The sequence below is a fragment of the Paenibacillus sp. NPDC057934 genome (assembly GCF_042887565.1).
Taxonomy (GTDB): domain Bacteria; phylum Bacillota; class Bacilli; order Paenibacillales; family Paenibacillaceae; genus Paenibacillus_AQ.
Map to the genome: position 1 here is coordinate 173,015 of NZ_JBHVPB010000003.1, position 56,772 is coordinate 229,786.

General features: G+C 50.1%; 56 protein-coding genes and 1 riboswitch (2 of these 57 only partly in view). Of the genes, 35 read left to right on the forward strand and 21 right to left on the reverse strand.

Going from position 1 to position 56,772, the window contains the following annotated elements; translation table 11 throughout:
- The 4 genes in view from cobS to ACFVRY_RS08260 are tightly spaced (at most 53 nt apart) and all read left to right on the forward strand, a layout consistent with a single transcriptional unit that may run on beyond the window.
- Positions 1-673 carry the 3' portion of an adenosylcobinamide-GDP ribazoletransferase gene (gene cobS / locus ACFVRY_RS08245; RefSeq protein ID WP_387499089.1) on the forward strand. It extends 140 nt beyond the left edge of the window, so only the last 673 of its 813 coding nucleotides appear in the window; its start codon lies off the left edge, out of view; its stop codon occupies positions 671-673.
- Positions 674-726: 53 nt separating this feature from the next.
- Positions 727-2,334 carry a cobyric acid synthase gene (locus ACFVRY_RS08250; protein WP_387499091.1) on the forward strand — a complete coding sequence of 536 codons (1,608 nt, stop codon included), beginning with the start codon at positions 727-729 and terminating at the stop codon, positions 2,332-2,334.
- Complete coding sequence (locus ACFVRY_RS08255; protein WP_387499093.1) at positions 2,334-2,660, forward strand: YnfA family protein; 327 nt, start codon at positions 2,334-2,336, stop codon at positions 2,658-2,660. Before ACFVRY_RS08250 ends, ACFVRY_RS08255 begins: the two co-directional genes overlap by 1 nt.
- Positions 2,661-2,700: 40 nt before the next feature.
- The gene (locus ACFVRY_RS08260) at positions 2,701-2,949 is read left to right on the forward strand and encodes a helix-hairpin-helix domain-containing protein (protein ID WP_387499095.1); all 249 of its coding nucleotides are present in this window, start codon (positions 2,701-2,703) and stop codon (positions 2,947-2,949) included.
- 287 nt (positions 2,950-3,236) lie between these two features.
- On the opposite strand, the gene ACFVRY_RS08265 is transcribed toward ACFVRY_RS08260, so the two are convergent.
- Positions 3,237-4,928, reverse strand: coding sequence for a methyl-accepting chemotaxis protein (locus ACFVRY_RS08265; RefSeq protein ID WP_387499097.1), 1,692 nt, complete (start codon positions 4,926-4,928; stop codon positions 3,237-3,239).
- A gap of 346 nt (positions 4,929-5,274) precedes the next feature.
- Positions 5,275-5,320: riboswitch (PreQ1 riboswitch) on the forward strand.
- A 10-nt stretch (positions 5,321-5,330) separates the two neighbouring features.
- Between ACFVRY_RS08265 and ACFVRY_RS08270 the strand changes: the two genes are divergently transcribed.
- Positions 5,331-6,065, forward strand: a complete 735-nt coding sequence (locus ACFVRY_RS08270; RefSeq protein WP_387499099.1) for a queuosine precursor transporter — start codon at positions 5,331-5,333, stop codon at positions 6,063-6,065.
- Between the two features lie 128 nt (positions 6,066-6,193).
- On the opposite strand, the gene ACFVRY_RS08275 is transcribed toward ACFVRY_RS08270, so the two are convergent.
- Positions 6,194-7,288 carry a M24 family metallopeptidase gene (locus ACFVRY_RS08275; protein ID WP_387499101.1) on the reverse strand — a complete coding sequence of 365 codons (1,095 nt, stop codon included), beginning with the start codon at positions 7,286-7,288 and terminating at the stop codon, positions 6,194-6,196.
- Between the two features lie 149 nt (positions 7,289-7,437).
- Between ACFVRY_RS08275 and ACFVRY_RS08280 the strand changes: the two genes are divergently transcribed.
- A complete protein-coding gene (locus tag ACFVRY_RS08280; protein ID WP_387499103.1) occupies positions 7,438-8,280 on the forward strand; it encodes an SDR family oxidoreductase in 843 nt (280 codons plus the stop codon).
- Between the two features lie 71 nt (positions 8,281-8,351).
- On the forward strand, positions 8,352-8,855 hold the full coding sequence (locus ACFVRY_RS08285) for a GNAT family N-acetyltransferase (protein WP_387499105.1): 504 nt from the start codon (positions 8,352-8,354) through the stop codon (positions 8,853-8,855).
- 150 nt (positions 8,856-9,005) lie between these two features.
- Here ACFVRY_RS08285 and ACFVRY_RS08290 read toward each other — a convergent pair whose 3' ends face one another.
- Positions 9,006-9,332, reverse strand: coding sequence for a winged helix-turn-helix transcriptional regulator (locus tag ACFVRY_RS08290; protein WP_066373172.1), 327 nt, complete (start codon positions 9,330-9,332; stop codon positions 9,006-9,008).
- 89 nt (positions 9,333-9,421) lie between these two features.
- On the opposite strand from ACFVRY_RS08290, the gene ACFVRY_RS08295 reads away from it, so the two are divergent.
- The 4 genes from ACFVRY_RS08295 to ACFVRY_RS08310 all read left to right on the forward strand — a co-directional run bounded on the left by ACFVRY_RS08295 (position 9,422) and on the right by ACFVRY_RS08310 (position 11,739).
- Positions 9,422-9,682: a YqkE family protein gene (locus ACFVRY_RS08295; protein WP_387499107.1), complete on the forward strand. Its 261-nt coding sequence runs from the start codon at positions 9,422-9,424 to the stop codon at positions 9,680-9,682.
- Positions 9,683-9,894: 212 nt separating this feature from the next.
- On the forward strand, positions 9,895-10,401 hold the full coding sequence (locus ACFVRY_RS08300; protein ID WP_387499109.1) for a metallophosphoesterase family protein: 507 nt from the start codon (positions 9,895-9,897) through the stop codon (positions 10,399-10,401).
- A 124-nt stretch (positions 10,402-10,525) separates the two neighbouring features.
- On the forward strand, positions 10,526-11,008 hold the full coding sequence (locus tag ACFVRY_RS08305; protein WP_387499111.1) for a GNAT family N-acetyltransferase: 483 nt from the start codon (positions 10,526-10,528) through the stop codon (positions 11,006-11,008).
- Positions 11,009-11,028: 20 nt separating this feature from the next.
- Positions 11,029-11,739, forward strand: a complete 711-nt coding sequence (locus tag ACFVRY_RS08310) for an HAD family hydrolase (protein WP_387499113.1) — start codon at positions 11,029-11,031, stop codon at positions 11,737-11,739.
- 542 nt (positions 11,740-12,281) lie between these two features.
- Here the strand turns inward: ACFVRY_RS08310 and ACFVRY_RS08315 are convergent.
- Together ACFVRY_RS08315 and ACFVRY_RS08320 are read right to left on the reverse strand one after the other, a co-directional pair.
- Positions 12,282-13,394 carry an FAD:protein FMN transferase gene (locus tag ACFVRY_RS08315; protein ID WP_387499115.1) on the reverse strand — a complete coding sequence of 371 codons (1,113 nt, stop codon included), beginning with the start codon at positions 13,392-13,394 and terminating at the stop codon, positions 12,282-12,284.
- Between the two features lie 254 nt (positions 13,395-13,648).
- On the reverse strand, positions 13,649-14,581 hold the full coding sequence (locus ACFVRY_RS08320; protein WP_387499117.1) for a glycosyltransferase family 2 protein: 933 nt from the start codon (positions 14,579-14,581) through the stop codon (positions 13,649-13,651).
- A 214-nt stretch (positions 14,582-14,795) separates the two neighbouring features.
- Between ACFVRY_RS08320 and ACFVRY_RS08325 the strand changes: the two genes are divergently transcribed.
- Positions 14,796-15,524, forward strand: coding sequence for a DsbA family oxidoreductase (locus ACFVRY_RS08325; RefSeq protein ID WP_387499119.1), 729 nt, complete (start codon positions 14,796-14,798; stop codon positions 15,522-15,524).
- A 121-nt stretch (positions 15,525-15,645) separates the two neighbouring features.
- Here ACFVRY_RS08325 and ACFVRY_RS08330 read toward each other — a convergent pair whose 3' ends face one another.
- The 4 genes from ACFVRY_RS08330 to ACFVRY_RS08345 all read right to left on the reverse strand — a co-directional run bounded on the left by ACFVRY_RS08330 (position 15,646) and on the right by ACFVRY_RS08345 (position 19,150).
- Entirely contained in the window at positions 15,646-17,226 is a 1,581-nt protein-coding gene (locus ACFVRY_RS08330; protein ID WP_387499121.1) for an oleate hydratase, read from the reverse strand.
- A gap of 349 nt (positions 17,227-17,575) precedes the next feature.
- Positions 17,576-18,154 (reverse strand): TetR-like C-terminal domain-containing protein, encoded by a 579-nt coding sequence (locus ACFVRY_RS08335; protein WP_387499124.1) that lies wholly within the window; start codon positions 18,152-18,154, stop codon positions 17,576-17,578.
- A gap of 38 nt (positions 18,155-18,192) precedes the next feature.
- Entirely contained in the window at positions 18,193-18,588 is a 396-nt protein-coding gene (locus tag ACFVRY_RS08340) for a hypothetical protein (protein ID WP_387499126.1), read from the reverse strand.
- 46 nt (positions 18,589-18,634) lie between these two features.
- The gene (locus ACFVRY_RS08345) at positions 18,635-19,150 is read right to left on the reverse strand and encodes a hypothetical protein (RefSeq protein WP_387499128.1); all 516 of its coding nucleotides are present in this window, start codon (positions 19,148-19,150) and stop codon (positions 18,635-18,637) included.
- A 300-nt stretch (positions 19,151-19,450) separates the two neighbouring features.
- Here ACFVRY_RS08345 and ACFVRY_RS08350 point away from each other — a divergent pair, with 300 nt between their 5' ends.
- Genes ACFVRY_RS08350 through ACFVRY_RS08365 form a run of 4 tightly spaced genes read left to right on the forward strand, consistent with a single transcriptional unit; the run spans position 19,451 to position 22,455 of the window.
- The gene (locus ACFVRY_RS08350; protein ID WP_387499130.1) at positions 19,451-20,116 is read left to right on the forward strand and encodes an amino acid ABC transporter permease; all 666 of its coding nucleotides are present in this window, start codon (positions 19,451-19,453) and stop codon (positions 20,114-20,116) included.
- Positions 20,097-20,774, forward strand: coding sequence for an amino acid ABC transporter permease (locus tag ACFVRY_RS08355; RefSeq protein ID WP_387499132.1), 678 nt, complete (start codon positions 20,097-20,099; stop codon positions 20,772-20,774). The genes ACFVRY_RS08350 and ACFVRY_RS08355 overlap by 20 nt, the downstream gene beginning before the upstream one ends.
- Before the next feature lie 22 nt (positions 20,775-20,796).
- A complete protein-coding gene (locus tag ACFVRY_RS08360; RefSeq protein ID WP_387499134.1) occupies positions 20,797-21,552 on the forward strand; it encodes an amino acid ABC transporter ATP-binding protein in 756 nt (251 codons plus the stop codon).
- 21 nt (positions 21,553-21,573) lie between these two features.
- Positions 21,574-22,455, forward strand: a complete 882-nt coding sequence (locus tag ACFVRY_RS08365; protein WP_387499136.1) for a cysteine ABC transporter substrate-binding protein — start codon at positions 21,574-21,576, stop codon at positions 22,453-22,455.
- Between the two features lie 62 nt (positions 22,456-22,517).
- Here the strand turns inward: ACFVRY_RS08365 and ACFVRY_RS08370 are convergent, their stop codons facing one another.
- Positions 22,518-23,552 (reverse strand): RluA family pseudouridine synthase, encoded by a 1,035-nt coding sequence (locus ACFVRY_RS08370; protein WP_387499138.1) that lies wholly within the window; start codon positions 23,550-23,552, stop codon positions 22,518-22,520.
- A gap of 168 nt (positions 23,553-23,720) precedes the next feature.
- Between ACFVRY_RS08370 and recQ the strand changes: the two genes are divergently transcribed.
- Both recQ and ACFVRY_RS08380 read left to right on the forward strand, forming a co-directional pair.
- Positions 23,721-25,556, forward strand: a complete 1,836-nt coding sequence (gene recQ / locus ACFVRY_RS08375; protein WP_387499140.1) for a DNA helicase RecQ — start codon at positions 23,721-23,723, stop codon at positions 25,554-25,556.
- Positions 25,557-25,570: 14 nt separating this feature from the next.
- On the forward strand, positions 25,571-27,481 hold the full coding sequence (locus ACFVRY_RS08380) for a B12-binding domain-containing radical SAM protein (RefSeq protein ID WP_387499142.1): 1,911 nt from the start codon (positions 25,571-25,573) through the stop codon (positions 27,479-27,481).
- 84 nt (positions 27,482-27,565) lie between these two features.
- Here the strand turns inward: ACFVRY_RS08380 and ACFVRY_RS08385 are convergent, their stop codons facing one another.
- Positions 27,566-30,721: an alpha-mannosidase gene (locus ACFVRY_RS08385; protein WP_387499144.1), complete on the reverse strand. Its 3,156-nt coding sequence runs from the start codon at positions 30,719-30,721 to the stop codon at positions 27,566-27,568.
- Positions 30,722-30,949: 228 nt separating this feature from the next.
- Between ACFVRY_RS08385 and ACFVRY_RS08390 the strand changes: the two genes are divergently transcribed.
- The 5 genes from ACFVRY_RS08390 to ACFVRY_RS08410 all read left to right on the forward strand — a co-directional run bounded on the left by ACFVRY_RS08390 (position 30,950) and on the right by ACFVRY_RS08410 (position 38,123).
- Positions 30,950-32,782 (forward strand): cache domain-containing sensor histidine kinase, encoded by a 1,833-nt coding sequence (locus ACFVRY_RS08390; RefSeq protein ID WP_387499146.1) that lies wholly within the window; start codon positions 30,950-30,952, stop codon positions 32,780-32,782.
- Positions 32,779-34,338, forward strand: a complete 1,560-nt coding sequence (locus ACFVRY_RS08395) for a response regulator transcription factor (RefSeq protein WP_387499148.1) — start codon at positions 32,779-32,781, stop codon at positions 34,336-34,338. Before ACFVRY_RS08390 ends, ACFVRY_RS08395 begins: the two co-directional genes overlap by 4 nt.
- Before the next feature lie 298 nt (positions 34,339-34,636).
- Positions 34,637-35,542: an ABC transporter permease gene (locus tag ACFVRY_RS08400; RefSeq protein ID WP_387499711.1), complete on the forward strand. Its 906-nt coding sequence runs from the start codon at positions 34,637-34,639 to the stop codon at positions 35,540-35,542.
- A gap of 23 nt (positions 35,543-35,565) precedes the next feature.
- On the forward strand, positions 35,566-36,519 hold the full coding sequence (locus ACFVRY_RS08405) for a carbohydrate ABC transporter permease (protein ID WP_387499150.1): 954 nt from the start codon (positions 35,566-35,568) through the stop codon (positions 36,517-36,519).
- A gap of 59 nt (positions 36,520-36,578) precedes the next feature.
- A complete protein-coding gene (locus ACFVRY_RS08410) occupies positions 36,579-38,123 on the forward strand; it encodes an ABC transporter substrate-binding protein (RefSeq protein WP_387499152.1) in 1,545 nt (514 codons plus the stop codon).
- A 248-nt stretch (positions 38,124-38,371) separates the two neighbouring features.
- On the opposite strand, the gene ACFVRY_RS08415 is transcribed toward ACFVRY_RS08410, so the two are convergent.
- From ACFVRY_RS08415 to mnmL, 6 genes are all read right to left on the reverse strand, one after another.
- Positions 38,372-38,455: a putative holin-like toxin gene (locus ACFVRY_RS08415; protein ID WP_139084961.1), complete on the reverse strand. Its 84-nt coding sequence runs from the start codon at positions 38,453-38,455 to the stop codon at positions 38,372-38,374.
- Positions 38,456-38,626: 171 nt separating this feature from the next.
- Entirely contained in the window at positions 38,627-39,580 is a 954-nt protein-coding gene (locus ACFVRY_RS08420) for an alpha/beta fold hydrolase (protein WP_387499154.1), read from the reverse strand.
- Between the two features lie 51 nt (positions 39,581-39,631).
- Entirely contained in the window at positions 39,632-40,600 is a 969-nt protein-coding gene (locus ACFVRY_RS08425; RefSeq protein ID WP_387499156.1) for a type I phosphomannose isomerase catalytic subunit, read from the reverse strand.
- Between the two features lie 39 nt (positions 40,601-40,639).
- A complete protein-coding gene (locus ACFVRY_RS08430; protein ID WP_387499158.1) occupies positions 40,640-41,032 on the reverse strand; it encodes a VOC family protein in 393 nt (130 codons plus the stop codon).
- Between the two features lie 7 nt (positions 41,033-41,039).
- Positions 41,040-41,636, reverse strand: coding sequence for a tRNA 5-(aminomethyl)-2-thiouridylate-methyltransferase MnmM (gene mnmM / locus ACFVRY_RS08435; protein ID WP_387499160.1), 597 nt, complete (start codon positions 41,634-41,636; stop codon positions 41,040-41,042).
- Positions 41,636-42,592: a tRNA modification radical SAM protein MnmL/YtqA gene (gene mnmL, locus ACFVRY_RS08440; protein ID WP_387499162.1), complete on the reverse strand. Its 957-nt coding sequence runs from the start codon at positions 42,590-42,592 to the stop codon at positions 41,636-41,638. The genes mnmM and mnmL overlap by 1 nt, the downstream gene beginning before the upstream one ends.
- A 311-nt stretch (positions 42,593-42,903) precedes the next feature.
- On the opposite strand from mnmL, the gene ACFVRY_RS08445 reads away from it, so the two are divergent.
- Positions 42,904-43,086 (forward strand): hypothetical protein, encoded by a 183-nt coding sequence (locus ACFVRY_RS08445; protein ID WP_387499164.1) that lies wholly within the window; start codon positions 42,904-42,906, stop codon positions 43,084-43,086.
- A gap of 195 nt (positions 43,087-43,281) precedes the next feature.
- Complete coding sequence (trmB, locus tag ACFVRY_RS08450; protein WP_387499166.1) at positions 43,282-43,998, forward strand: tRNA (guanosine(46)-N7)-methyltransferase TrmB; 717 nt, start codon at positions 43,282-43,284, stop codon at positions 43,996-43,998.
- Between the two features lie 86 nt (positions 43,999-44,084).
- Here the strand turns inward: trmB and ACFVRY_RS08455 are convergent, their stop codons facing one another.
- Both ACFVRY_RS08455 and ACFVRY_RS08460 read right to left on the reverse strand, forming a co-directional pair.
- Positions 44,085-45,200, reverse strand: a complete 1,116-nt coding sequence (locus ACFVRY_RS08455) for an MGDG synthase family glycosyltransferase (RefSeq protein ID WP_387499168.1) — start codon at positions 45,198-45,200, stop codon at positions 44,085-44,087.
- A gap of 52 nt (positions 45,201-45,252) precedes the next feature.
- Positions 45,253-45,780: a phosphatase PAP2 family protein gene (locus ACFVRY_RS08460; protein WP_387499171.1), complete on the reverse strand. Its 528-nt coding sequence runs from the start codon at positions 45,778-45,780 to the stop codon at positions 45,253-45,255.
- Between the two features lie 407 nt (positions 45,781-46,187).
- Here ACFVRY_RS08460 and ACFVRY_RS08465 point away from each other — a divergent pair, with 407 nt between their 5' ends.
- From ACFVRY_RS08465 to rplT, 4 genes are all read left to right on the forward strand, one after another.
- On the forward strand, positions 46,188-47,426 hold the full coding sequence (locus tag ACFVRY_RS08465; protein ID WP_387499173.1) for a glycosyltransferase family 2 protein: 1,239 nt from the start codon (positions 46,188-46,190) through the stop codon (positions 47,424-47,426).
- Between the two features lie 293 nt (positions 47,427-47,719).
- Positions 47,720-48,217: a translation initiation factor IF-3 gene (gene infC / locus ACFVRY_RS08470; RefSeq protein ID WP_066373234.1), complete on the forward strand. Its 498-nt coding sequence runs from the start codon at positions 47,720-47,722 to the stop codon at positions 48,215-48,217.
- 58 nt (positions 48,218-48,275) lie between these two features.
- On the forward strand, positions 48,276-48,473 hold the full coding sequence (rpmI, locus tag ACFVRY_RS08475) for a 50S ribosomal protein L35 (protein ID WP_066373235.1): 198 nt from the start codon (positions 48,276-48,278) through the stop codon (positions 48,471-48,473).
- A gap of 33 nt (positions 48,474-48,506) precedes the next feature.
- Positions 48,507-48,866, forward strand: coding sequence for a 50S ribosomal protein L20 (gene rplT / locus ACFVRY_RS08480; protein ID WP_066373240.1), 360 nt, complete (start codon positions 48,507-48,509; stop codon positions 48,864-48,866).
- Between the two features lie 148 nt (positions 48,867-49,014).
- On the opposite strand, the gene ACFVRY_RS08485 is transcribed toward rplT, so the two are convergent.
- Positions 49,015-49,560 (reverse strand): acyl-CoA thioesterase, encoded by a 546-nt coding sequence (locus ACFVRY_RS08485; protein ID WP_387499175.1) that lies wholly within the window; start codon positions 49,558-49,560, stop codon positions 49,015-49,017.
- A gap of 307 nt (positions 49,561-49,867) precedes the next feature.
- On the opposite strand from ACFVRY_RS08485, the gene ACFVRY_RS08490 reads away from it, so the two are divergent.
- The 5 genes from ACFVRY_RS08490 to ACFVRY_RS08510 all read left to right on the forward strand — a co-directional run bounded on the left by ACFVRY_RS08490 (position 49,868) and on the right by ACFVRY_RS08510 (position 55,257).
- Positions 49,868-50,908, forward strand: a complete 1,041-nt coding sequence (locus tag ACFVRY_RS08490) for a BMP family lipoprotein (protein WP_387499177.1) — start codon at positions 49,868-49,870, stop codon at positions 50,906-50,908.
- Positions 50,909-51,102: 194 nt separating this feature from the next.
- On the forward strand, positions 51,103-52,641 hold the full coding sequence (locus tag ACFVRY_RS08495; protein WP_387499179.1) for an ABC transporter ATP-binding protein: 1,539 nt from the start codon (positions 51,103-51,105) through the stop codon (positions 52,639-52,641).
- Positions 52,634-53,707 (forward strand): ABC transporter permease, encoded by a 1,074-nt coding sequence (locus ACFVRY_RS08500; protein WP_387499181.1) that lies wholly within the window; start codon positions 52,634-52,636, stop codon positions 53,705-53,707. The genes ACFVRY_RS08495 and ACFVRY_RS08500 overlap by 8 nt, the downstream gene beginning before the upstream one ends.
- Complete coding sequence (locus tag ACFVRY_RS08505; RefSeq protein ID WP_387499183.1) at positions 53,708-54,667, forward strand: ABC transporter permease; 960 nt, start codon at positions 53,708-53,710, stop codon at positions 54,665-54,667.
- Between the two features lie 257 nt (positions 54,668-54,924).
- Positions 54,925-55,257: a hypothetical protein gene (locus ACFVRY_RS08510; RefSeq protein ID WP_387499185.1), complete on the forward strand. Its 333-nt coding sequence runs from the start codon at positions 54,925-54,927 to the stop codon at positions 55,255-55,257.
- A 21-nt stretch (positions 55,258-55,278) separates the two neighbouring features.
- Here the strand turns inward: ACFVRY_RS08510 and ACFVRY_RS08515 are convergent, their stop codons facing one another.
- On the reverse strand, positions 55,279-55,725 hold the full coding sequence (locus tag ACFVRY_RS08515) for a GNAT family N-acetyltransferase (protein WP_387499187.1): 447 nt from the start codon (positions 55,723-55,725) through the stop codon (positions 55,279-55,281).
- A gap of 598 nt (positions 55,726-56,323) precedes the next feature.
- Between ACFVRY_RS08515 and ilvB the strand changes: the two genes are divergently transcribed.
- On the forward strand, positions 56,324-56,772 hold the start of the coding sequence (ilvB, locus tag ACFVRY_RS08520; protein WP_387499189.1) for a biosynthetic-type acetolactate synthase large subunit. It continues 1,294 nt past the right edge of the window; the window shows 449 of its 1,743 coding nt (coding positions 1-449); its start codon is at positions 56,324-56,326; the stop codon falls past the right edge of the window.

Genomic DNA, 56,772 nt, shown 5'->3' on the forward strand with positions numbered 1-56,772 from the left:
ATGTACAGCAGCGGTAGCTGCCCTGCTCGGTCTGTTGCTTCCGCCGCTTCCGACTGCGGTTCTCAGCCTGATCGTTTGGGTCGCGCTCACCGGCGGACTACATTTGGACGGCTGGATGGATACTGCCGATGGATTGCTCAGCTACCGTTCAAGGGAACGGATGCTAGAGATTATGAAGGACAGTCGTGTAGGGGCTATGGGCGTGTTGGCCTGTGTGCTACTGCTGCTGCTGAAGGCGTCGCTACTGGCCACGATCTTTGCGGACAGCTCCTATGCGTCGCTGTCATTGCTTTTGCTGGCCCCGGTCTGGAGCCGCTGGGCCATGGTGCGGGCCATGGTCCGCTGGCCGATTGCCCGCGGCGATGACGGGCTGGCCGCCAATTTTGCCGGCCTGAAACCTACGCATGAGCGTTGCGCTTGGATCTGCGCCGCTCTGCTCTCACTCGCCGCCGCGGGTGCTACGCTGGCGCTCGGCGGGGGCACGGCCTGGCCGCTTCCTCTGGCCGCGGCCCTCCTGTTGCCAGTTACCGCTTTGATTTGCGGCAACCTGGCCGCCCGCAGAGCGGTCAGCCGGCTCGGCGGGCTCACCGGCGATGTGTATGGCGCGCTGAATGAGCTGCTGGAGGCTGTGCTGCTGCTAGTCTTGGCAATGCTCCAGCATGTCCTGCTGTGATCGTGTTGCCGTACCGCGCCCGCTGTACGATGCTAAAGAAAGAGGGGAATCCCATGGATAACAATGCTGTGACTCAAGAAAAGAAGGAACCTGCAGCGGTGCTGATGCTGCAGGGTACCGCTTCCGATGTAGGCAAAAGTTTGGTGACTGCCGCCCTCGGGCGGATCATGACGCAGGATGGGTACCGTACCGCGCCCTTCAAGTCGCAAAACATGGCCCTGAATTCCTATGTCACCGTGGACGGTAAAGAAATTGGTCGTGCTCAGGGCATGCAGGCAGAGGCCTTTGGCATCGAGGCGACCACCGATATGAATCCCATTCTGCTGAAGCCTTCCGGAGAGATGAGTGCGCAAATCGTCGTACATGGCGTACCTCATGCTGCATTGAGTGCCAGGGAGTACCGCGAGAAGTTTCTCCCGGAAGCCAAAGGCACGGTAATGGAGGCGCTGAACCGCCTGCGTAAGGAATACGACATTGTGATGATAGAGGGGGCGGGAAGTCCTGCGGAAATTAACCTGAAATCACGGGATATCGTGAACATGAATCTGGCAGGTTGGGCTGATGCGCCAGTGCTGCTGGTTGCTGATATTGACCGAGGAGGCGTGTTTGCCTTTCTGGTGGGCACGCTTGAACTGCTGGAGCCGCATGAACGTGCGCGGGTGAAAGGGTTCATTATTAATAAATTCCGCGGTGACCTGTCGCTGCTGCAGCCTGGTTTGGATTGGCTGGAGCAGCGCACGGGCATTCCTGTCCTTGGTGTCTTGCCGTTTTTGCCGCAGCTTCGTATTGAAGCCGAAGATTCCGTGGTGCTGGAAGGAACGTCCGGGCATCGCCAGAAGGATGACGGCAAGGAACTAGATATTGCCGTCATCCGCTATCCGAGAATCTCTAACTTTACCGACTTTGATCCATTAGGGGAAGAGCCGGATACCGCTGTAAGGTATGTAACCCGTCCTCAAGAGCTGGGGACGCCAGATGTCATTTTGCTGCCAGGTACGAAGAATACGGCTGCTGATCTTTCTTATTTGCGTGAGCAGGGTTTCCCAGATGCGATTGATCGTGCCCTGAACAGCGGGACACTTCAGCTCGCAGGGATCTGCGGAGGATACCAAATGCTGGGCGTTGAACTGCATGATCCACATGCTGTGGAAAGTCATGAACCGGGAACAAGTGCCGGACTGGGTTATTTGCCGCTGTCTACGGTTTTTTTACAGCATAAGACCACTGTAAGGGTCAGCGGACGCTTAGCTCCCGGTCATCCGCTTCAGCTGTTTGGTGCTTCCTCGGATACAGAATTGGACACCGTTATTGCCGGTTATGAGATTCATATGGGTACAACCTCAAGTCTTGATACATCCGCTGTCAGCGGCCTGTTTGAGTTGACAGGGGATGCAGGCAGGAAGCTTGACGAAGGATGGGGCACAAAGGACGGAAAAGTGTGGGGAACCTATCTACATGGGGTGTTCCATAATGACAGTTTGCGCAGAGCCTGGCTTGACGGGTTGCGTCTCTCCAAGGGCCTGAAGCCACTAGAGACAACTTACTCAGCGGCTGCGCTCCGCGAGATAGAGTTCGATCGTCTGGCTGATGCCGCAAGACAAAACTTGAACATGGAAGCAATCTATGGAATCATGGGGATACATAGGGAAGGTGAATTTTAGTGGCAATTGCTATATTGATATTCATTGTTGCCGGCCTCGCGGAAATCGGGGGCGGTTATCTTGTCTGGCTCTGGCTGAGAGAATCCAGACCGCTTTGGTATGGTATTGTTGGGGCTATCATTTTGGTAGTCTATGGGATCATTCCGACACTCCAGAAGTTTCCGTCCTTTGGCAGAGTGTATGCCGCTTATGGAGGGGTGTTTATCATATTGGCCGTGTTGTGGGGCTGGCTGGTGGACAAGAAGATGCCGGACATCTACGACTGGGCAGGAGCTTTGATTTGTATGGTTGGAGTGTCTGTTATTCTGTGGGCTCCAAGGCACTAAGACTAAGGATGACTATTACTGCTGATAGGAGGTACCCTTTATGTCAAAAAATGCACAGTCCAGCTCTGGCCTCGGCGGAGCAGATATGCAGTCGGAATCCGACTTTCCGACCGGTCTGGCCAAGCCGGCACAGCGCGCACTTGCCGGAGCGGGGTATATTCGGCTTGAGCCATTGAGCAAGCTTACCGAGAGCGAGCTTTTGCAGCTGCATGGCATGGGCCCCAAAGCGCTAGGCCAATTGCGCAAGGCACTCGCTGAGAAAGGACTGTCATTTGCGGAAGGTTCCTGAGACTGGATAGTTACGACGGCTAAACAGCATAGAAAGGCAAACAACAAAAAGGCTGTCGGACAATAATTGGCAGCTTTTTTGCTGTAAATTGGTAGCTCTGATTTCAGCTTCGGGAATTGGTATGTCCGTTCTTGTTAATGAAATTCGAAGCGGCTTTCAGCAGGTCTGCCTAGATCACATGCCGCGGGCTTTCTACGAATTATTGCGCATTCCGGTCGAAAGACACATGCAAGCAAGCCCCCGTCCATTATCAGACGGGGGCTTGTCACATCTTAAGAATACATAGGTCAGATCTTAAATTGCTGCACAGCCTGTTGCAGTTTCGTGGCTTGCTCGTGCAAATGCTGCACTGTACGGGAATGACCTTCCAGCTCGGCGCTTTGTCGCTCGGAATTCTGAGAGAGCGTATTGGCGTTAGCCTGTGATTTTGCAGTAATCTGTGCAGTTTCCTCTACGGAGGCGCTAACCTCCTCACTTCCAGCCGAGATTTGCTGGGTAGCTGCCGACACAGATTGAATGCTGTGGTCGATGCTTTGAATGAGGATCAACAGATGATTGAACGCATTTCCCGCTTCTGCAACCTTACCGACGCCGGAGGCTACTTCCGAGTTAACGTGATTCATCTCTGCGACAGAGCGATTCATATCCCCCTGCAGACCAAGCAGGAATTCACGAATCTGGTCGGTAGCTGTCCGGGATTGCTCCGAGAGTTTGCGTACCTCTCCGGCTACCACGGCAAAGCCGCGTCCATGCTCTCCGGCCCGTGCTGCTTCAATCGACGCATTGAGCGAGAGCATTTGAATCTGCTTCGTGATCTCTGTGATACCCTGCACCACTGCACCGATTTGAAGGGAGCGTTCATTCATGATCTGGAATTGCCCCAGTGACTGCTCGGAAGCCCGTTCGACCTGACGCATTTGTTCAACGGCTATCTGGGCAATTTCATTGCCTCCGAGCGCCTCGGTGGAGGCTTCACTGATTTGTTCGGTAACTTCTCCTGCTGCGGAGGCGATATGCTGGATACTGTAATTAATCTCTTCCATGGCCCGCGAGTTGTCCTTCGCGCTGTGGGCAATAGATGTACTGCCTCTGTCAATCTCGATGACGGACTGCGCGGACTGCTCAGCCATGCCGTTCAGGACCTTCACGCGCTCTTGGAGGTCATTGGAGTCTTCGACAACCGTACCGGAGGTCTCCAGAACCTGGCCGATCATTTCTTTAAGGCGTTCAGTCATGGTTCGGAAACTTTCGGAGAGTTGGCCTACTTCATCGGTACCTTTGATAGTCAACTCCTGGGTGAAATCACCTTGTGCAAGCCTATTACTGTACGCTGCGAGCTGTGTTATAGGACGTGTGATCCGCCGGCTCATAAGTAGGGCACCAGTGATGCCGAGGATGAGGACCAGCAAGGTAATTCCTGCACTAGTCCAGAGGATACCGCTCATTCTTGCTGTGATAAAGGCTACATCAGAGCTTACGCCGACAATCATCGGACTACCTTTAATAGCAATGTAGGCTGTTTTATGTACACCGTAATCGTCACTATAAATATCACTGAGCGTCGTTTTTTGGTCCTTGAAGGCCATTTCCATAGCTGGGGTCACTTGCAGGGTATCTCCTGCCTTCATTTTGGAGCCATGATCAGCGGTAAGTACGGTAGCTTGACCGTCGTTCAGACTCGCCAGAAAGATCGTCTCTACATCATGTTGGTTGCGTTTGTCCTTGAAGTAGTATTCGATATTGGTAATTGACTGCTCATTCTTGCCTAGCGCCCGCTGGGCGTGGGTAGAATTGATGTTCTTGTATACATCCTGAACAGCTCCCGTCAGCAACTTGTTGATCTGCGGCAGTACATAGCTCTCGAACGTATTAGTCGATATGAAATAAAAGCTTACACTTAACAAAAGAGACGCGAGCAACAGGACGACGAACAACAAGCGCGTGAATTTACGGCTAATCGAGTGCTTGAAACGAAACATAGGGTTCTCTCCTTTTCTCTGATATGCCTTTCTATCCCATGCCTGATGCCTTTTATGTATGGATAGCTACGATAACTCCGTGAGTAGGGTCGTATATCAGGTTAATACTATCGCTCTGGTGGGATAAACACATATAGTTGATAACTATTTTATATAATTAACCTGCGGTTGAATAGTGAAAAATTTGATTTTTGGTGTATTATTTTCTGAAAAAGATAAAAAAAGTGTCGAAACTTCTAACTTTGATTGAAGTGGATGGAAAAAAGAGGACTTGCTCAAAAAATCAAAATCTTCTGGTGTCTTTGGTTCTGTTATGGTAGAGTATTTATGTTTTGTTCCGGAATCCGGAACCGCGGTTCGTAACCATCCCGCGTAAACAAAACTAGGAGGAGTTATAAGAAGATGTTTAATTTATGGTGGGGGATTCTCTTTGTCCTCGTCAATTTTGTATTTTTTCTGTTGTGTTACCGATTATTCGGTAAAAAAGGGATGTATGCCTGGGTGGGCGTCGCCACCGTCATTGCCAATATTCAGGTCTCTAAAACCATTTCCATGCCTCCGGGCATTGTCATGACCCTTGGTAATACCATGTATGTGACACTGTACATGGCCAGTGATCTGCTCAATGAGAAGTATGGGCGGGTCGAGGCGCGGACAGCAGTATGGTTTGGCTTTTTCACTCTAATTACGACGACAGTGATCATGCAGATGGCGCTGGCGTTCACGCCGCAGGAAAGTGATATCGCCCAGTCTTCACTGGAGACGATCTTCGGCATGATGCCGCGGCTTGCACTCGGCAGTTTGGTAGCCTACTTCGTCAGTCAGTTCCTGGATGTGCGGCTGTATTCGTGGATTCGAAAGTATTATGGCAGCTCGCGCCAGCTGTGGATTCGCACCAACGGCAGCACGATGGTGAGCTCTTTTGTGGATACGCTGATCTTCTGTACGATCGCCTTTGCCGGTATCTACGATTTGAAGGTATGGACAGAGATTCTATTGACCACCTATATTATCAAATTCTTGCTTACTGCAGCAGGGACACCGGTACTGTATATCGCCCGCACGTTTACCTTTGCGGAGGATAAACCGAATATGCCACTCCCGGAGACTTCTGATACGAAGGCGACTACCGCCTAGAAGAGCCAGGAGACCTTATAGAGCAAGTTACTGCATTAAAAAAACAGCACGTCCCCGCATTTGGAGACGTGCTGTTTTCAATTTATTGTGCCCGATTTTTCCTGGACAAGCGCGCTAGAAAGCACTCTTTATAGATGAAGTACTGTCAGAGCTTTAGGGAAGCTGGTCAGTGTCTGCGCACCGTTTTCACTGATGAAGACATCGTCTTCAATACGCACACCGCCCACGCCTGGCACATAAATACCTGGTTCCACCGTAAAGACATTACCCACTTCAATGATGTCCTCATTGAGACCGTGCAGTGAAGGATATTCATGGACATCTATGCCGAGGCCATGGCCGACACGATGCACGAAGTATTCTCCATACCCGGCAGCTTCAATGACTTCACGGGCAGCGCGGTCTACCGAACCGAAGGTCGCGCCCGCAATAGCGGCGGCTATCCCCGCTTCATTGGCTGCAAGCACGGCATTGTAGATGTCGGTTAGCTTGCTGTCCACCTCTTCGACGGCAAAGGTACGCGTAATATCAGAGGCGTATCCCGCAGCATACAGTCCGAGGTCGAACATCAGGAAGTCTCCGGGCTCGATGATCCGGCTACCCGGTTCGCCATGTGGAAGGGCAGTGTTCGGTCCTGAGAGGACCAGGGTGTCGAAGGCTGGACCGGAAGCGCCAAGCTTCTTCATCAAATACTCCAGCTCTGCTACCAATTCGATTTCGCTTACACCGGCCTTGACATGCTTCAAGCCACGGCGCAGCACTTCTTCCACCAGCTCTGCGGCATGTTTCATGGCAGCGACTTCGTCCGGCGACTTCTTCGCGCGCATGCCCCGCAGCAGATGGCCGATATCACTGAAGTGTTCTGCTGGAACAGCTGAAGCAAGCTGCTCGAATCGGGAGACGGTGAAATGCTCCTTCTCCATGCCAAACGCTCCGAGTTTCTGATCTTGCAGACGCTGGCGCAACAGATCATACGGATTATCGGTATCGCTGTGCGTGGCGATATTCTTCACGGAAGAGGCAGCCTGGGCTGCTTCAGCATCAAGAGCCGGGACGATCAGAACAGGATCTTCTCCACGGACCAGAAGTAGTCCGAGAAAACGTTCATGCGGATTGCTTGCGAATCCGGTTAGATAGTAGACATGTTTGGGATCGGTGACGAGCAGAGCGTCCAGACCTTCGCTGGTCAGCCCTTGCTCCAGGTTTTTCAATACATTGCTCATATTCAATGGTTCCCCTCTCGGTTTTGCGAAGGTATGCTTTCTCCCACCCGCAAAATGATGTACCATTATATTAAGACAATCGCCCGCAAAAAACCAGAACAGGGGACCGGCCGCTTCTGCCGCATCCAGCCTAAGAGGAGTGAACCCGTATGAAAGGTAAGGTTGTAATCATCACCGGTGCCAATGCCGGTATGGGATTAGCTACAACAGTTGAGCTTGCCCGCAAAGGTGCCAGGGTCATCATGGCTTGCCGCAGTCATAAGCGTGGGGAAGAGGCTTTAGTGGCCGCCAGACAGCAGAGTGGATCGGAAGAGATTGAATTGATGCTGCTGGATTTGTCCTCGCTGGACAGCATTCGCAGCTTCGCACAGGAATTCGCTGCTCGTTATTCCGTTTTGGATGTCCTGATCAACAATGCCGGGGTAGTCAGCACCAAACGCCAGTTGACCGCTGATGGGTTTGAGATGGATCTCGGCGTCAATCATCTGGGACATTTTCTGCTGACCAACTTGCTGCTGGAGCGACTTCAAGCGGCAGAGCAGGGACGGATCGTCGTGGTTGCTTCCGGCGCCTATAAAATCGGATCTATGCACTATGAGGACCCAACATTGTCCAGGGGCTTCAATCTGGCGAAGGCTTATGCCCGCTCCAAGCTTGCGAATATCCTTTTCACCCGGGAACTGGCATCACGCTTGCAGGGAACGCAGATTACCGTCAACTCGGTACATCCCGGCGCAGTGGGTACGAGCATTGGGATAAACCGGGATACCGGTTTTGGAAGCTCAGTGATGAAGCTGATGTCTTATTTCTTCCTGACCCCGGAGCAAGGTGCGGACACAGCCCTTTATCTGGCTACGGCCCCGGAATTGCGCCAGGTTACGGGAGAGTATTATTACCGCCGCAAGATTAAGGAGCTGTCCCCGAGAGCGACAGATTCCGCGGAAGCTAAGCGGCTATGGCAGTGGAGTGAAGAGCTGGTCGGCTTGTCCTGACTGATTTCAGTAATCGTATGAACCAAGTGTCATTCTTGGCGGACAGTGTATTATAGTGGAGGAATGAAGATATGGATTGGCAGAACTACACGATTGAAGATGCCGAACTCAATGACTTAGTGGAAATTGTAAAGATCTATAACTCAACGGTTGCTGGACGGATGGTGACTGCCGATCTGGAGCCTGTACGCGTAGAGGAGCGGGAACGGTGGTTCCACGATCATAACAGCCATCATCGCCCGCTGTGGGTACTAAGGAATAACGGCGAGATCGCGGCCTGGTTCAGCTTCCAGTCGTTCTATGGACGTCCGGCTTACAATGGGACTGCCGAGATCAGCGTGTATGTAAGCGAGAAGTATCGCGGGAGTGGCGCAGGCAGCATTCTGCTGACGCAGGCGCTGGAGACGGCCCCGGCCCTTGGGCTAAAGAATCTCGTAGGCTTCGTGTTTGGCCATAATGAGCCTAGCCTGGGTCTCTTGCGGAAGTTCGGCTTTACGGAGTGGGGACTACTGCCCGGGGTAGCCGAAATGGATGGGATTGCGCGTGATCTGGTGATTATCGGCCGCAAGCTGTAATCTTGGAAGCACCCTATCCGGCTTTGGGTCAAATGCCAAAAGGGAAACCGGCATTCTCCGGTTTCCCTGCGTCACAGTATTATTTCGGTCTCCATCCTACGAAACGTGATTTCGTAGGGTCCAGTGAAGCTCTCTATAGTTAGGTAGGAATCAGGATTGGCATTCTCCAGGCTCTATCCAGTCCTCGGACCATTGCTGCAGGTCGCGAATGACCGATTCAAGCGCCCGGCCCTTTTCCGTTAAAGAATATTGAATTCTTACAGGGGTCTCTGGAAAAACTTCCCGCAGAACAATACCTTCCTGTTCCAAATCCTTGAGCCGCTCCGAGAGCAGTCTTCCGCTGACGGGGAGCGATGCTTCGATGGTGCTGAAACGCTGTGGTCCATGAAGGAGCTGATAGATGATCAGGCCGGTCCAGCGCTTGCCCATAATATCCATGCTTTTTTGTAACCGGGGACATAAATCTGTGGCTTTCATAAGGCTCACCTCTTACAGTACATTATAAACGAAAAGTCCTGTGACTAAAACAAATTTGAATTAAACGTAGGCTGAAAGGATGATTCATCGTGGCAAAAAAGAACAGAACTCAAACGCCTCCCCGAGCTGCCGCAGCGGACAGTCCGGCAACATTGAAAGACCTGCTTAGCAGCGATGTGCTGAGCAAGCTGAAAGCGCAGGCAGATGAACTGAAGGCTGAAGAAAAGCAGCGTCAGGAAGCGGCCCGTCAAGCGGTGGAAGACCAGCGGAAAGCGGAGCAGAAGCGGCTGGAGAATGATTTTGGTCATCTGCTGGAGAACAGTAAACAAGACTGGCACAAGTTCAAATAAACGGCTGCATACCCAGGGAAGGACACTCGGAAGAGTGTCCTTTTTGTGTGTGATGAAAGAGGGAGCCGGGTGAGGGGCGGGTGTGGTACTTTTTCATAGGGATCATTGGATGTCAAGTCTGTGGAATAACTCCCATAAACTTGCGTCTGCGGAGTGCAGATTATACAATAATCAGAATTAGTTGGATTCCTGAATAGAATGGAGCTGAGGACATGAAAGTAGGCGTCGTATCCGATACACACATGACCAGAATGGCCAAAGCGCTGCCGCAGGCCCTTACCGCAGAGTTCAGCAACGTGGATCTGATCCTGCACCTCGGGGATTGGGTTGCGCTGGAGATTTACGATTGGCTGGCGGAGTTGGCTCCGGTAGAAGGGATTGCCGGGAACAATGATGGTCCGGAAATTATAGCGCGTTTCGGTGAACGCAAGATCATCACACTGGAGGGAGTCCGCATCGGCATGATCCATGGACATACCCCGTACTCCCGCAAAGGAACCGATGGCAACGCACTGCTCGCTTTTGCAGAGGAAGAAGTGGACTGCATCCTGTTTGGCCATTCGCATGAGCCGCTGCTGCGCAGGGAGAACGGCATACTGTTATTCAATCCTGGCTCACCAACGGACAAGCGGCGGGAGAAGCAGTACTCCTTCGGTCTACTGGATATTGAAGATGGCAAGGTAGACGCCCGTCATATCTTCTATGACTCCAAGGAATAGGGATAAGAGTAGTAACAGCGATGAGGTAAAGATCCAAATTATGCAGCAATCCATCCATGGGCAGCCCGGCAACCTAACGTTACAATTACGGTAAAAGGCTACAGCCGGAAAGCAGGGATAGGATATGCAGAAGGATGATGTACAGAAGATCGTGATTAAGCAGGCTGGTTTGGAAGACTTGGAGCTGCTGTCTCCGTTATTTGACGAATATCGGGTATTTTACCAACAGGAATCGGATCTGAACGGGGCGCGGGCATTTCTGGAGGAACGGCTGCGGCTTGAAGAGTCTGTTATTTTGCTGGCAGTGGAAGAAGCGGGTGGTCAGCGGCGAGGGGCTGGCTACACACAGTTGTATCCGTCCTTCTCGTCGGTGTCACTACAGCGGCTTTGGATCTTAAATGACCTGTATGTGAATGAAAAATTTCGGGGTGTCGGTATAGGGTCCAGACTGCTGGAGTCGGCGCGTGAATATGCAATGAGAACCGGAAGCAAAGGCTTGACGTTAACGACCGCGACAGACAATACTGCAGCGCAGCATTTGTATGAATCGAACGGTTACATCAGGGACGAGGACTTCTATACGTATGATCTTTTTTTCCAAAAGTAAATAGAGCAAGGAGACTTAATGTGGAGAACAGCAAGAAACTGGCGGTATTTTTTGACCTGGATGATACGCTCTATGACCATCTGATTCCCTTTCGGGAAGCGGTGAAGGAAGTCTTGAAGTCTTCGGGGGAAAATCTGGACTTCGCTGATTTATTCTTCAAGGTAAGACATCATAGCGATTTGCTGTGGCCTAAGTATTTGAATGGGGAAATTCCGCTGGAAGAGACGCGGGTCATGCGGATGGAGCGGGCCTTTGCAGATTTTGGGCTGACGATTGATCGCACACAAGCAGCAGAAGTGCAGGCAGCCTACATCGGGCGTCAGTACAGTATCGAAATGATTCAAGGGGTACGGCAGCAGTTGGAGCGTTTTATTGCCGGTGGACATACGGTAGGTGTGATTACGAATGGTCCGGCAGACCACCAGATGAAAAAGCTTGTAGGCCTTGGTGTGGATCGCATCCTGCCTGCGGACCGGATTTTTATCTCCGATGCCGTCGGGATCGCTAAGCCGGACCCGGAGCTTTTCGCCTATGTGAACCGCAAAACCGGGACGACAGCAGAGCAGTCACTGTATATTGGGGATGCTTGGGATAACGATGTTGTCGGTGCGCTGGGAGCTGGGTGGAAGGTATGCTGGTACAATCCACACGGAAGAGAGCCGCGTACAGCTCATAAGCCGACACATACGTTCAGCAATTATGAAGAATTTGCCGGGTTGCCGATCCTGTAGGGTTGGTTTAGCGCTCGCAGGTCAGCTTCAAAGTGATGTTCGAAGGAAATAGGAATGCCTCCATTTATGCACAAATTATAAGCGGATTATAAGCAAAAGGACCTCTGACTTCCACGTTACGTGGAAGTCAGAGGTCCTTTTCACATGCTTTTAATTGCACGGAACTTCAATTCTGAATGATGCTACCGAATACATACCTGAGTAGAACAAATTAAGGGCAAATCTGTACCTTAGTTTGGATAAATAGAACAGATATGTGCAATTAACGGCAAAAATGCATGTTAAAATCCATCGATTGTCCCCGAACGGGTCCTTTCTTAAAAATTAAGGTACACAATTGCACTTAATTCTCAAAAGACGAAGGAATTAATAAATATAAGATACAAATTTGCGCTTAATTGCCAAGCCCCTGTTCCTGTTCACACTATGTTCCGCATTCGCCGCTCGGCATCGACGTTCCACATTCGGCGCTTCGCATTCACCGCTCGACATTCGGTGCTCTCATTCGACGCCTGTCCTCACCCCAGCACGCTTCCCCTCAATTAATTAGCAAGAGTATAGGTAGTGTCTGTCAGGTTCAGTCTTCCTTTGATGCCTGACGTGGCATAGATTTTGTTGTCATCGGTAATGAAGAACGCTTCGATCTTCTCCGGCAGCGCCTCGATGAACTTCATGCCTTCGTCCAGCCCCATCAGGAAGATACCGGTTGATAACGCATCTGCATCCATTGCGTTGGGGCTCATGATTGTGATGCTCTTAAGCCCGTTCTGGGATGGGAAGCCCGTGCGCGGGTCGAGAATATGATGATAACGAACACCATCTTGGATGAAAAAGCGTTCGTACACACCAGAAGCATCGATGACCTCGTTCTCGATCTTGATCGTACCGAGCTGTGTTCCACGGCTCTGGTCAGGATCTTGCAGGCCGATGTTCCACTTCGCACCGCCTGGTTTGGCGCCCAGAGCAATAATGCTGCTGCCGCCGAGGTTGATCATGGCACTCTCTATGCCTTGTTCTTTCAAGTAATCAGCGATACGGTCTGCGGCGTACCCTTTGCCGATTGCCCCTAGGTCGAGCACCATACCTTCTTTGGTCAGCTTGATAGATTTCGCATTCTCGTCAATAACAACGTCTTTATAGTTGGTCAGGCTTGCAGCTTTTTCGATAGCGGCTTTGTCTGGTACCTTGTTACCGCCACTGCCAATATTCCAAAGGTCAACCAATGGTCCGATGGTAGGATCGAACAATCCGTCCATTTCCTTGGCATATTTAAGGGATTCCTTGATAATATCCAGCGTTTCGTCAGAAACGACAACAGCTTCTTTGCCCGCTGCGTTATTCACGGCATAGATCTCGCCGCCTTCCTTAGTGCGGCTGAATTCCAAATCCATACGTTCCATCATCTGCTGGATATCGTCCATATTCTTCTGAGCGATCATATCCCCGTAAATCTTGATCTTCACGACCGTATCATAAATGTAAAATGTCTGCGACAAGGATTTCGTTCCGTTCTCTTCTACAATCTTGGAACCTTGTCCTTCCGGAGAGGTCGCGGATTCTTTGGTTTTGCCCCCGGCGAACAGCCAGATCCCGCCTGCTAAGGCAACAACAATGATGAGTGCGAGGATCAGCGTCAATTTTTTGTTTTTAAACATGTTCCACCATCCATAAAGTTAGTTTCTTAAACCACATCATGACTATCATACCGCAGATAAGAAGCCCCGGGAACCTATTTCTCCCGTCGGGCGACAATAAGCATACTCCAGGGAAAGGCCCACGAATAGTAACTTTGTCTCACTCCAAAGCAAAAACACCCTCCCTGAAAAGAAAGGTGTGTTAGCAAGAGAGAGTGGTATTCGTAATGGTGTAATACATATCGTGATAGTGAAAATTCATATGAACTTTGAATTCAGTCCATCATATACTCCTTGTACTTGTTCTTGCGGGGATTCAATACGAAGAGGATGCCCTGGACATACCCGGCAACAGCACTTGTGTTGCGTTTTAGCGTTGATTTCCCTGTTAAATAGGTAAGTGTCCAGAGCAGGGCCGCGTAACCAGTTAGCGGAGCCTGGCGCAGATTCAGCAGATAATAATGATTGACTGCAGTTGCTCTGGCGACACGTCCGGCTTTGTCGCGGGAGCTGGGGGATTCGTGATGTGTAATTTTTAGCTGAGGGTTGATGAGTAGCTTGCCGTAGCGGCTGGCCAAATGACACATATAGATATCATCAGCTACCGCATAACTGGTCATCCAAGGGTAGGGCTTCATATCCCTTAGGGAGGATCGTCGAAAGGACATATTGCAGCCGTGAAAAAAATCGGTCTCAAACGTCTCCTTCGTTTCTCCCCATAGAAGCAGAGAGCCAGCAAGAGTACTCGCTGACAGCTTGCCTGGTGAGCCTGACATCTGGCAGGTCAGCCGGCCGAGCAGCTTGCCCGATGGGCTGCTGGAGAGGCCCTTGGCCACACCACCAACACCTGCTATGCCGGGATCGGCTGCATAGGTATCCAGCATACGGCGGATATACAGGGGATCATCCAACTCGGCATCGTCATCGAAGGTTAAGAGGATGTCGCCGTCGGCGAGACTCACGGCTTCATAGCGCGAGAGCCAGACGCCTGGCTTGGTTTTACGATAATACCGCAGCTCCGTTTGCGGCATTCTGGCAAGTGCTTGGGTGAAATGCTCCAGGACTTCCTTTGGTATATCTCCGTCATCCATAATAAGCAGCTCTATAGAGATGTCCTCCAGCTGAACTTGTCCGGCAATGGATTCGATACATCGCGTGAGGTCGCTGACCCGGTTGCGTGTTGGAATCACGATAGATAAGTCAGGCATGCCGTTGTCTCCTTTCAGGTATGTAACGCTCCCCGCTACTTCTCCGAATTTTCCGATAGTTTCGTTATTCTCATTCTACTCCCCGCCGAAGAAGAGCGTATATACCACTTTCGTTTACTTTTTTCAGAAAAAACCTAAGTTTGTATTTTCAAGTCTTCAACTATATAATAGTAAGTGACTTGGTAGATGAATGATCATTTGGGAGGTAATAACGATGAGAATAGATATTTGGTCTGACTATGCATGTCCGTTCTGTTATATAGGTAAAAGAAGACTTGAGCACGCACTGAGCCAGTTTGCAGGGCGCGATAACGTTGAGGTGGTCTACCGCAGCTTTCAGCTGGACCCCCATGCTAAAGCCGACGGCGATGTGACCATCCACGAGATGCTGGCTAAGAAATACAACATGACATTGGAGAAAGCTAAAGCTATGAATGCACAGCTGACGGAACAGGCCCAAGGTGTGGGATTGGATTTCCGTTTTGATACTATGGTGCATACAAACACGTTCGACGGTCATCGTTTGAGCCACTATGCAGCCAAGCACGGAAAAGCTGCCGAGATGACAGAACGTTTGCTGCGCGCCTATTTCACGGATTCTCTGAATCTGGGTGATCGGGATGTGCTTGCCAAGCTGGCCGGAGAAGTAGGGCTGGATGAGGCGGATGCTGCAGCGATGCTGGCATCTGATGACTACAGCGCCGAAGTTCATGCCGATATTGAAGAGGGTGCCCGCTTGAATATTACCGGTGTGCCGTTCTTTGTCTTCAACAATAAGTATGCTGTATCAGGCGCACAGCCTGGACCGGTATTCACGGAAGTGCTGGACACTGTTTGGGCAGAAGAGCAGGAAGCTCCGGCGCTACAGGTTGTGGGTCAACCCAAAGGTCAAGGTCAAACAACTGGCGATGACGGTTGTGTAGACGGCTCCTGCAGTCTGTAATCTGGCATTTGGAACATAAAAAGGCGAAAGAGAAGGGAATCCCTTGCTCTTTCGCCTTTTTGGCATATGATCTATATAAGCCTTACGTTTGGTTCTTAAGTTCGTCTTATATAGGCAGCCATTATCTGAAAGAAGTAATAAAGCTTGAGAACAGACTTCGCACATCGTACTGATACTGGGTGATCGGTTCAATTGGGCGGTTGATGCCCAGCAGCGTGTACACGGCAATTCTGGCGGCTCGCACAGAGTATTCCTCAGTGAAAACAACATCGTCCGGAATTTCGCAATACTGTCCAATAAAGGCCAGGTTCGTGGAGCCTTCAGGCACCACTTGCGGTCTGTCGCTGTGCAGTCTCGGCATGAATTGTGACGTGATATAAGGCATCATACACGGGATACAGTTGGCGGTGGCCATAATTTCTTCCCGGTGTGCTTCAAAATGAAGATGACCGATCAACTCATCCATGATCTCTTCCCCGGTACAATCGCACATTCTCTTCTTCACGAAATCGCCGACCTTGTCCGGATACAAGCCATAACCCCAGAATACCCGGACATGCTCCGGCTGGTTACGGAAGTGAGGCTGGAAAGCCAGCACAACTGACATCAGCCAACTGGATTCCTTGAAGGTGACCAGAGCGCCGGTACCGGCACGGTTACGCGTGAATTTCTCCATAAGATCGAAGAACCTGGTGTCCTTGAAAGTGACCGTGAAGGATTCCCATTTCGAGCCATCCACATGATCTGCAAAAGAAGAAGGGTTACCGAGTCCCGGCTTCTTGGCCGCGATATTCTCCCACAGCTTCCAGGAGCTGCCCTTGCCGTTCAGGCTTGGCGCTTCAGTCATAGAGCCTAGGCTGGAGCCTTCGGTCATGGAGCCGTTGGTGATGATGACGAGGTCGCCTTCTTTTACATCTATTACATCCGCTACACCTTGGCGCAGTACATTCATCCGGGTTACGGTGATGCCATCTCCGTCTTTGAATTCCAGGTCAGTTACGGTACATTTCAGGGTAAAGTCTACACCGAAGCCTTCGAGATATTTATGCATTGGCAAAATAATAGAGTCGTATTGGTTATACGGCGTACGGGTTACGCCCTCCAGGGTCTGAATTCTCGGGAATTCGTGGATGAAGCGGACCATGTATCGTTTGAATTCAACCGCACTGTGCCACGGCTGGAAGGCGAAGGTGGTTGCCCACATGAACCAGAAATTCGTTGTGAAAAAATGAGGGCCGAACAGGTCGTTGATCCGCGCCTTGCCCAGCTTCTCCTCCGGTGTGATGATTAGCTTGCCCAGTGTCAAGCGGTCAGCCATGTCGAAACCCATCGACAGAACATCTTCTACCTCGCCTCGGCCGTTGACCAATCTGGCGTTGGAATGAGTCGGGTTGGCCATGTCGAAGGCCAGGATCTCATCCCGCACTGACAGGCCCGGCCGGTCAATGGATGGAATCGATGTCAGCAGTTCCCACGTATTCTCATAAGTTTCATCGTTGAGCATCCGCCCACCGCGGATTACATAGCCATTCTCTTCGTCGCCGGCCCCGTCGTTGCTACCGCCTAGAATTTTCATTTCTTCAATGATATGAATGTTCTGTCCGGGAAAGTCACAGTCTCTGACCAGGTAAGATGCGCCTGCCAGGGACGCAATACCTCCACCTACAAAATAGACCTGTTTATCACGGTATTCTTCTCTCACAACTATCGCCTCCAAAGGGTTGCTGTAATCACACCCCTAATGTAATACAAGGCGGGAAGCGTGAGTATAATCAAAACCTTGGAAATGTCGGGATTTTGGTCACTTGGGGGAAAATGTCTAGTTTTTAGACAAGATTCGAAGAAACTCGCGAGGCATTTGGTAAGGAACGACTACTCGGCCAATCCATGATTTCTGGATGTACGGAATAGCGTTGACTTTGACGTCGGGTCAACCAATCCGAAGACGTTCAACTCGATTTGCTGTTTCCGGTTAAGCTGAAGGCCAAGGAATAACGACAGCATTATTCCTCGGTCCTTTTCTCACCATACATTCGCCTTGAAGCAGCTACCTATAGGGATTGAGGAGACTTGTTCCCGTACGTATGCAAGGCCTTAACAAAGTTGCCCTCAAGCAGTTCGCTTAGCTTTTCTATAATCTGCTTGGGGGGCTCCTTCATGCCGTTCCTTATCCATTGGATTACTAATCCGGTAAAAGCTAGTGTGTAAAAGTTAGCAATGAATTCTTTATCGGTACTACTCACTTTCAGCCCTTCGGACAGCTCACGAATCACCCCCATGATCATGTCATGGGTCACTGAATAGAGATAGGCATCGAGATGATTCCGCCCCAGGGAATCCAGGGTGTTGCAGCAGAAGGCTTTGTTGTTCTCGATATAGCAGAATATTTTATAGAAACCGTCCGTCCACGTGTTATAGCTTCGATACTGAGCGATGCTTTCAAGTGCCTCTGTAGTGTAGATCCAGCCCAGCAACTCAAAAATATCTTGAAAGTGATAGTAGAAGGTCTGTCTGTTCAGTCCACAGTCATCTACAAGATGCTTGACGGTTATTTTATTCAGTGGAATATGCTCCATCAGACCTTTCAGTGAGTGGGCCAGCGCATTTTTGGTAAGTATGGCATTAGACAAAGGGACATCACCTCCACATGTAGTAGCAACGAGTGAAACTAGGGATTCCTCCACCACTTTGCCAGCCGCACGATGCCTTCTACGATCAACCCGAAGACGAAGCCTCCAAGTGACAATACGGAGAGGGCGAAAAACCCCGCAAGATCCTGCCAGCCGGACATATCCCTGGCGCTGTAAGTGAACATTACAAGAAAGCCTGCGGCAATCCCGAGAGTTGCCATCATCCAGACCAGCCGGGCACCAAGCCATCCGAAGGTATGCAGAACAGCGGATATCGTAAGGGCAAACAGGGCGAACCGCAACAGAAGCGAAACTTCAACAGGCCGTCCGAGCAAGACGAAGCGATTCAGGCTGAGCAGCAGCCACAGCAGCAGACTGTAAATCCCCATCCACCGAAACCAGCGAGATTCTTTGGCAGAAGGCAGAAATGGCATCGTGACATTCTCCATTCTCGATTAGAGTTTGGCTGCAGCGTAGAAACTATAAATTTCCAAGGGCTTCGGCACTTTGTAAGACATGCTTCAGGAGCTCCGGAATATCCTCCATCTGTTCCTCAGTAATTTGCCGCTTAAACTGTAATTCAACGCAGTTATGATAGCTGATCTCTTCCTGACCGTATATAAAAGACAAGGACTGCACTGGCTGCAGATCCGGTCCCCAAATGGTATTCAGTGCACTGGCTATAGCCGGGCATTCCTTAGTGGCATTGCTGATTTGCATATAAAAGCGCAGCAGCAGATGACAGCCGGGATCACTTCCCGGCGTCTCCAAAATTTCATCGCTAAGTTCTTTTACAGAGGAACGAAGTGCAATCTCGGAGGTGATATTTCGGTTCCCGATGAGCTGGAAAGAAAGCATAAATTCCCGGGACATGATCGCCAGATCCAGCAGATCTGACCGGTCTGTAACAATAAGGAGTCCATCCAGGTTGTCGTAGTCGTAAATTTGGTTTTCGATAGCGATTTTAATATTATCAAAGACGGTAGGATGGAACATGAGGGCACCTTCTTACTTTTATTTTTATTGTAACATGCCGCTAGACACCGTTAAAAATGCATAAAACTTAGTTGACAAGTTGGAATTATATGAATATCATAAGTGTCGCGGGATGTAATTTTTTTCCTTAAAATTGAATTAATTAAGAGATAGACTAGCTTCATAGATAGGTAAGAAAGATAGATAAGTCAATGATACATATGATTTATAAAGTTCGCGTATCTATATAACCAATAAAATTTATGAGAATAGTAAGTTTTGATGACTAGTTTTATTTCTGAAGACAGAGTGGGTGTGCATATGCAATTAAATTGGGAGTTTATGATAGATAGCTTGCCGCTATATGGTGCCGCGATGTGGCTGACCTTCAAGCTAGCCTTCTGGGGCATTCTATTCTCGTTGCTGATCGGCCTGGTGTTCAGCGTGATTTTATATTACAAGGTTAAGGTCGTTAGCCCTGTGATTCTTGCTTATGTGGAGCTTTCCCGGAATACGCCGCTGCTGGTGCAATTGTTCTTCCTGTACTATGGCTTGCCCAAGGTCGGCGTTCATCTGAGTGAGACGGCTTGTGCCATCATCGGCCTGACTTTTCTCGGAGGAAGTTATATGACAGAAGCATTCCGTAGTGGGATTGAAGCCGTGGGGAGAACTCAAATAGAGTCCGGTCTAAGTATTGGGCTGTCCAAGGTTCAACTGGCGAGATATGTGATCCTGCCGCAGGCGTTTGCAATCAGTATTCCGTCGCTGGGGGCCAATGTAATATTTCTGCTCAAAGAGACGTCCATTGTCGGAGCCATCGCGCTGATGGATCTGATGAATGTGGCGAAGGATCTTATCGGCATGTACTACAAGACGGCGGAATCACTGCTGCTGCTGGTGCTGGCCTATCTGGTGATGGTGCTGCCGCTGTCGCTGATGCTGAGCTGGGTGGAGAGGAAGGTGCGATATGCCGAATTCGGGGATTAGCGTGTTGTTTGAAGGCTCCAATTTTGAGCGTCTGTTGGGCGGTCTGCTGGTCACGATAGAAATTGCATTTATCTCGATTATTATCAGCGTAGTGCTTGGGACCATTATGGGTCTGCTGAGAACACTGAATTCCCGGCCGCTGAAGTTCATCTTACGTCTGTATCTGGAGGCGTTCAGAATCATTCCGATTCTGGTCTGGCTGTACGTGGTGCACTTCGGATTCTCTCCTCTGCTCGGCATTGATATAGACGGGGAAGTGACAGCTATCCTTGTGTTCAGTCTGTGGGGGGCGGCTGAAATCGGTGATATTGTTCGGGGAGGACTGGAATCCCTGCCTCGTCATCAACTGGAATCGGGAAAGGCGCTGGGCCTCGGTACCCGGCAGTTATACCGCCATATTCTCATTCCGCAGGCCGTACAGCGAATGTTGCCCGGGGCAATCAATTTGGCGACACGGATGGTTAAAACGACCTCCCTGGTCGTGTTGATCGGGGTGATTGAAGTGGTGAAGATCGGGCAGCAGATTATTGAGCTGGGTGTGATCAAAGCACCGACAGCATCCTTCTGGGTATACGGATTCATCTTTATTCTATATTTTCTTGTCTGTTATCCGTTATCCAGACTGTCCAAGCGGGCAGAGCGCCGATGGCAAAATTAGATCTTAGGAAGGACAGATAGCGATGACACACTCGGAGGAAATTTTGCTCGAGATAGAGGGGCTGGAGAAGACCTTTGATGATCGTAAAGTGCTGGAGGAGATTGACCTGCAAGTGGGCAAGGGAGAGGTCATCGTCATTCTCGGTCCCTCAGGCTGTGGGAAGAGCACCTTCCTGCGATGTCTTAACGGCCTGGAACCTGTCCAGGCCGGGAGAATTCATTATCGCAATCAGGATCTGGCGAAGCCTGATGTGGATTTTCGCGAGGTGCGGCAGCATATTGGCATGGTATTCCAGAATTACGAGCTGTTCCCGCATATGACGGTCATCGAAAACATTCTTCTCGGCCCACTGAAGGTGCAGAAGCGTAGTAGAGACGAAGCGCAGCGGCAAGCGGAGCAGCTGCTGGAGCGAGTGGGATTGCTCGATCGTAAGGATGCCTTCCCGCGCCAGCTGTCGGGAGGACAAAAGCAGCGGATTGCCATTGTCCGGGCGCTCTGCATGAATCCAGAAATCATGCTGTTCGATGAGGTTACCGCCTCGCTTGATCCCGAGATGGTGAGAGAGGTACTTGAAGTCATCTTGGGGCTGGCCAAGCAGGGAATGACGATGCTCATCGTCACCCATGAGATGGGGTTTGCCAGATCTGTCGGAGACCGAGTCGTCTTTATGGATCAAGGCAAAATTTGCGAGATTTCTTCACCAGAACAGTTTTTCACCTCACCGTCGACAGAACGTGCCCAGCATTTTCTGGATATATTTCAGTACGACAAATTATAGACTTAAGGGAGATGAAGAGAGATGAGAAAAGGATTGAAGTTGTTAGCGACTGTCATGTTGACCAGTTTATTAGTGGTGGGTCTTGCGGCTTGCGGCAATGGCAATGAGGACAAGAATAGTGGCAGTACGGGCTCCTCCAAGTTCGCTTCGATTGAGCAGTTGAAGAAGAACGGCAAGATTCGGATTGGTGTATTCGCGGACAAACCACCATTTGGTTACGTGGATTCGGAGGGCAAAAACCAGGGATTTGACGTCTACATTGCCAAGCGCTTTGCGAAGGATTTGCTAGGCGATGAATCCAAAGCTGAGTTCGTTCTGGTGGACGCCGCCAGCCGTGTAGCGTATTTAGAATCCAATAAAGTAGATATTATTATGGCGAACTTCACGGTGACTGATGAGCGGAAGGAAAAGGTCGATTTTGCTGATCCGTACATGAAGCTGTCCTTCGGGATTGTGTCGCCGGACAGCGCGCCGATTACTTCCATTGATCAATTGAAGGAGAAGGGCAAGAAGCTGATTGTCGCTAAAGGCACAACGGCTGAATCCTACTTCACCAAGGAGCACCCGGATGTGGAGCTGCTGAAATTTGACCAATACACAGAAATTTTCGCTGCACTCAAAGATGGACGCGGCGCGGCGATTGCCAACGATAATACCGAGCTGATCGCCTGGGCCAAGTCCAATCCCGGCTTTACAGTCAGCATCCCCGAGTTCGGCGGCCAGGACACTATTGCTCCGGCGGTGGCCAAGGGCAACAAGGAGCTGCTGGACTGGATCAACACCGAGCTGGGCACACTGGGCAAGGAAAAGTTCATTCACCAGGCGTATAACGAGACCTTGAAAGAAGTATACGGTGAAGGCTTTACCGACCAACTGGTCGTAGAGGGCGGTAAGGTACAGTAAAGCTTAAACATAAAAAAGTCTGTCCCTCAGCTATGTCGATAGCTTGATGGGACAGACTTTTTTTATTTTATCGGCTCAGGCGAAGTATACTTCAGGAACGCTTTCGGAATCGGGCTCTCGAAGGTCAGCAATTCTTCCGTTCCCGGATGAACAAAGGATAGAACACGGGCATGCAGTCCGAGTCTGCCTACGGTTTTGGTCTCTGCTCCGTATTTCTTGTCGCCTGCAATAGGGTGTCCGATGTCGGCCATGTGAACACGGATCTGGTTCTTGCGTCCCGTCTCCAGCTGTACCTCTAGCAGAGAGAAGTGGCGATTGGACTGGATCAGCTTGTAATGGGTAACAGCATGCAGGCCGTCACCTTCATAAGGACTGGAATACATCTTGAGCGTGGCGGTTTCCTTCAGCCAAGAGCTGACGGTGCCTTCTGGCTTTTTAACCGCTCCTTCAACAAGCGCCACGTAAGAGCGTTCTTTCACAGTATCCTTCCAGGTATTCTGTAAGGCCTGCTGGATTCGTTCGCTTTTGGCAAACATCATGACTCCTGAAGTGTCACGGTCTAATCGGTGCACGACGAAGATACGATTCTTCGGATTGCTGCGACGCACATGCTCCATGAGCTGGCGATAGGCGGTCACTTCATTTTCTTCACCAGTAGCAATGGACAGCAGTCCCGCATCCTTCTGGATCACGATGATATCATCGTCCTCATGTACTATGGTGAGTCCGTTCAGCACTTCCGGCTGCACCGGTTTTTCCGTTTCGATCACAACGCTATAGCCCGGTTGAAGCTGGTAATTATGCTGGGTTGTCGTCTTGCCATTGACCGATACCTGACCACGGGCGAGGATGGATTTGATCGCATTGCGTCCACGTCCAGTGATGTGACTGAGCAAAAAGGATAGCAGTTCAGCTGGCTCGGTTACTGTATAGGTTTTTGGTGGTGCCGGTGTCTTCACCTTAGCACTTGGTTTGCTGTTTGGTTTGCTATGGGTTCTGGCCCCTGCTTTGGGTTGTGTTTTGTGCTGGGATTTACTTTTATGGGCAGGCTTCGCAGTTCTTGCAGAGGTCTCCCCAGGATTTCGTCTTGTGTTCATGTATGCATTCTCCGTCCTCTGATATTGTACTCTTCAATATACCATGGGCTCTGAAGAATTACTATTGTTGTAAAGAAGAAAGGGAGCTGGAAATGTGGTTGGGCGGTTGCTCATTAGTCCCATGCCCGGTAAACTAAAGAGAGATAGATCTAAGGAGTTATGATAGAGATGACTATGCAAGCACCTACTATGGAACAGGCGCAGGTTGAACTGCAAAAATATTACGGCTATCCCGATTTTCGGGAGGGTCAGAAGAAAATCGTCGGAAATCTGCTGGAAGGCCGCGACACGCTGGGCATCATGCCTACTGGGGGCGGCAAATCCATCTGTTATCAGGTGCCAGCCCTGCTAATGCCAGGCCTTACACTAGTGATCTCTCCTCTGATCTCGCTGATGAAGGATCAGGTGGATGCACTCACTACGGCCGGTATTCCGGCTGCGTATATCAACAGTACGCTGAGCGGCAAGGAAGTCAATGAGCGCATCCGGGCGGCGCGCCGGGGCGACTTGAAGCTGCTATATGTCGCACCGGAACGTTTGGAATTGGACTGGTTTCGCTTGGAAATGGCGGGATTGTCCATTTCTTGTGTAGCGGTGGATGAAGCGCACTGTGTCTCTCAGTGGGGACACGACTTCCGTACCAGCTATCTTTCCGTATCGCCATTCGTAGATGAATTGCCACAGCGGCCGATCCTAGCGGCGTTCACGGCGACGGCTACGCCGGAAGTCATGGAAGATATCGTCCGTCTGCTGCGTCTGCGCGAGCCGGGTGTCTTCATGACCGGACTTGGGCGTGACAATCTGGCGATGTCCGTCCTGCGCGGTGAGAACAAGCGTGAGTTTGTACTGGACTATGCGGCTTCCCATACGCATCAGCCAGGCATTATTTATGCGGCGACCCGTAAGGATGTCGACGATCTGTATCAACGGCTGCTGAATAGTGGGATTGCAGCCGGACGTTACCATGCCGGGATGAATGACCAGGAACGGGCGGAAAGCCAGGAAGGTTTTCTCTATGACGACATCCGGGTAATGGTGGCGACGAATGCGTTTGGCATGGGGATCGACAAGTCCAACGTCCGTTATGTTATTCACTACAACATGCCGAAGAATATGGAGGCGTACGTTCAGGAAGCGGGCCGCGCCGGACGGGACGGGGAGCCGAGCCAGTGTATTCTGCTGTTCAGCGCCCAGGATATCATGACCCAGAAATTCCTGATCGAGCAGAATCCGCAGGACCCGGAGCGTAAAGCCAATGAATACCGCAAACTTCAGCAGATGATCGAATACTGTTACTCCACCCGCTGCCTGCGCAGCGCCCAGCTCGACTATTTTGGTGAGGTACACGGGGACAAGCCTTGTGGCATTTGCAGCTCCTGCACGGATGAGCGTGAATTGGTAGACATGACGGTGGATGCGCAGAAAATCTTCTCCTGTATTCACCGTATGCGCGAGCGTTTTGGCGTTGCTTTGGTTGCTTCTGTGCTGAAAGGTTCTCGCAACCAAAAGGTGATGCAATACGGATTCGAGTCTCTGCCCACCCATGGCGCGATGTCAGGTCGAACTGAGAAAGAGATTACCGAGAGCATCAATGTGCTGATCTCGGAGGGGTACCTGGCTCTGTCAGAGGGCCAGTATCCGGTAGTTCGCCTACAACTTCAGGCTGCGGAAGTGCTGCGTGGTCAGCGTCAAGTGCTGCAACGGGTGGCTCGGCCAACGCGGGCAGGGTCATCTTCAGGCTCGCGTGATCGAAGCCGGGTTCGCGATTTGTCTCCGTCGGCGGTTAACGAAACGGTGTTCGAGCAGCTTCGCCTGATCCGGCGCGAGCTCGCAGGCCGGGAGCATGTGCCGTCCTATATTATTTTCAATGATGCGACCCTGCGTGAGATGAGTGTGGTTTGCCCGCAGACCGAAGCGGAAATGCTGAGGGTGAAGGGTGTCGGTGAAGTGAAGTATCGCAAGTACGGCAAGCCATTCCTTGAGTTTTTCCAAAATGACATGTAAAGAGGGCACAGCGCATGAAAATCATCCTGGCTACATTAAACGCCAAGTACATTCACACCTCGTTAGCAATCCGTCTGCTCAAGGCGTACAGCGAGCATGAATTCAGTGATATTCATTTGGCGGAGTACACGATTAAGGACCCTGTAATGAATATGGTATCTGACCTGTTCCAGAAACGTCCGGATGTGATCGGCTTCTCCTGTTATATCTGGAATATCGAGGAGACGATCAAGCTGGTTGGTATCCTCAAGAAAGTCATGCCCGAAGTGACGATTGTGCTTGGCGGACCGGAAGTGTCTTATGAGCCGCTGTATTGGATGAAGCGCGAGCCCGGTGTTGACTTTGTAGTCAATGGTGACGGCGAAGAGACGTTTCATCATTTGCTCCAGGAGCTGCGGGACGAACGCAAGTTCCATTTTGTATACGGTGTGGCTTATCGAAAGGGGGAGGAATGGATCGTCAATCCTCCCCGGCCTAAAAGCGACCTAAACACATTGCCTTCGCCGCATCGTTTTCCCGATGATCTGCCGGACTTAAGCAAGCGGATCGTTTATTTTGAGACCAGCCGGGGCTGCCCTTTCAACTGTCAGTTCTGCCTGTCCAGTATTGAGGTCGGTGTCCGGTATTATGATATTGAGCGCGTGAAGTCTGACCTGCTCTACCTGATTGATAATGGAGCCAAAATCATCAAGTTCCTGGATCGGACTTTTAATATTAACCGCAATTATGCCATGGAGATGTTCCAGTTCCTGATTGATAATCACCGGGGTTGTGTGTTCCAATTCGAGATTACGGCGGATATTATGCGGCCGGAGGTGCTAGATTTTCTGGCGGAGAATGCACCGCCGGGGATCTTCAGGTTCGAGATTGGCGTGCAGTCGACCAACGATGAAACGAATGAACTAGTCAAACGTCGCCAGAACTTTGCAAAGCTGTCGCGTACGGTGATGAAGATCAAGGGTAGCGGTAATATCGACCAGCATCTCGATCTGATCGCCGGACTGCCGCAGGAGGATTACGCAACGTTCCGCAAGACCTTTAATGATGTGTTCGCGATGGAACCGGAGGAGCTGCAATTAGGATTTCTGAAAATGCTTCGCGGCACCGGGCTGCGCGCGCAGGCAGCCAAATATGATTACACGTATATGGAGCACGCTCCTTATGAAATTTTGAGTAGCCACGTGATGCCTTTTGGCGATATTATCCGCCTGAAGCGGCTGGAGGATGTGCTGGAGAAATACTGGAACAGCCACCGTCTGGATCATTCCGTCAAGTATCTGATCCGCCATGTGTTTCCTTCGCCCTTTGATTTCTTTCAGGAATTCGGCGATTACTGGGACGAGCGGGGCTGGCGGAAGATCGGCCATCAGCTCGAGGACCTGTTCACCAGGCTGCATGATTTCCTGACGGCGCGTGGCACGATGTCGATGGAGATCATCTCCGGACTGATGAAGCTCGACTACTTCCTTGGACATAAGTACAAGCCGCGTAAAATCTGGTGGGAGCCTACACTCGGCAAGTCACAGTGGGCTTCCTGGCTGAAGGAGATTGCTGCGAATCCAGGAAGTCTATCCCAGGAACTCAAAGGAACGGGGATCAACGAGCGCGAGCTGCAAAAATATGCCGTGCTTGAACTGCTGCCCTTCCCGCTAGCGGAAGTGCTGACATCCATTAGCGGCTTGCGGGCTGATGAGGGAACGGCTGTCGAAGCCGAAACTGCCAACGGAAAAGGAATCTCCGCCTCAGCCCAAGCCGGAGCCGAGGCTGCATTCCCGGCGGAAGTGGAGGTGTTCGACCAGGCATCTGCGCAGGCGGACATCTCCACTCTCGTTGCCGATGCTAGGGCGGGAAGGAGCACCTTGCTCGTTGTGCTGTACCAGCAGGATGAGAGCGGGAAGCCACAGTATTATGCCATGCCTGTGTAAGCGAAAGGGTGGAAGCATGAAGAAGCCAGGAAATCTCCGAGGTAGCAGGAGACTTCCTGGCTTCTGTTGTTTCAGTTATGCCCTTTAAGACTCCACCTTCAGATCAATCTCAAATGTCTTGATTTCATAAGGCTCAAGGGTAAAGGTTACCGGAGTATCATAGAGAAGCTCTCCCTCCGGCACTTCCATCAAATTCGTCTCTCTCCATGCTTGAATCCGCAGATCACTTGTCAGCTCGAGCTGATTCAGGCTGCCAGAATAATCATGAACACGTACGATGACACGGTCGGAATCCTCAGCTTTCTTAACCGCCGAGATCATTGCTGTGCCACCTGACAAGGCGAACATGGAGCAGCTTGGCTGCTTCGCCTGGCCTTGTGTATACCGCAGCGGTGCGTGCAGCAGCCAAGCCTGCTGCACAGTTCCACCAACCAGCCAATCGCCTTGATGCGGCAGAAGGGCATAGGTGAAGTGGTGCAGTCCCTGATCGGCGTGCGGATCAGGGTGAGTGGCGCTCTTGATCAGGGTCAGCCGCAGGACGTTGTCCTTAATGTCATAGCCGTATTTGGAATCGTTCAGCAGGCTGACTCCATAACCTCTATCTGACAGATCGGCCCATTGATGGCCGACGGATTCGAAGCGTGCCCAGTCCCAGCTCGTATTCCAGTGTGTCGGACGTTTCACGTTGCCGAACTGAATATCATAGGTTGCTTCGGTGGAACGGATACCGACCGGGAAGGCAACCTTCAGCAGTTGCTGCTGTTCATGCCAATCCACCTCGGTGTCATAATCGATCCGCCGATGCTTCGCATACAGAGTCAGATCTTGGGTGATCTTCGATCCAAGATACTGCCAGTTGAAGCGGATCACCGCTTGGAGCAGCCCGGTCTGAACGATTTCAATACCGGTACACTTCGTGATTTCCCGCATATTTTCCTGATAGAAAATATCAATATCCCAGGCCTCATGAGCCAGCGGTTTATCCTCGAACACTTGAAGCACGTTGCCTCTTGCTCCTTTGGCAAGCACCTCGCGGCGTGCTTCTTTATCGTACAGGCGGGTCAACTGCCCAGTTTCATTCCATTCCAGCAGATAGAATGGCGTCTCGATCCCATTCTTTGTATGAATGAATGGTGAATGCTCAAGGCTGCTGACGGTCGTGTCGCTTTGGAAGTGAATCGTGGTGTATCCCAGTGAAGGAATATCCTTTACTTCAACAGACCAGCTACCCTCTTGCCATTGGGCGCTCAGGTTCACGCCGGAATCGCTTAGCCAAGAGCCGTGTGCCATATCTGCCGAAACCGCAGGGATGCTCACGATGTCTGTAACCACCCACGGAGAGGCATTCCAAATGGTGTACGTATTCGGAGATCCGCTGCGGCCAGCAATCGCGGTCCGGGCCTGCGTATCTACTAGAGTGACAATCTGCTCCGCGTCGGCGTATTCAATCCGGCTGTCCTCATACACTTCTGTAATGGAAGAGCCAGGGATGATGTCATGGAACTGATTGCGCAAAATAATTTTCCAACCCGAGGTCAGAGAGGCTCCTTGATACAGACTCCAGTCGTTCTCCATAATACTTTGTAGCGCGCCCAGCCATTCCGCCTCGCGGTAAGCCAGCTCCAGCTTGCGGTTCATCCGTTTGTTATATGCCTGGCTGGTATACGTCCCGCGGTGATATTCCAGATACAGCTCGCCATCCCAGGTATGAATGTACGAATCGGTATTCTCCACCGTCTCCTGCAGCTTCTCAAAATAATCATCCGCGCGCCCGGTAGTCACCTTGGGCAGTCCCGGTAATTGGTCCAGCCGTCGACGCATCTCCAGCATTTCGCGGTTGACTCCGCCGCCTCCATCACCGTATCCGTACGACAGCAGCAGATCCTGGTTCATCTCCTTGTCGCGGTAAGCATCCCAGATGCCCTTGACCGTCTTCGGGATAATCCTGCCGTTGTAGGTATAGAACCAGGAGCCTGGCTCTGACCATGGTTCGGGTGTGGTAATGAAGTGGGTTAACACCTCTGAGCCGTCAATCCCGCGCCAGTGGAACGTATCAAACGGCATACGATTGTATTGGTTCCAGCTAATCTTGGTGGTCATAAAGGTATGAATACCGGATTTCTTCAGAATTTGCGGCAGGGACCAGCTGTAGCCAAATACATCGGGCAGCCAGAGATAACGGCATTCCGTTCCGAACTCTTCTTTCAGGAAACGTGTACCAATCAGCAATTGCCGAACCAAGGATTCGCCCGAGGTCAGATTGCAGTCAGCTTCCAGCCACATACCGCCGCCTGCTTCCCAGCGGCCCTCGGTCACACGTTCCTTGATAGACGCGTATAGCTCCGGATAATCTTCTTTCACATATTCGTACAACTGTGGCTGTGTTTGGAGGAACACATACTCCGGGAACATCTCCATCAGACGCATCACGGTGGAGAAGGAGCGGGCACATTTCTCGCGCGTATGCTTCAGCCGCCATAGCCAGGCCACGTCAATATGGGTATGGCCGATACAGGTGACAGTGACATCGGAGGCCTTATCCATGGCATTCAACCGGGAGCTTAGATCTTCCCTAGCGGTGTAGACGGAGGTGTAGAAGCTCTCCGAATGGGACTCCGCCCAGTCGATCAGCCGGAAAGACTGCTGAAGTGCATGAAGCAGCTTACTCCGCTCCGGTGCATTGGCGTCCAGAATTTTGACCGTCTCCAGAATGGCTGTCCCGGTAAATACGAGATCATCGACTGTTTCATCCAGCCAGCACAGCTCTGCCTGTCTGAACGTATGATTCTGATTACGGGGTTTCCCGCCGCCTTCCAGACCTGACCAGAGCCGGAAGACTAACTCGCAGGTGCTCCCCGCCGCAGACGCCGGAAGGAATACTTCCTTGTGGTTGGAATCGACACCTTGATAAGGCTTGCCGTTCCAATAGAACAGAGATTCAAAGCCGGAATTGTTACCGCCCCCGGTATCGCCAAAATCAAACAGGCCGACGATGCGTTTATCACTCCAGGCGGCAGGGAACTGGGCTTCTGTGCGCAGCCATAAATAGAGATCCCGGCCTGACCAGTTCTCTCCTGTATGCATAGGTTGCCAGTTCTCATCTGCACCCGGCAGGGCAGGATTAATCTCTTCCCGGCGATCCTCGCAGGAAAGAAAGACATTTAGTGGCAGACGATCCCGGTAACGGAGCTCGGATAATTCATGAATACGTGCATGAAGTTTATTTTCGGTAAGAAACATTGAGAGGTACCCCCAGTACATTTTATCGGGAGGTGATCCATATATAGAAAATCCAAAGAGGGTATGTAATACAGGTCAATCATAGGGGAATGGGCTTATTATAGCGCTTTCTATCATTTTTGACAAATGAAAATGGCCGTCAGAGCCTGTGCGCTGTTAATTGGCAACTTCTGCGAACGGTGATACACTGAGTGGAAAATTGGTCTCGAAGGAGGTGGTCTGGCAAGAATGTCGAAGATACGAACCTTTTATCAGAATCACTTGAAGAAAAAAATGTTCAACAAAATTCTGCTGTTTTACTCCATGGTCATGGTGCTGTTGTTCATCAGCATCTCGGTGTTGGCCTATCGCTATTATGAGCAGCGGGTCGTACGGGAACAGATGGATGCCAGTCTGCAGGAGCTGGATATTGTCAGTATCAGCCTGAATCAGCAGTATGAGCGGATGTACAATGCCGTGCAGCAGATTTATACCGACGCGATGATCGGTGACGATCTGAAATACTTTTTGAACCGTGAGTATGAGGATTTTCTCAATTGGCGGTTGAATCAATATGCCTCCAGCTACCGCACAGAGCGTGGGAACTTTGACTATCATCTGCGTCTGCTGCTGAAGGATGAGGCCTCGATCGCGAATGTCGTGCTGTATAGTACAGACCAGGACTTTTTCTATGTTTTGAACCGGGAGACCCAGCACTTTTATTATCATCCTAAGCTGTCTGCGGCCCATCAGGATTGGTTCCAACGATTACAGAATACGCCTTGGCAGTTCATGGGCAGTGAGCCGCTTTTTGAAGGCAAAATGCTTGATGAGCCCACGCCATACAGCTATGTGAATGTGCTAAAGGATTCCTTGACACTGAAGCAGTACGGCGCAATTATGTTCGAACTGAATACTGACCGTATCAAGGGGCTGCTGCGTGACAAGATCAGCGGCAAAGATAGCCGGATTATGCTTCTGACCGGGGAAGGCCAGGTGATTTTCGATTCGCAAGGCAAGTATGACAACACCGTCTACCCGTATTGGAGGCAGATGAATGTGCCGGAGGATTGGGTGAATCTGGAGGAACGCTCCAAGGTGCAGCTGCTGAACATAGGGAATACAGGAATGGTCGTAGCCGCCATTATTCCAGAGTCGCAGATTGAACAGAGTCTCCAGACCATCCGGTTCAGCCTGATCGGCATTGTGATTCTGTGTATCGTTCTGAGCATCGCGGTCACATTCACCATCATCCGCCGTTATTCCAAGAAGATTCACAGGCTCGTCCTTTACATGCGCCGCTGGCAGGAAGGGGATCTGAGCAAGCGGGTTCAGATGGAGGGGGAAGATGAGCTGCAGCAGATTGCGCAGAGCTTTAACCATATGTGTGATCGGCTGGAGTCTTACATAGAGACGGTTTACGTGTCGGAGATCAAGCAAAAGAACGCGCAGCTCGTGGCTTTGCAAGCCCAGATTAATCCCCATTTTCTGTACAATACCCTGGAAAGCATCCGTATGAAGGCCATCAGCTCTGGAGCTAGGGATGTCGGTCAAATGATTTATATTCTGGCAACGATGTTCCGTCATTTGATCAAGAAGCAGACCCATGTTACCTTGGCTGAGGAAATTGAGCTGTGCGGGATGTATCTGGCTTTAGTTCAGTATCGGTATGAGAACAAGCTACAGGTAGAGACCCATATTGGACCATGGGCTGCCGGGAGTATTGTCGTTAAGCTGCTGATCCAGCCGGTCATTGAGAATTACATTGTGCATGGCTTTCGCACCAACGATGACGATAACCGGATCTCCATTACAGCCACAGAAGTGGATGGCGTAATTAGTATTTGCGTGCAGGATAACGGAAAAGGGATCTCCGGACAGAGATTGCTTGAACTGCAAAGATCGCTGAACATGGATGGCGAAGCTGCGGGGACATCCAATCATTCTTTGGGACTTAAGAACGTCCACGACCGCATACGTCTGAATTATGGCAGTGGTTATGGGCTAAGCCTAGTTAGCACGCAGGGTGAAGGCTGTCAGGTGATGATCAGAATTCCAGTCACAAGGGAGGAAGTCGGATGAGAAGTGTAATGTTGGTCGATGATGAGCCGCTTATTGTGCAAGGGATGCAGGCTATTATTGATTGGGACGAAAATAACATGCAGATTGCCGGTACGGCTTGCAATGGAATGGAAGCGCTAGCAAAGCTGGACGGGGAACCTGTTGACCTTGTTATTACGGATATCATGATGCCGCACATGACCGGACTTGAACTGATTCGGGAGGTCAAAGCACGTAATCCATATACTAAATTTATTATTTTGAGCGGTTATGAGGAGTTCAATTATGTGCGGGAAGGCATGGCGCTGGGGGTGGAGAACTACCTGCTGAAGCCCGTCAATATTGACGAGTTGGAAGCGACGATCAAGCATATGCAGCATGACTGGGAGCGCGAGGAAATCCGGCAAATTCAGATGGATCAGAGCTGGAGAATTCTGCGCAACAATATTTTGCAGCGATGGGCGAATGAGACCATCGACGTCAAGGAGTTCCGGGAGCGAGCGCAGCTCTTGGAGATCCCTCTGAACAAGTCCAGCTATCGCGCGGCGGCACTGCGAATTGTTGCCGATGACGAGAGTCATGATTCTCAGTTGTACAGACCGGGAATCGCCGAGCAATGCGAGGGAGTGGGGAACACGGAGCTACCGGATGGTTGCGGGGTAATCTGCTTTCCTGATCAGGAGGGGGACATTATCGTGCTGTTCGTCTCAAGCGAAGTGAATGGTGAGGATACATGGCAGCGAGATGCACTCCGTAACATGAAGCAAGTGGTGACTGCGGATGGCGGTGTCCGTGTATGGGGGATTATCGGTCCAGCCGAATCGACCTATCTAGGTTATCCGCAAAGCTGCAAGTCAGTGAAGCAGTGGCTGCAAAATCATATATTCATGGATTCAGATACATTCGTCATGGAAGGAGTTAGCGGAGAATCTACTGTTCAGTCTCAGGAGAAGCGGGAGCTGGCAATGGATCAGTTTCATAAGCTGCTGCGGGATGGGGAAGGTGCTGAAGTTGAGCGTTTCATTGATGACTTCTTTGAGGTTCAGGGCAAGGAATGCCACCTTGCGAGAACGCCATTCTTTAATTCATCCATCCAACTGATGCTGGCTGCCAAAGAGTTGGAGAAGACGCCTGATTATGGCGAGGTTTTCGGACCTTTGTCCAGAATTCATACCCTGGGCGGTCTGAAGCAGTTGGTTAAGAAGGTCGTACACCGCACACTGGATACCTACCATGCTGTGGATAAAATGTATAGTCCACATATCTTGGCCGCGCTGGAGGTGGTGAAGAACCACTATCAGGAGGAGCTTTCGCTGAAGACACTCAGCCAGAAGCAGGAGCTTCATCCCAACTATCTAGGCCAATTGTTTCAGCAGGAGGTCGGCACCAGCTTTTCCGATTATGTTAACCAGTACCGGATCGAACGTGCTACTCATCTGCTGCTGTATTCAGACAAGAAGACGGCAGAAGTAGCGGCAGAGGTAGGTTATTGGGACACGTCGTATTTTTACAGACAGTTCAAGAAATATGCCGGCGTTTCCCCTACAGAGCTGCGTTCGATGTATATGAAAAAATAAGCCTGGCCTACCGGCTGAATAGAGACACACCCCTTGTGGGTGTGTTTTTTGCTATGGAAATGAATGCGTTATCTTTAATTAATCCATCATTTTATTGTATTTTTCAACTATCCCCGTTACGGTAGCGCTTGCATAATAAAGACAGGGGTGAACGAGAAATCCAAAGCGCCGAATTGGGCTTAGGTCTGTCAGTGTTGATTATAGGGGATTGATGCTGGATGAGACGTAAGCCGCTTAAGTGATCTGTTAATTGCAACTATAAGGAGGGACAGCCGTGCTGGGCATCTTCAAAAGTCTGATGAAGAACAAGGCGTTTCTTCTGCTGGTACTGCCGGGAGCAGCGTGGTTTATTATTTTTGCCTATTTACCGATGTTCGGAACCATCATTGCTTTCAAGGACTTTCGGATTCATCCAGGAGGATTTATTGAAAGCGTTTTAAAGAGTGAATGGGTCGGATTCAAAAACTTTGAGTTTCTGTTCTCGACTGATGATGCCTATATCATCACACGCAACACGATTCTGTATAACCTCGGTTTGATTTTTATGGGATTGGTCGTTGCAGTAACGCTGGCCATTGTGATGAACGAACTGTTGAACAAGCGGATGGCCAAGGTCTATCAGACCGCTATGTTCATGCCGTATTTCTTATCTTGGGTTATTATCAGCTATTTCGCCTTCTCGTTTCTGAGTGTAGAAAAGGGTGTATTCAATCAGATGATCACCTACTTCGGCGGCGATCCAGTCAGCTGGTACAGCGAGAAGGGCTATTGGCCGTATTTTCTGATTCTGTTGGGTCTGTGGAAAAATGCAGGCTATGGCAGTGTAGTCTATCTTGCAGCAATCGCGGGTATCGACCGCTCTTATTATGAGGCCGCGATGATCGACGGCGCCACGAAGTGGAACCAGATCAAATATATTACGCTTCCGCTCCTGAGACCGCTGATGATTATCCTGACCATTCTGGCGCTCGGCGGCATCTTCCGTTCCGATTTTGGTCTGTTCTATCAGGTTCCGCGGGACTCCGGTGCACTGTATCCGGTCACAAATGTCATCGACACGTTCGTCTACCGCGGCTTGACCATTATGGGCGATACGGGAATGAGTACGGCTACAGGATTGTACCAATCCGTTGTGGGTTTGATTCTCGTGCTGCTGGCGAACTATGCGGTGCGCAAAATTGAAAAGGATTATGCCGTATTCTAGGAATCGGCAAGGGGGTGCTGGCAATGAGTAACTTAAGCGAACCGGTAAAGCGGGCCTCAGCCCAAGCTCCGAGGACTACAAAGTCCAGGGATATGAACGCCATTTCTCCGTTATCAAATGTGTTTTTTAATATAGGCATCTGCCTGTTCGCCATATCTTGTATTTTTCCGTTTCTGTTCATCATCATTATCTCGTTTACCGATGAGAAGACGCTGGCGATCAATGGTTTTAAGCTATTGCCGGAGGTGCTTAGTCTGGATGCCTACCGGTTCCTGATGGAATCCGGGCAGCAGATGGCCCGTTCACTGGGCGTCACTTTAATGGTGACGGTGATCGGGACGCTCTTGACACTGTATCTGGTATCCACGTATGCGTATGCTATCTCTCGTAAGAATTTTACCCAGCGCCGCTTTTTCAGCTTTCTGGCCTTCTTCACGATGCTGTTCTCCGGCGGTCTTGTTCCCGGATATATCGTGGTTACGCAGGTGCTGCATTTGCGCGATACGATGTGGGCGCTGATCCTGCCGTCGATCCTGAATGCTTTTTACATTATCGTCATGCGGACATTCTTCACGACTACCGTGCCGGATGCGATCATCGAGTCGGCCAAAATCGACGGGGCTACTGAATTCGGTATCTATACGCGCATCGTGCTGCCGATCTCGTTGCCGGGAATTGCGACTATCGGGCTGTTCAGCACGCTGGGCTTCTGGAATGACTGGTTCAATGCGCTGCTCTACATAGACAATCCGAATCTGATTCCGCTCCAGACGCTGCTGATTCGCATCCAGAACAATATGGATTTTGTTGTGCAAAATAGCAGCCGCGTCGTGTCCTATGACATTGCCGCGACACTGCCGACGGAGACCGTTCGCATGGCGATGGTTGTCTTGGCTACGCTGCCAGTAGCGCTGGCGTATCCGTTCTTCCAGAAGTATTTTATCCAGGGTCTGACCATTGGTTCGGTCAAAGAGTAAGACGGGTTGTGCCTGCCTTAAAGGGGCAGTAACAATAGATATCTATAAGGGGGAGACACATGAAGACAAGAAAATTTGTTCTGCTAATGGTTGCCTTATTATTTGCTTTTGCTACAGTGCTCGCGGGCTGCGGGGGCAGCAATACGAAAGATAATGCCGGTGGAAATACGTCATCTGGAGCAGAGAGTGGCAATAAGACTGATAACAGCAGTAACACCGGCGGTGAGACCGGAGAGAAGCTGGACCCGGTGAAGCTCAAGGTCTATCTAATCGGTGGACCACAGCGCGACCTGCCAATAGTACAGACTGAAATGAACAAATACTTGACCGAGAAAATAAATGCCACCGTCGACATTACGATGATTGACTGGGGTGATTACTCCAAGCGGTTGCCGGTTATCACGGCTTCCGGCGAGAGTTATGATATCGCTTTCACCTCCTCCTGGGCCTATGATTATCTACCTAATGCCTCTAGAGGAGCGTTCTTGCCAATCAATGATCTGCTGGAAAAATACGGCCAAGGCATTAAGGAGGAGCTAGACCCGCGCTTCCTGATAGGTTCTCAGGTCGGTGGCAAAAACTATGCCGTGCCGGTTAATAAAGAACTGGCTTCGCAATGGGTATGGCGCTTCAACAAGCAGTATGTCGACAAGTACGGCATTGACATTAGTGAGATCCGCACGCTTGAGGATCTGGAGCCTTACCTGAAACAGATCAAGGACGGTGAACCTTCCGACATTACGCCGCTGGCCGTTCCAAAAGGCTTCAAGCCTTATCTGCCGTTCGACTTCCTGCTTGGTGACGAATTCCCGGTCGGTATTAACATGGACGGCGACACTGGCAAATACGTCAATGTGCTTGAATCCGATGAGCTGAAGAGTTCTCTGAAGACCATCCGCAAATATTATCAGGACGGTTATCTGCGCAAGGATGTTGCCACCCTGGAAGGGATCGACAACATCAAGACCGGCAAATGGTTCGTTGACCGCGAGCAGACCCAGCCGTATGCAGAGCTGGGGTGGTCTAGAAGCGCGGGCTACGAGATCGTGACCACACCGATGCAGGAACCGGTTATTTTCACCGGCTCGGCAACAGGATCTATGCATGCCATTTCGGCCAACTCCAAGAATCCTGAGCGTGCCATGATGTTCCTGAACCTGCTCAATACCGATACGTATCTGCGCAACCTGATCAACTATGGGATTGAAGGTACACATTATAAAAAGATTTCTGATAACGTTATCGAGGATCTGCCAGCGATGAAGGATGGATTCCAGATGCCAGGCTTTGCGCTGGGCAACCTGTTCCTGACGTACATGCACCAGGATGATCCAGCTGATAAGTGGGAAGCGTTCAAGGAATTCAATAATTCCGCGAAGGTCGCTCCAAGCTTTGGCTTCAACTTCAACCCCGACCCGGTGAAGACGGAAGTGGCCTCTATTTCTGCCATCGTGAAGGAGTTCTACCCGCCGATCATGACGGGGGCGGTTGACCCGGATGAGCATTTACCTAAAGCGATCGAGAAGATGAAAGCAGCAGGCCTCGATAAAGTACTTGCCGAAGCGCAAAAGCAATACGACGAGTGGAAAGCCGCCAACCAGTAAGTCTAGAAAATAGAGTGAATGCAGAAATGGCGGCCTGGTGGCGGCCGTTTCTGCGTATAGTTTGGCTGGTCCAGTCAAATCTAGTCTGAGGATCTGGCTACTGATTATGTAATAATATGGACTATGCTATAATAGGAATGAAAAAGGAGCCGTGCGGCAAACACGGTTCCCGGCGTACAACCACTGCTTCATAGCAGGCGGTCGTCATCGCTTGTGACTGGAATAGACCGTTTCCTTGCCGGGGCGGTCTATTTCTTTTTTAGATAGGCGAGCAATGCGAGTATAAACATGCCAAAAGCAAACATTAACGTTAGGGCATCCTTGACCTCCATTTCATGTCACCTCCTTTAGTAAGGAGATAGACCGTGGCTAATGAAAGCAGTGTTTGTACAGTAAAATCATATCATATTTATAAAGTCAAAAAATCGAGCATTAGTAGATTTATAGCGAAGAACAAAAAGACAGGCTATTCCGTAATTTGGAATAACCTGTCTTTATTTAAGCTAGGATTGTAGTAATGACTTCCCGGTGGGAAGGTGATGAACTAGCCAATCCAGTACATCTGCTGTAACCTGATCGCGGTTGACCTCATTTAGCATTTCGTGCCGGCCTCCGGGGTATAATCGGCAGGCCACATCCTGAATTCCTTTGTTCCTATACAACTCTGCCAGCTTAAGTACACCCTTGCCCTTCATGCCGACTGGGTCCATTTCCCCAGAGAACAGATAAACGGGTTTGTCTGTGCATAAGGAGGCGAGCGACGTCTCGGAATGAATATCGCGCAGCAACCGGAAGAAGTCGCGGAAAAAGCGGGTGGTACAGATCGCGCCGCAAAAAGGGTTGGATACAAATCGGTCAACCTCATCCGTATCGCTGCTTAGCCAGTCAAATGGGGTTCTTGTCGGCAAGAACTCACGGTTGTAGCTGCCGAAGACAAGGCCGTTCAACAACACGCTGCGATGCAGTTCTCCTTGGAGGCGGTACTGGAGGTTGGCCAGAGACTCTCCGATGCTAAGCATGCTGCGCGGTCCATTGGTACCGCTGAGAATAAACCCGGCATAGGTGGAACAGCCCTCTTCGCACATCAGCTTTTGGGCCAGAAAGGAGCCCATGCTATGCGCAAACAGAAAGATCGGCAGATCGCCCTGCCTGGAGGATGCAATCTCAGCAACCTGTAGCAGATTACGCCGCATCCAGTAGAAGCCATCCTTCCCGGTATCGCCAAGCAGATTCACTTGGCCCGCAGTTTTCCCATGGCCGCGGTGATCATTGGCGTATACGGCATATCCGGCTGACGTCAGCGCCTTCGCGAAGCGAGCATAGCGGGCTGCTGTCTCGGACATCCCATGCGAGATTTGCACGATGCCCCTGACCGTAGCACCGGGCTCCGGCAGCCATTCATAGACATGTATATCGACCCCGATGGGATCAGTCATTGTAAAACTATTTTCCAACATAGCCCTTCCTCCTGAACAAGATTGCGGGCGAAGACACTAGAATAGAAAGTCTTATGGCAAATAGGAGCGAAGCACTGTGGATTGGCCTTCGATTCCGTAAGCCCCCAGATTGGCTGGCAACAGGTAGCATTCGCCTGCAGCGTAAGGTTGTGATCCGCCTTCCCAAGTCAGATGGCCGCTACCTTCACAGATCACAAGGATCGTGAAGCTGTCTGGAGTCGTGGCGAGATTCCATTCGCCTTGTACAATCCCTTTTTCTACAATGAAATAAGGGGAGGCAGCAAGTTGCAGCCATTCTCCAGGGACTGCACTGTCCGTCTTCATGGAAGTGGCTCCCGCGCCTTCGTAGGCTGTTACGTTAAGGGAGTCCTCAACATGAAGCTCACGCGGCTTGCCGTCCAGACCCGGACGGTCGTAATCGTAGATACGGTATGTGGTATCCGAGTTTTGCTGAATCTCGGCGACAACAACACCCGCACACAGGGCATGCACTGTTCCGGCCGGGATGTAGAATGTATCGCCTGCCGATACAGAGACTTCTTGCAGCGTGTCCATGACTGTACCGTTCTCCAGCGCTTGACGCAAGGTTTCGCGGTCAACACCATCTTTCAACCCGTAGATGATTTTCGCATCCGGTTTGGCGTCAAGAACGTACCACATTTCTGTTTTGCCCAGTTCGCCCTTCGGCAATCCTTCGTAATCATCGGTAGGATGTACTTGTACGGAGAGATTGTCGTTGCAGTCCAGAAGTTTGATCAGGAGCGGAAATCTGCCGCCGGCTTCTGAAATGCCTTTGCTGCCGAACCATTCCCGTCCGAATTGCTCGCGAATTTGATCCAGCCCTTGTCCGGCAAGGTCTCCGTTAACCACGGAAGAAGTTCCGTTGGGATGGTCAGCAATCATCCAGCCTTCGCCGATGTGGCCTTCTGGCAGGTTCAGTCCGAATTTCTCCAGGGCACGTCCGCCCCAAACGCGTTCTTTGAATTCTGGTTGAAATTTCAATGGATAAGGTTGAGTCATGATTACATCTTCCTCTCTGATAGTAAAGTTTAGCTGCTGTTAGACCTTGCGGGTGGATGCAAAAAACTCGATTTTTTCATGATCCGGTCCGTCAAAAAAGAAAAACCGGCTGCCACCTTCCAATTGGCGGATGGCGGTCAGGCCCTCAAGACCAAGGCATTCTATTCGCTGGTACTCTGCCTCGATATCGGAGACTGTAAAGGCGATGTGACTGACCCGGCCTTCATCAGGCAGGCCCTCCCATAGAGACTCAATCAGCTCCACTTCGACAGAGGCTTGTCCCGGAAAAGACAGGAAGGCTAGCCGTAGACGGTCTCCCGGCTCACCGACCGTTTCGGCCAGCGTCAGGCCAATGACGTCCCGGTAGAAATCAATCGAGGTCTCAAGAGAAGAGACCTTGATCCCAACATGCTCAATTTTGTGTACGGCCATGCGGTCTTCAGCTCCTTTTCTTTTCCAGCGCCAGGCAGTAAGGGGCGGACGCCCGCTGAATCTGGCGGTATACAATGCTTTGGGCGATGCGAGACGGGACGGCGGCGGCCCAAGATTCCACGGCGGCAGCTTCCAGATCGCCGCCGTCATGCCCGGGATATAGCACGGCTGTGATGATCCCGCCGGGGCGCAGCAGCTCCAGCGCGGCTTCCAGAGCCGCAAGGGAGCTGTCGGGCTTGGTGATGATGGTCTTATCGGCATCTCCCGCAGGGAGATAGCCGAGATTGAACATCACCGCCGACACGGTTCCGGGCCAGTCACCCGGAACCGCTTCAAGCATAGCGGCGTGGCTGCGCTGCAGCAGCGTTACCGGGGCCAGTGTCCCCGGTAGCGCCTCGCCCGCCGCGCGGAGGCGCTCTTCAGCCAGCGCGAGCGCCTCCGCCTGGATATCGAAGCCGCGGACTTCGCCTCGCGGCCCGCAAAGCTTGGCGAGGAACAGGGTATCTGCCCCTGTTCCAACGGTGGCATCGATGGCGCGGCCACCTGCGGTTAGCCGCTCGGCGGTCAGCTTCTGGGCGAAGCTGAGCACAGAATAGAAGCCCATTAGCGCTGCCTCCAGTACTTGCCTTGCCAGGAGTTCCGGGCAATTAGCTCACTATCGATACCGTTGAGCACTTCCCATTTCTTGAGGCTCCACATTGGTCCAATGAGCAGATCGCGCGGGGCATCGCCAGTCAGACGGTGCACAACCATCTCTGGCGGCAGAATCTCCAGGGAGTCGACAATCAGCTTGATATATTCGTCTTGCTCCATAAAGCGAAGCAAGCCGGCTTCATACTGCTTCACCATCGGCGTCTTACGCATGAGGTGAAGCAGGTGAATCTTGATGCCCTGTACATCCATTTTGGCTACGGCCGAGACCGTTTCCAGCATCATTTCATGAGTTTCCTGTGGTAGTCCGTGAATGATGTGTGTACAGATTCGGATGTCGTGTTTGCGCAGCTTTTTGACAGCTTCTAAATAACAGGCTGTATCATGGGCGCGGTTAATCAGCTCTGAGGTGGAGTCATGGATCGTCTGAAGACCCATTTCTACCCAAAGGTAAGTACGTTTGTTCAGCTCTGCCAGATACTCGACCACATCATCTGGCAGGCAGTCCGGCCGGGTAGCGATAGACAGCCCGATAACCCCTGGCTGCTGAAGAATAACTTCAAAATATTCTCTCAGCTCTTCTACCGGAGCGTAAGTATTAGTGTACGCCTGGAAGTAGCCGATGTATTTGGCATTCGGCCATTTGAGATGCTGGCGGTCCCGTACTTTGTTGAACTGGGTGATGAGATCGTCCCGGCGGCTACCGGCGAAATCACCGGAGCCTCGCGCGCTGCAGAAGGTGCAGCCGCCCTTGGCAATGGACCCGTCCCGGTTCGGGCAAGTGAAACCGGCATCGAGCATGACTTTGAACACTTTTGTATTCATCTGCTCGCGCATTTCGTAGTTCCAGGTATGAAAACGTTTATCTCCCCACAGAGGGACAGAGGAGGGCTCTAATAGGTTGAACATGGGTTGCTCCTTTAAAATTCGGTTCATTCTCTGCTATACGGTTAGTATATCGGCTTATAAAGAAGACGCAAGTAATTTTATCATGCGCCATGAGTCCAAACCATTGTACCAAAAATCATCGCGAAGCGTAACATTATGGACTTCAAAGGCCGCTAAAATTTAGGCCTGAAAGCAGAAAAATTGGCTTGTTAATACTTACACCTTATGTTATATTTGAAATGTAAAAAGTCAGCAATATCAATGGATTTTCCTTTCTTGAATTCATACTTTCGTGTCGTCCGGTCCATACTAATAACCGTGAGGTGATATCGATGAATTCTCAAGCGGCATATGCCGATGGCAAAGGTTCGATTGACGTTTCGTTAACCCCTGATGAGGCCCTTGCTCTGACAGGTGTAGAATTTAACGGTAACCACAAGATTAAGACAGAAGCGCAGCGCAAGATTCGCAACGCTTTCGAGAAGACACTCGATTTCAATTCCGGAACAAGGTAAGCTGAGCACACCACTGGTGGTGCAGTGCAGCATGACCCAATTTCAATACAAATCAGTAAGGGATTCTCGCAGCAGCCTTCCTTGGGCTGGTATAGAGGATTCCTTTTTTTTGCCGTTATACCTTTACTTTTGGAGACAAGTTCGGCACAATATTGCAAGTGACAGTTATAGCAATCGATAAGCGGAGGAATACGCATGCGTTTACGTGGAAGAAAAGGAATACGCGAAAGTCTCGAGGGCCAGGCTGATCTGGTTGTTCTCGACCCCCGTAGCCATAAAGGGCAGTGGTCTGCCTTGTTCGGGAATGACCATCCGATTCATGTCGAGTTCGGAATGGGCAAAGGGCAGTTTATCAGCCAAATGAGCTCCAAATACCCTGATATCAACTTTATCGGTGTGGACATGTACGATGAATTGATCCGCCGTGCCGGAGAAAAAGCGAGAGCTGTATGGGAGCCGCAGGGTCATGAGACCCCGCCTAACTTGAAGCTCGCGCTTGCCAATATCAACTATGCGGAGGAAGTGTTTGCTCCAGGAGAGCTGGAACGCATCTATTTGAACTTCAGCGATCCTTGGCCGAAGAGCAAGCATGCCCGTCGTCGTTTAACACATCCGCGTTTTCTCGACAAATATCGCGGTCTGCTGAGCCCTCTGGGCGAGATTCATTTGAAGACAGATTCCAGAAGCCTGTTCGAGTTCTCGCTCAATGCTTTTGCCGATTTCGGTCTGCAAATGAAGAATATATCTCTGGATTTGCATACGGACGGCGTGATCAATGAAGAACATGTGATGACTGAATATGAGACGAAGTTCTACGGACGGGGAGTCAATATTCACCGCTGCGAAGCCATTGTAGGTTCAGAAGCGCTGGAACGTTATCAGGCTATCCGGATGGACAAATACAGACTTTAATCGCATTAGAATAAAAGCCGGCAAGCCTCCGTGTTCACGGGGACTTGCCGGCTTTTATTTGTGATCCTGGGGGTCGCCTGTTAGTTTTACTCTAGCATATCGAGAATGCTCTGGGCGCTTTGCAAGGGATGATAGCGGGCGATTCGCTCTAAATGATGACTCCGCTTATTCTGAAGATCCTCATAGTTGTTCAGCAAGCGCTCCATCCATTTGACGACAACATCGAGGGACTCGATGGGCTCTCCGAATCCAGCCGCCGTGAAATAACGACAGTTTTCTTCCTCCTGCCCGGGCAGGGGATGATGAAAGAGCATCGGAATGCCTTTGGCCAGACCTTCGCTACAGGTCATACCTCCCGGCTTAGTAACGAGCAGATCAGATACCTCCATCAGCTTGTCGACCTCACGGGTGAACCCGATAAGGTGGATATTAGGGTGGTTGTATACCGGGTTTGCGCGCATTTCCTCCAGAAGCTTCTCGTTCTGACCAAGGCAGAATACAATTTGAATCTTCTCTCGATATCCTGCCAGGAAATGATTGACGGTCTCGTCATTCATCATTCCCCAGCCGCCTCCCATCACCATTACCGTTGGCTGATCACGAAGACCAAACTGCACCAGAATCTCCTGTCTGCCAGGATGTTCCCAGAAATTGGGGTGCACCGGCATTCCCGTAACCTGTATACTGGCAGAGGTGACTCCCCGGCGAAGTAGCTTGGACTTAACTTCCGGCGTAGACACGAAATAACGGTCCACATGCGGACTGATCCAGCTGGCATGCGCATCGTAATCGGTGATGACTGTGCAGAGCGGAACTTTAAAATCAGGGTCCAGCCGCTTCATACGCGAGATCACCGCACTGGGAATAAAGTGGGTGCATACGATAATGTCCGGTTGTAACTGCTTGATAATATTTTTGGTATGGGTATAAAAAATGCGATGCAGGGCAAGCGTGGTAAGGCGGTTAAATGATTTCTGATGACGGTAGACATACCCCATCAGCCGCGGCTGAGTGGTCACCGTCTTTCGATAAGCAGATACGATAATAGGCGCCATTTTAGGATTTAGAAAGTTCCCCAATTCAAGCACCTTCGTTTGAACATTGGGCGACAGCTTGCGCAGGCTGCTAGACAGCGCGTAGGCTGCCTGCGTATGACCTGCACCAAAGCCTTCCGACAGTAACAGCACTCTTTTTTTGCGCAATGTATAATTCACCTGTTCTCAAAAGGGATTCTAATAGTCTAGCCTACTCTGCTCAGGACCATAAGGCAATTGTGCCAGCGGCAACTCCGGTACCAATCACAGCACCTGCAAGCACATCGGACGGATAATGCAGGCCGAGGTACATCCGTGAGAATCCGACAATGCATCCCATTGGGAGCAACACAGAGGTGAGCGCCGGAAAAGCTGCCATATAAGGAACGAGCCAAGCAAAGATAGCAGTAGTATGGCCTGATGGAAAAGAATGATCCTTAAGCGGGTTGCGGAACGTCCGTGTACCCGGAAGCGCCAGATAAGGACGTCTGCGCGGATACAGCTTCTTGGCGATCGCCACAGGCACATGACTGACAGCCAGCGAGGCCAGAGCCTGAAGTGCCGTTGTTCTCCATGGCTGGGGAAAGAAGGCCCAGATCAGCAGATTGGTGCCAATAGCGATGGTCGCTCCACCCAGATGCGTGAGATGGTAAAGCCAGAAGTTCAAAAACCGGTTATGCATCCGGCCGTTAATCCATTGAAAAAGGCGCCGCTCCCAGAGATGCAGTTTCATGAATAAATGTCTCATATCGTTGTCCCTCCGCTAGTCCGGCTATCGGTTTAGCATTGATGCGGCAATCCATTCTTAAAAAGTGAAGCCGTCTTAATCATACTTTTTTAAGAGAGCCCATTCAAGAAAAAGCTCAGCTTTGCGCGAAAATTGCCAGTTTTGACTTGGGATACCCTTACGCCTTACAATGATTCAAGCAGGCCGAACGTGTTTAAAAGGTAACAGAGAAAAAAGGGTCTCTGCATCAGGGAATCCGAACAATCCTTTAGCGCGGAACATATAAAAAACCGGAACCCTGCCAACAATAAGTGAATGCTTGTAGTCTATTTTGTAAGGGATGCAACAAAAGGGTCAGAAAGAACGTTTTACAAACCAGAGAGAAAAAGAACACCAAGAGTGTAAAAAAAGGGGGCATTAAAAAGATCATGACAGACGCACTGTTTGTTACGCTCCAAGTGATCTTGGCGGCGATTGCGATTTACCAGTTTGCGTTCTCGCTGTTCGGACTGCACAAGAAAAAAAGAAAAGAGCAGTTCAAGCCGCAAAAATCGTTTGCGGTGCTTGTTGCGGCGCACAATGAGGAAGAAGTCGTCGGCGCACTGATGGAAAACTTGAAACAGCTTAATTATCCGCCGGAGCTGTACGATGTATTCGTTATTTGTGACAACTGTACAGACGGGACGGCCCGGATTGTACGCGAGCACGGCATGAATGCCTGTGTCCGTACCAATGCCAATCTGAGAGGTAAGGGTTATGCGATTGAATGGATGCTCAAAGAACTGTGGGGCATGCAGCGTCAATACGACGCCGTTGTGATGTTCGATGCCGATAACCTGGCACACACGGAGTTCTTGATGGAAATGAACAATGACCTCTGCTCCGGGGCACGAGTAATTCAGGGTTACATCGATACGAAGAACCCGGAAGATTCATGGATTACGGCCGCATACGGGGTATCCTACTGGTATATCAACCGTCTATGGCAGCTCTCCCGTCATAACCTAGGCATGGCGAATTTCCTTGGCGGAACCGGCATGTGCTTTGAGACGAAGTTGCTGAAAGAGATGGGTTGGGGAGCAACGAGTCTGGTCGAGGATTTGGAATTCACTATGCGCAGCGCTTCGAAGGGCGTGTATCCGAAGTTTAACTATGACGCCAAGGTCTTCGATGAGAAGCCATTGACCTTCAAGGCATCCTCGAGACAACGTCTGCGCTGGATGCAAGGACACTTCACGGTAGCCCGTCGTTATTTCTTCCCGCTGCTGTGGCAGAGTATCAAGGAACGCAGCTTGACGAAGTTTGACCTCGCCCTGTATGGGGCAAATGTATACATTGTGCTGCTTACTTTCCTGATGACAGCTGTCATGTGGATCGACAATGCCTTTTTTGACGGACCGAACATCGCTAATATTTATGGGCATCTTCCATTATGGCTGGGCTTTGTGGCCATAGGCGGGAATCTGCTTACGTTCTTCTTGGCGATGATCTTAGAGAAGGTCAAGTTCAAGAAAGTATATGCGTATTTGATTCTGTTCCCGATCTACCTGATTTCCTGGTATCCGATTACGTTCTATGCGTTCTTCACGCAGAACAACAAGCAATGGAGTCACACCAAGCATACGCGTGTCGTAAGGCTTGAGGAAGTGCAAAGCAAGCAAGGATAACAGCTTACTGATGTTTTTACGTGGATTTTTGAAAAGCTGTTGACATTGATATGGATAACAGTGTATAGTATTCAAGTATGCAAAACATAGAGATTGCAAGAAGAAGCACCGGCTTCTCACCTGACTGGCATGATGCTAGCTGGTTTTGATCTCAATGCTTTATGAATGTTAATGTTCATGAACGTTGATCAAACAGGGGTGTCGGGGGTTAACCGGCATCCCTTTTTTATGAAGTTGTGCTGAAGTTTATCGTTAACAAGATCCGGAGGTGGAGAGTTATCAGTAAGGAACATATGATCAATGATGAAATTCGGGCCAAAGAGGTTCGGTTGGTAGGTGCGGAAGGTGAGCAAATCGGAATCAAACCGATCCGCGAGGCACTGCAAATGGCGATCGATCTTAATCTGGATTTAGTCAATGTAGCACCTCAGGCGAAACCGCCGGTATGCCGCATCATGGATTACGGCAAGTTCCGTTATGAGACGCAGAAGAAAGAAAAAGAAGCGCGTAAGAACCAGAAGATCGTTGATCTTAAGGAAGTCTGGTTCCGTGCCAATATTGAGGAACATGATTATCAAACCAAGTTCCGCAATGTGATCAAGTTCTTGGGTGAAGGCGATAAGGTGAAATGCTCCGTACGTTTCCGCGGACGTGAGATTACACATGCCAACATCGGTCAGAAGATCTTGGAGCGCGTTAAGAATGAAGTTGCTGAGATCTCTGTTGTTGAACGCCAGCCCAAGCTGGAAGGTCGCAGCATGATCATGATTTTGGCTCCTAAGCCTCAATAACCCCGGAGCCATTTTGCAATGCAATGTGGCGCCACATAATATTCAAGGAGGAAACACAATGCCTAAAATGAAAACACACAGCAGCCTTAAAGGCCGCTTCAAAATTACCGGAACTGGTAAAGTAACACGTTACAAAGCACACAGAAATCACTTGCTGTCCCACAAATCCAAACGTGCGAAGCGCGTATTGGGTACGAACCCTGTTATGGCCCCTGGGGATGTAAGACGTTTGAAACAACAATTGGGTAACTTGTAATATTTACTACACATTTTTGGGAGGTTTATTAATATGGCAAGAGTTAAAGGCGGATTCGTCGTTCGTCGTAAACATAAAAAAGTATTGAAGTTGGCAAAAGGTTATTTCGGTTCCAAACACCGCATTTTCAAAACAGCTAAAGAACAAGTAATGAAATCGATGGTTTACGCATACCGCGACCGTCGTCAAACTAAACGTAACTTCCGCAGACTGTGGATCGTTCGTATCAATGCAGCAGCACGTTTGAACGGTCTGTCTTACAGCAAACTTGTACACGGCTTGAAACTGGCTGGCGTAGAAGTAAACCGTAAGATGTTGGCTGACCTGGCTGTTAATGATCTTAACGCTTTCAACTCACTTGCAGTTGTAGCTAAAGAGAAAATCAACGCGTAAGTGTTGTAATATAACCGAAAAGCACCGCTATACGGGTAACCCGCAGGCGGTGCTTTTTTGTGGGATAAGAGTGCCCTTCCGAGATTTCCGGTTAAGGCTGAGCCTTGACATCAATCTTGCCTAGGGGTTTTTTTATGGCGTGAAACGCCTACTCCCAGTATTTGGTCGTGTTAAGCTGGAGAGCAAGTTTTTTGCTAATGCCTCGTCTGACTTTTCGCAGTTCGGCACGTTCTTCGGCCGATTCGCTGATCAGCTTCTCTTCATCGGTCTCAGGAATGACTGCTGGTACTGCAGCTGGCTGACCATCCTCGCCGATGGCTACAAACGTCAGGAAAGAGGTCGCTGCAACAGCACGTTCACCGGTGTAGAGATTCTCAGCGATGATTTTTACGAATACTTCGATACTGGTGCGTCCGGTCCAGGAGACGAAGGATTCGAAGCATACGGAATCGGTGGGCTCGATCGGGCGCAGGAAATCCACGGAATCGGTGGAAGCGGTGACGACGTTGATCCGGCAATGCCGCATAGCTGAGATGGAAGCTACTTCATCAATTCCGCTCATCAGCTTGCCGCCGAATAATGTTTTGTGATTATTTACATCATTTGGGAAGACTCGTCCGGTTTTGAATACACGGGATTCCCGGCAGTATTTGAAGGCGGGAGCCGCCGCTGGAATTTCTTTGTTTTCATTCATTTTCTGAAACTTCCTTTCCGGCTTTGTAAGCACTCATGATAATAGAAATTGCGATTCTGTGCAATAATATTAAAACGAAGAAAGTGAAAGCAGCTGTAGAGGTTTCGACCTATCTAACGTGTTTTGTATGCTTTTATTACATAATATGACAGGGATAGCGCTTTCTTGAGTCGAAAAGACAAATTATTATTGACCTTCGGTCATTAATAGACTGGATTTTAGCATTTTTTGCGGGTATAATTTGAGCTAATGGATGTCCAATCAGAAACACAGAGGGCGACCAATTTATTAAGGGGGATCACTATCAATGAAAAAGGTTTTCAAGCTGTCTCTCGTTATGCTGCTTGCGTTCACAGTAGTCTTGGCAGGCTGCGGGAAAGACAAAAACACCAACACTAACTCAGGTGCAAACGGTGGAGAAGCCGCTCCTAAATCCGATGTTAAAGTCGGTATGGTTACTGACGTAGGCGGAGTTAACGACAAATCCTTTAACCAATCCGCATGGGAAGCGCTGCAAGGCCTTCAGAAGGAACAAGGCGTAGAGGTTAAATACCTGCAAAGTAAATCCAATGCAGACTATCAGCCAAACTTGAACCAATTCGTTAAGGGTGGATACAACCTGACTTGGGGTATCGGTTTTGACCTTGGCGATGCTATTAAAGCAGTAGCTGACGAAAACCCTAACGCCAACCTGGCAATCATCGACAGCGTTGTAGATGCTCCTAACGTTGAGTCCGTTACTTTTGCTGAGAACGAAGGTTCCTTCTTGGTGGGTGTTGTTGCAGGTCTGACAACTAAAACTAACAAAGTAGCTTTTGTTGGCGGTATGGAAAGCCCGGTTATCAAACGTTTTGCAGCTGGTTTCAAAGCTGGCGTTCTTGAAGTAAACCCAAGCGCTGATGTGAAAATCACGTATGCAGGTGCTTTTGACAAGCCTGATACTGGTAAGTCCCTGGCAGCTACATTGTATGATTCCGGCGCGGACATTATCTTCCCTGCTGCAGGCGCAACAGGAACTGGTGTGTTCAACGAAGCTAAATCCCGTAACAAATCAGGCGGTAGTAAAGTATGGGTTATCGGTGTAGACAAAGACCAATCCCTGGAATTTGGCGATGATGTAACCCTGACTTCTATGATCAAACGTGTAGACCAAGCTGTTAAGAAAGTATCTGGTCAAGTGGTTGACGGTACCTTCAAAGGCGGCACGCATACTGTTCTTGGGTTGAAAGACGATGGCGTAGGTCTTCCTGAAACTTCGAAGGCTAACGTAACTCCGGAAATTCTGGCTAAAGTAGATGAGTACAAGCAACAAATCATCGACGGAAAGATCACAGTTCCTGCTGAGTAATATTGCCTCACTTTTTCGTGTATTACACAATAGTACAAGGGAGCAAGGCCGGTTATACAGCTGGCCTTGTTCTTTGGTTAAAGCGCTAATTTGTAAATAGGTAACCAGTGATGCCGTCCTCTATAGGGCGGTAAAACGATTTCTAAGAGAGTTTCTTACTCCGCTGTATTATATTCTGTGATGAGGGTGATTCCATGAGTGCTGCGGCTCCAGTCGTAGAGTTGAAGCAAATCACAAAACGTTTTCCTGGTATTGTCGCCAACGATTCCATCAGCCTGACGCTTAAAAAAGGGGAAATCCACGCATTGCTCGGTGAGAACGGGGCAGGAAAGTCCACTTTGATGAACATCGTATTTGGGCTGTATCAACCAGATGAAGGCAGTATTGAGATTGACGGGAAACCGGTGATGATCGATAGTCCGAATAAAGCCATTGAGCTTGGCATCGGTATGGTTCACCAACATTTCAAGCTAGTAGATCCTTTTACGGTAACTGAGAACATTGTTCTTGGCATGGAGCCGAAAAAAGGTCTTAAAATCGACTATAAATCCGCTGCGGAGCAGGTTCGGAAGCTGTCTGAGCAGTATGGACTTCAAGTCAATCCAAATGCCAAAATTCATGATATTTCTGTAGGCATGCAGCAACGGGTTGAAATCATGAAGACCCTGTACCGTGGAGCGGATATTCTCATATTTGATGAGCCAACTGCTGTGCTTACGCCGCAGGAGATTACAGAATTAATGGCTATCATGAAACGACTCGTTGCTGAGGGTAAATCCATTATTCTGATTACTCACAAGCTTAAGGAAATCATGCAGATTTCCGATCGGGTTACCATTATTCGTCGTGGAAAAGTTATTGATACCGTCAAGACTTCTGAGACTAATCCCAATGATCTGGCCGAGAAAATGGTAGGACGTGGGGTAACCTTTAAAGTGGACAAGAAGCCTCCGGAAATCGGTAAAGCCGTATTGAAGCTGGGTAATGTCAACAGCAAGAACAAGGATGGCGTGTCTATATTGAATGGACTTTCCTTTGAAGTTAAAGCGGGGGAGATTCTAGGGATTGCTGGTGTCGACGGCAATGGGCAGAGTGAATTGATTCAGGCGATTACCGGTCTACGCAAGATTGATTCCGGTTCCATAACTATGGAAGGCCAAGAGATTGCGAACCTCTCTCCGCGTAAAGTTACCGAGAAGAATGTCTCCCATATACCGGAAGACCGTCACAAACATGGCCTTGTCCTTGATTTCTCAATGAGTGAAAACATGGTATTGGAGACCTACTATCAGAAGCCATATAACCAAAATGGGTTCTTAAATTACGACATTATTAACAAGCATGCGGGAGAGCTTATCCAGCAATTTGACGTGCGGACGCCTTCTTTGGAGACCAAGGCTCGTTCCTTGTCCGGGGGGAATCAGCAAAAAGCGATTATTGCGCGGGAAATAGATAAAAATCCGACATTGCTCATCGCGGCTCAACCAACGCGCGGCCTGGATGTGGGTGCGATTGAATTTGTGCAAAAGCAGCTTATCGCTCAGCGTGATCAAGGCAAAGCTGTTCTGCTCATTTCCTTTGAGCTGGACGAAATTATGAACGTATCCGACAGAATCGCCGTTATTTATGAAGGACAGATTGTCGGCGAAGTGTACCCGCAGGATACAAATGACCAGGAACTGGGTCTGATGATGGCGGGTAGCTTGAAGCGGGGAGGGAAGACGGTTGAATAAGCTTAGAAAAATCTTTGCGACAGACAGCTACATTATTCCTCTTGTCGCGATTGTTCTTGGGTTTCTAGTTGGCGCTATTGTCATGCTAGCTGGCGGGTATGATCCGATTGCAGCATACTCTGCGCTGTTTAAACGCGTATTCGGCAGTACGTATGACATCGGGGAAGCTATCCGCGAGATGACACCGCTTATGCTGACTGGACTTGCAGTAGCTTTTGCCTTCCGTTCAGGGATGTTCAATATTGGTGCGGATGGACAAGTTCTGATTGGGATGACAGCTGCATCGGTAGTCGGCATTAAGCTGGCTGCTCTGCCATCGTTCCTGCTTGTTCCACTGGCGGTGATTGCTGCTGGTCTTTGTGGTGGTATATGGGCCGGGTTTGCCGGTTATCTAAAGGCCAAACGTGGGATTAACGAAGTTATTACGACCATTATGTTGAACTGGATCGCATTGTTCTTTGCGAATTATATCGTTAGAACATTCTTGCTAATCCCGGGTCAGAACCGTTCAGAAGATATTCCAGCTTCGCTCTCTATGACCTTCCTTAATTCTTTCTTCGACAATGCCCGTCTCCACTGGGGAACAGCCATTGCGTTAGCAGCGGCCGTCTTCTTCTATGTTTATCTGTGGAAAACAAAACAAGGATACGAAATGCGTGCGGTGGGTCTCAATCCACATGCTGCAGAGTATGCTGGGATGAATGTTGGCCGGAATGTAATTAAAGCAATGTTTATTAGTGGGGTGTTCGCGGGCTTAGCCGGAGCAGGTGAAGTCCTTGGTGTATTCCATTATCAATCCGTATTCGCGGGTTCGCCGGGCTATGGCTTCGACGGTATCGCGGTAGCGCTGCTTGGTTTGACCCATCCGTTTGGTGTCATTTTGGCAGCAATATTGTATGGTACGCTAACTTACGGTGCTGCAGGTATGAGTTTTGGCGCAGACGTGCCACCTGAGCTGATCCGTATCGTTATCGGTTCGATTATTTTCTTCATTGCCGCACAAGGGATTGTGCGCTGGGTACTCAAACCATTTTACTTCAAGCGCAAGAAAGAGAAGGTGTTATAGATGGATGTGCTGACGCTATTAGGCCAATTGCTCAATACGACGCTGGTATTTTCCACAGCGCTCATTTTCGCCTCCCTCGGCGGCATCTTCTCGGAACGCTCCGGTGTAGTTAACATTGGACTTGAAGGTTTGATGATGTTCGGTGCTTTCGCAGCAGCTGTAGGGGGATATTATGCCCAAGAAGCTGGGATGGGTGAATTAGCGCCTTGGGTAGGGGTGCTGTCAGCAATGGCAGTGGGGGTTATCGGTTCCTTAATTCATGCCGTTGCCTCAATTACGTTTAAAGCAGACCAGACGATTAGTGGTACGGTGATCAACTTCCTGGCGGCAGGCAGTACGCTTTACATGGTTAAGCTGTTGTTTGATGGCTCGGGTGAGACTCCATTACTCGATGGCTTCAGCAAGTTTGCTATTCCGGGTCTGTCCAAAATTCCGATTATCGGAGAAGGGATTTTCAATTCCTATCCGACGACTTACCTCGCCATTGTGCTCGTGATCGTTGTTTATCTGGTGCTCTTCAAGACGCCGTTCGGTCTTCGCTTGCGAGCTGTGGGTGAACATCCGAGTGCTGCGGATACGCTGGGTGTCAATGTAAATAAAATGCGGTATATTGGCGTAATGATGAGTGGTCTGCTCGCTGGTATCGGCGGCGCCACGATTACATTGACCACAACGGGGACCTTTGCCCATAATACAATTTCGGGTCAAGGCTTTATCGCTATTGCAGCGATGATCTTCGGAAAGTGGAACCCGCTGGGTGCTTTTGGTGCGGCCGTATTCTTCGGCTTCTCGCAAGCGATCCGCAACTACGTACAATTATTTGAATGGTCCAAGAACATTCCTCAGGAATTTATCTATATGATTCCTTATGTGCTGACGATTATCGTACTTGTAAGTACTGTAGGGCGTTCGTCAGCTCCTAAGGCGCTGGGGCAAGCGTACGACCCAAGTAAACGTTAGATTTGAGTAGCAGAGTTAGAATAATACAGTTAAAGCCGCATTTCCGGTATTGCCGGGGATGCGGCTTTTTTGTTCCCATTTAAGACTTTCCTCAAAGTAAAATCAGCAGAACAGGCGGATGAACAGGCAGGCAACTTATCCAGTGAATACACTGTTTTGAAGATGCAAGTATAAGGCTGATGAGAGCAGAGTCACTTTGAATGCGAGAACCATTCGACGCACGGATAGGTTTCGTACAACTTTTGAGGAGGGGTATTATGGCACAGGCGGTCACCAAAAAGCAAGTCATGAAGCTGGTTGGTAAACATATCGTAGCGGTCAAAAAAGATGGAACGAAGGTATCAGGCAAATTGGTCCGCATCTCCGGAAATCGTTTGATCTTGCAGCGCTCTAGTGGAAAAAAAGTACAAACAAAGGCGCTAATTCCGCTGGTACTGTTTGACCTACTGGCTGTAGGAACGGCTCCATACGCCTATGGAGGGTACGGCGGGGCACCTTATGGTGGCGGCGGCTACGGTTACGGCGGTTACGGGGGTTACGGTCCTGGATATGGGCAAGGTGGAGCACCTTATCCTTATGGATTTTACTAAGGTGAGATAGTATCATGGGTTTTACGATAAATGTTTCTCCATCTCGTAGATGTAGCTCTGTTTATGATAACGGGTTGCCGTGTAGCCCAGCTTACGATAGAAGGTAAGGCCGGCTGTATTGCCGGAATCGACCGATAACTTGGCCCGCTGGCACCCGCGTGATAGTGCAAATCGCTCTGCCCGATCCATGAGCAGATTCCCCCAGCGTTTGCGCCGAGCAGCGGGTGCGATGGCCAGCATGTCGATATATAGCAGATCCCCGTGCAGCATAAAGTGGACAAATCCCAGCGGATCACTTTCGTAATCGGTGCAGGCAACAAGCGTCACACCGTGCCCCATCCGGCGGGGCAAATCTTTTCGTACTTGGGAAATCACTTTTTTCGGCAGATGGGATAATGGGACGAGCTGTTTCTCGATCAGGTCGAGGATAACGGCATCGTCCTGTTTCGGTCTGCGGTAGCGGATCATATGGCGCCCCCTTTCCACGCATTGTCGTACATCATATGACAGCAGGAGGGGGAAGCGTTCCGTAAGGGCGGGAGGAAGAGAAAACTTTTTTAAAAATATGGGTATTGACTAATCCTTGTGAGGAATCATATAATGTGTCTAAACATTTTAACGAGCATACATGTATCGGCAATGATGAGGACGAAGTTTTAAGGGCTCTTTTGCTCAGAGAGTGTGAGGATTTGCTGCAACCTCCACCGAAATCCCTTATATACGAGCTCACCTCGGAGCTGTTTCCCTGAAAGGTCCATCGGTAAGAGTGATGGAATTATTAGGGGGAATCGTTTAGTCCGCGTTAGGGACTTCAGGTTACAAAGATTGGGCCCTGCCTACATCGATGGATTTTTGTATACCTGATAAGGCATATCATCGCGAGATGAATGCAAACATGGGTGGTACCACGGAAGATCAACCTTTCGTCCCTCACACGCTTAATTTGCGTGTGGGAGGCGAAAGGTTTTTTTGTTGTTAAGGAAGGCTGCCCCTAACTAAAGTTGTTGTTAAATTGACGGTCCGTCATTTTGAATACTGAACGTTAAACATCGAAGGAGGAAGACTGATGAGCGCGCAAATACCAAAACTGCGATCGACAGAAGAGTTACGTGAGAAATGGAAACAGCCGGAGGTCATTACCGGATCGGAGATTCTACTCCGCAGTCTTGTACTCGAGGGTGTAGATACCGTATTTGGATATCCGGGTGGTGCAGTACTGTACATCTACGATGCACTGCACGGCTTTAAAGATTTCAATCATATTCTTACTCGTCATGAGCAAGGCGCCATCCACGCAGCGGACGGCTATGCTAGAGCAAGCGGCAAGCCAGGCGTCTGTATCGCGACCTCCGGACCAGGGGCAACTAACCTGGTAACAGGCATCGCGACCGCGTTCATGGATTCTGTACCATTGGTTGTCATTACGGGCAACGTATTCTCCAGCCTGATTGGTACGGATGCGTTCCAAGAGGCAGACATCACTGGTATTACAATGCCAATCACGAAGCACAGCTA

What these genes read in the sequence shown, in the direction of transcription:
- ACFVRY_RS08250 (WP_387499091.1), top strand. Translation starts at nt 727, where the DNA reads ATGGATAACAATGCTGTGACTCAAGAAAAGAAGGAACCTGCAGCGGTG.
- recQ (WP_387499140.1), top strand. Translation starts at nt 23,721, where the DNA reads ATGACTATGCAAGCACCTACTATGGAACAGGCGCAGGTTGAACTGCAA.
- ACFVRY_RS08485 (WP_387499175.1), bottom strand. Translation starts at nt 49,560, where the DNA reads ATGAATGAAAACAAAGAAATTCCAGCGGCGGCTCCCGCCTTCAAATAC.
- ACFVRY_RS08265 (WP_387499097.1), bottom strand. Translation starts at nt 4,928, where the DNA reads ATGTTTCGTTTCAAGCACTCGATTAGCCGTAAATTCACGCGCTTGTTG.
- rplT (WP_066373240.1), top strand. Translation starts at nt 48,507, where the DNA reads ATGGCAAGAGTTAAAGGCGGATTCGTCGTTCGTCGTAAACATAAAAAA.
- ACFVRY_RS08505 (WP_387499183.1), top strand. Translation starts at nt 53,708, where the DNA reads ATGGATGTGCTGACGCTATTAGGCCAATTGCTCAATACGACGCTGGTA.
- ACFVRY_RS08385 (WP_387499144.1), bottom strand. Translation starts at nt 30,721, where the DNA reads ATGTTTCTTACCGAAAATAAACTTCATGCACGTATTCATGAATTATCC.
- ACFVRY_RS08290 (WP_066373172.1), bottom strand. Translation starts at nt 9,332, where the DNA reads ATGAAAGCCACAGATTTATGTCCCCGGTTACAAAAAAGCATGGATATT.
- ACFVRY_RS08445 (WP_387499164.1), top strand. Translation starts at nt 42,904, where the DNA reads ATGAATTCTCAAGCGGCATATGCCGATGGCAAAGGTTCGATTGACGTT.
- ACFVRY_RS08380 (WP_387499142.1), top strand. Translation starts at nt 25,571, where the DNA reads ATGAAAATCATCCTGGCTACATTAAACGCCAAGTACATTCACACCTCG.
- ACFVRY_RS08410 (WP_387499152.1), top strand. Translation starts at nt 36,579, where the DNA reads ATGAAGACAAGAAAATTTGTTCTGCTAATGGTTGCCTTATTATTTGCT.
- ACFVRY_RS08320 (WP_387499117.1), bottom strand. Translation starts at nt 14,581, where the DNA reads ATGCCTGACTTATCTATCGTGATTCCAACACGCAACCGGGTCAGCGAC.
- trmB (WP_387499166.1), top strand. Translation starts at nt 43,282, where the DNA reads ATGCGTTTACGTGGAAGAAAAGGAATACGCGAAAGTCTCGAGGGCCAG.
- ACFVRY_RS08390 (WP_387499146.1), top strand. Translation starts at nt 30,950, where the DNA reads ATGTCGAAGATACGAACCTTTTATCAGAATCACTTGAAGAAAAAAATG.
- ACFVRY_RS08415 (WP_139084961.1), bottom strand. Translation starts at nt 38,455, where the DNA reads ATGGAGGTCAAGGATGCCCTAACGTTAATGTTTGCTTTTGGCATGTTT.
- ACFVRY_RS08400 (WP_387499711.1), top strand. Translation starts at nt 34,637, where the DNA reads ATGAAGAACAAGGCGTTTCTTCTGCTGGTACTGCCGGGAGCAGCGTGG.
- ACFVRY_RS08270 (WP_387499099.1), top strand. Translation starts at nt 5,331, where the DNA reads ATGTTTAATTTATGGTGGGGGATTCTCTTTGTCCTCGTCAATTTTGTA.
- ACFVRY_RS08355 (WP_387499132.1), top strand. Translation starts at nt 20,097, where the DNA reads ATGCCGAATTCGGGGATTAGCGTGTTGTTTGAAGGCTCCAATTTTGAG.
- ACFVRY_RS08515 (WP_387499187.1), bottom strand. Translation starts at nt 55,725, where the DNA reads ATGATCCGCTACCGCAGACCGAAACAGGACGATGCCGTTATCCTCGAC.
- ACFVRY_RS08275 (WP_387499101.1), bottom strand. Translation starts at nt 7,288, where the DNA reads ATGAGCAATGTATTGAAAAACCTGGAGCAAGGGCTGACCAGCGAAGGT.
- ACFVRY_RS08285 (WP_387499105.1), top strand. Translation starts at nt 8,352, where the DNA reads ATGGATTGGCAGAACTACACGATTGAAGATGCCGAACTCAATGACTTA.
- mnmL (WP_387499162.1), bottom strand. Translation starts at nt 42,592, where the DNA reads ATGTTCAACCTATTAGAGCCCTCCTCTGTCCCTCTGTGGGGAGATAAA.
- ACFVRY_RS08305 (WP_387499111.1), top strand. Translation starts at nt 10,526, where the DNA reads ATGCAGAAGGATGATGTACAGAAGATCGTGATTAAGCAGGCTGGTTTG.
- ACFVRY_RS08280 (WP_387499103.1), top strand. Translation starts at nt 7,438, where the DNA reads ATGAAAGGTAAGGTTGTAATCATCACCGGTGCCAATGCCGGTATGGGA.
- ACFVRY_RS08350 (WP_387499130.1), top strand. Translation starts at nt 19,451, where the DNA reads ATGCAATTAAATTGGGAGTTTATGATAGATAGCTTGCCGCTATATGGT.
- ACFVRY_RS08420 (WP_387499154.1), bottom strand. Translation starts at nt 39,580, where the DNA reads ATGTTGGAAAATAGTTTTACAATGACTGATCCCATCGGGGTCGATATA.
- ACFVRY_RS08430 (WP_387499158.1), bottom strand. Translation starts at nt 41,032, where the DNA reads ATGGCCGTACACAAAATTGAGCATGTTGGGATCAAGGTCTCTTCTCTT.
- rpmI (WP_066373235.1), top strand. Translation starts at nt 48,276, where the DNA reads ATGCCTAAAATGAAAACACACAGCAGCCTTAAAGGCCGCTTCAAAATT.
- ACFVRY_RS08360 (WP_387499134.1), top strand. Translation starts at nt 20,797, where the DNA reads ATGACACACTCGGAGGAAATTTTGCTCGAGATAGAGGGGCTGGAGAAG.
- ACFVRY_RS08460 (WP_387499171.1), bottom strand. Translation starts at nt 45,780, where the DNA reads ATGAGACATTTATTCATGAAACTGCATCTCTGGGAGCGGCGCCTTTTT.
- ACFVRY_RS08300 (WP_387499109.1), top strand. Translation starts at nt 9,895, where the DNA reads ATGAAAGTAGGCGTCGTATCCGATACACACATGACCAGAATGGCCAAA.
- ACFVRY_RS08490 (WP_387499177.1), top strand. Translation starts at nt 49,868, where the DNA reads ATGAAAAAGGTTTTCAAGCTGTCTCTCGTTATGCTGCTTGCGTTCACA.
- infC (WP_066373234.1), top strand. Translation starts at nt 47,720, where the DNA reads ATGATCAATGATGAAATTCGGGCCAAAGAGGTTCGGTTGGTAGGTGCG.
- ACFVRY_RS08425 (WP_387499156.1), bottom strand. Translation starts at nt 40,600, where the DNA reads ATGACTCAACCTTATCCATTGAAATTTCAACCAGAATTCAAAGAACGC.
- ACFVRY_RS08370 (WP_387499138.1), bottom strand. Translation starts at nt 23,552, where the DNA reads ATGAACACAAGACGAAATCCTGGGGAGACCTCTGCAAGAACTGCGAAG.
- ACFVRY_RS08395 (WP_387499148.1), top strand. Translation starts at nt 32,779, where the DNA reads ATGAGAAGTGTAATGTTGGTCGATGATGAGCCGCTTATTGTGCAAGGG.
- ACFVRY_RS08495 (WP_387499179.1), top strand. Translation starts at nt 51,103, where the DNA reads ATGAGTGCTGCGGCTCCAGTCGTAGAGTTGAAGCAAATCACAAAACGT.
- ACFVRY_RS08465 (WP_387499173.1), top strand. Translation starts at nt 46,188, where the DNA reads ATGACAGACGCACTGTTTGTTACGCTCCAAGTGATCTTGGCGGCGATT.
- ACFVRY_RS08405 (WP_387499150.1), top strand. Translation starts at nt 35,566, where the DNA reads ATGAGTAACTTAAGCGAACCGGTAAAGCGGGCCTCAGCCCAAGCTCCG.
- mnmM (WP_387499160.1), bottom strand. Translation starts at nt 41,636, where the DNA reads ATGGGCTTCTATTCTGTGCTCAGCTTCGCCCAGAAGCTGACCGCCGAG.
- ACFVRY_RS08340 (WP_387499126.1), bottom strand. Translation starts at nt 18,588, where the DNA reads ATGCCATTTCTGCCTTCTGCCAAAGAATCTCGCTGGTTTCGGTGGATG.
- ACFVRY_RS08345 (WP_387499128.1), bottom strand. Translation starts at nt 19,150, where the DNA reads ATGTTCCATCCTACCGTCTTTGATAATATTAAAATCGCTATCGAAAAC.
- ACFVRY_RS08315 (WP_387499115.1), bottom strand. Translation starts at nt 13,394, where the DNA reads ATGTTTAAAAACAAAAAATTGACGCTGATCCTCGCACTCATCATTGTT.
- ACFVRY_RS08260 (WP_387499095.1), top strand. Translation starts at nt 2,701, where the DNA reads ATGTCAAAAAATGCACAGTCCAGCTCTGGCCTCGGCGGAGCAGATATG.
- ACFVRY_RS08325 (WP_387499119.1), top strand. Translation starts at nt 14,796, where the DNA reads ATGAGAATAGATATTTGGTCTGACTATGCATGTCCGTTCTGTTATATA.
- ACFVRY_RS08365 (WP_387499136.1), top strand. Translation starts at nt 21,574, where the DNA reads ATGAGAAAAGGATTGAAGTTGTTAGCGACTGTCATGTTGACCAGTTTA.
- ACFVRY_RS08510 (WP_387499185.1), top strand. Translation starts at nt 54,925, where the DNA reads ATGGCACAGGCGGTCACCAAAAAGCAAGTCATGAAGCTGGTTGGTAAA.